General features: G+C 59.0%; 54 protein-coding genes, 1 tRNA gene and 1 pseudogene (1 of these 56 only partly in view). 27 read left to right on the top strand and 29 right to left on the bottom strand.

Features of this window, described 5'->3' with window-relative positions; translation table 11 throughout:
• On the top strand, window positions 1–1,765 hold a 1,765-nt coding region (locus ABMC88_RS13080), incomplete at its 5' end, for a cadherin-like domain-containing protein (RefSeq protein ID WP_349577345.1).
• Window positions 1,766–1,938: 173 nt separating this feature from the next.
• On the opposite strand, the gene ABMC88_RS13085 is transcribed toward ABMC88_RS13080, so the two are convergent.
• On the bottom strand, window positions 1,939–2,397 hold the full coding sequence (locus ABMC88_RS13085; protein ID WP_349577346.1) for a hypothetical protein: 459 nt from the start codon (window positions 2,395–2,397) through the stop codon (window positions 1,939–1,941).
• A 200-nt stretch (window positions 2,398–2,597) separates the two neighbouring features.
• On the opposite strand from ABMC88_RS13085, the gene ABMC88_RS13090 reads away from it, so the two are divergent.
• Complete coding sequence (locus tag ABMC88_RS13090; RefSeq protein WP_349577347.1) at window positions 2,598–3,677, top strand: AI-2E family transporter; 1,080 nt, start codon at window positions 2,598–2,600, stop codon at window positions 3,675–3,677.
• 301 nt (window positions 3,678–3,978) lie between these two features.
• On the opposite strand, the gene ABMC88_RS13095 is transcribed toward ABMC88_RS13090, so the two are convergent.
• The 10 genes and pseudogenes from ABMC88_RS13095 to phnG form a co-directional block, all read right to left on the bottom strand.
• Complete coding sequence (locus ABMC88_RS13095; RefSeq protein WP_349577348.1) at window positions 3,979–5,922, bottom strand: methyl-accepting chemotaxis protein; 1,944 nt, start codon at window positions 5,920–5,922, stop codon at window positions 3,979–3,981.
• A 1-nt stretch (window position 5,923) separates the two neighbouring features.
• On the bottom strand, window positions 5,924–6,163 hold the full coding sequence (locus ABMC88_RS13100; protein WP_349577349.1) for a hypothetical protein: 240 nt from the start codon (window positions 6,161–6,163) through the stop codon (window positions 5,924–5,926).
• The gene (locus ABMC88_RS13105) at window positions 6,156–7,349 is read right to left on the bottom strand and encodes an alpha-D-ribose 1-methylphosphonate 5-triphosphate diphosphatase (RefSeq protein ID WP_349577350.1); all 1,194 of its coding nucleotides are present in this window, start codon (window positions 7,347–7,349) and stop codon (window positions 6,156–6,158) included. Before ABMC88_RS13105 ends, ABMC88_RS13100 begins: the two co-directional genes overlap by 8 nt.
• A 226-nt stretch (window positions 7,350–7,575) precedes the next feature.
• Window positions 7,576–8,136 carry a phosphonate metabolism protein/1,5-bisphosphokinase (PRPP-forming) PhnN gene (phnN, locus tag ABMC88_RS13110; RefSeq protein ID WP_349577351.1) on the bottom strand — a complete coding sequence of 187 codons (561 nt, stop codon included), beginning with the start codon at window positions 8,134–8,136 and terminating at the stop codon, window positions 7,576–7,578.
• Entirely contained in the window at window positions 8,133–8,816 is a 684-nt protein-coding gene (gene phnL / locus ABMC88_RS13115) for a phosphonate C-P lyase system protein PhnL (protein WP_349577352.1), read from the bottom strand. The genes phnN and phnL overlap by 4 nt, the downstream gene beginning before the upstream one ends.
• A gap of 3 nt (window positions 8,817–8,819) precedes the next feature.
• A complete protein-coding gene (gene phnK, locus ABMC88_RS13120; protein WP_349577353.1) occupies window positions 8,820–9,590 on the bottom strand; it encodes a phosphonate C-P lyase system protein PhnK in 771 nt (256 codons plus the stop codon).
• Entirely contained in the window at window positions 9,587–10,438 is an 852-nt protein-coding gene (locus tag ABMC88_RS13125; protein ID WP_349577354.1) for an alpha-D-ribose 1-methylphosphonate 5-phosphate C-P-lyase PhnJ, read from the bottom strand. Before ABMC88_RS13125 ends, phnK begins: the two co-directional genes overlap by 4 nt.
• On the bottom strand, window positions 10,435–11,523 hold the full coding sequence (locus ABMC88_RS13130) for a carbon-phosphorus lyase complex subunit (protein ID WP_349577355.1): 1,089 nt from the start codon (window positions 11,521–11,523) through the stop codon (window positions 10,435–10,437). The genes ABMC88_RS13125 and ABMC88_RS13130 overlap by 4 nt, the downstream gene beginning before the upstream one ends.
• Before the next feature lie 163 nt (window positions 11,524–11,686).
• Window positions 11,687–12,244, bottom strand: a pseudogene (gene phnH, locus ABMC88_RS13135) (phosphonate C-P lyase system protein PhnH); the annotation flags it as partial.
• Window positions 12,244–12,699, bottom strand: coding sequence for a phosphonate C-P lyase system protein PhnG (gene phnG / locus ABMC88_RS13140; protein ID WP_349577356.1), 456 nt, complete (start codon window positions 12,697–12,699; stop codon window positions 12,244–12,246). The pseudogene phnH and the gene phnG, both read right to left, overlap by 1 nt.
• Window positions 12,700–12,780: 81 nt before the next feature.
• Here phnG and phnF point away from each other — a divergent pair, with 81 nt between their 5' ends.
• Window positions 12,781–13,503: a phosphonate metabolism transcriptional regulator PhnF gene (gene phnF, locus ABMC88_RS13145; RefSeq protein ID WP_349577357.1), complete on the top strand. Its 723-nt coding sequence runs from the start codon at window positions 12,781–12,783 to the stop codon at window positions 13,501–13,503.
• 85 nt (window positions 13,504–13,588) lie between these two features.
• Here the strand turns inward: phnF and ABMC88_RS13150 are convergent, their stop codons facing one another.
• Window positions 13,589–14,806: a glycerophosphodiester phosphodiesterase family protein gene (locus tag ABMC88_RS13150; RefSeq protein WP_349577358.1), complete on the bottom strand. Its 1,218-nt coding sequence runs from the start codon at window positions 14,804–14,806 to the stop codon at window positions 13,589–13,591.
• Between the two features lie 218 nt (window positions 14,807–15,024).
• On the opposite strand from ABMC88_RS13150, the gene ABMC88_RS13155 reads away from it, so the two are divergent.
• From ABMC88_RS13155 to arsJ, 3 genes are read left to right on the top strand one after another with little or no spacing between them, the layout of a single operon-like run.
• Window positions 15,025–15,873 (top strand): arsenate reductase/protein-tyrosine-phosphatase family protein, encoded by an 849-nt coding sequence (locus ABMC88_RS13155; protein WP_349577359.1) that lies wholly within the window; start codon window positions 15,025–15,027, stop codon window positions 15,871–15,873.
• A complete protein-coding gene (locus tag ABMC88_RS13160; protein ID WP_349577360.1) occupies window positions 15,870–16,868 on the top strand; it encodes an ArsJ-associated glyceraldehyde-3-phosphate dehydrogenase in 999 nt (332 codons plus the stop codon). The genes ABMC88_RS13155 and ABMC88_RS13160 overlap by 4 nt, the downstream gene beginning before the upstream one ends.
• On the top strand, window positions 16,865–18,127 hold the full coding sequence (arsJ, locus tag ABMC88_RS13165; RefSeq protein WP_349577361.1) for an organoarsenical effux MFS transporter ArsJ: 1,263 nt from the start codon (window positions 16,865–16,867) through the stop codon (window positions 18,125–18,127). Before ABMC88_RS13160 ends, arsJ begins: the two co-directional genes overlap by 4 nt.
• Window positions 18,128–18,156: 29 nt before the next feature.
• Here the strand turns inward: arsJ and ABMC88_RS13170 are convergent, their stop codons facing one another.
• The 7 genes from ABMC88_RS13170 to phnC all read right to left on the bottom strand — a co-directional run bounded on the left by ABMC88_RS13170 (window position 18,157) and on the right by phnC (window position 24,438).
• Entirely contained in the window at window positions 18,157–19,035 is an 879-nt protein-coding gene (locus tag ABMC88_RS13170) for a lysophospholipid acyltransferase family protein (protein ID WP_439655606.1), read from the bottom strand.
• Between the two features lie 64 nt (window positions 19,036–19,099).
• Window positions 19,100–19,729, bottom strand: coding sequence for an LbetaH domain-containing protein (locus ABMC88_RS13175; protein ID WP_349577363.1), 630 nt, complete (start codon window positions 19,727–19,729; stop codon window positions 19,100–19,102).
• Window positions 19,726–20,367: an SDR family NAD(P)-dependent oxidoreductase gene (locus ABMC88_RS13180; RefSeq protein ID WP_349577364.1), complete on the bottom strand. Its 642-nt coding sequence runs from the start codon at window positions 20,365–20,367 to the stop codon at window positions 19,726–19,728. The genes ABMC88_RS13175 and ABMC88_RS13180 overlap by 4 nt, the downstream gene beginning before the upstream one ends.
• Complete coding sequence (gene phnE, locus ABMC88_RS13185) at window positions 20,367–21,680, bottom strand: phosphonate ABC transporter, permease protein PhnE (protein ID WP_349577365.1); 1,314 nt, start codon at window positions 21,678–21,680, stop codon at window positions 20,367–20,369. Before phnE (ABMC88_RS13185) ends, ABMC88_RS13180 begins: the two co-directional genes overlap by 1 nt.
• A 19-nt stretch (window positions 21,681–21,699) precedes the next feature.
• Window positions 21,700–22,575, bottom strand: a complete 876-nt coding sequence (gene phnE, locus ABMC88_RS13190; protein ID WP_349577366.1) for a phosphonate ABC transporter, permease protein PhnE — start codon at window positions 22,573–22,575, stop codon at window positions 21,700–21,702.
• A gap of 64 nt (window positions 22,576–22,639) precedes the next feature.
• The gene (gene phnD, locus ABMC88_RS13195) at window positions 22,640–23,551 is read right to left on the bottom strand and encodes a phosphonate ABC transporter substrate-binding protein (protein ID WP_349577367.1); all 912 of its coding nucleotides are present in this window, start codon (window positions 23,549–23,551) and stop codon (window positions 22,640–22,642) included.
• A 71-nt stretch (window positions 23,552–23,622) separates the two neighbouring features.
• Entirely contained in the window at window positions 23,623–24,438 is an 816-nt protein-coding gene (gene phnC, locus ABMC88_RS13200; protein ID WP_349577368.1) for a phosphonate ABC transporter ATP-binding protein, read from the bottom strand.
• A 229-nt stretch (window positions 24,439–24,667) separates the two neighbouring features.
• On the opposite strand from phnC, the gene ABMC88_RS13205 reads away from it, so the two are divergent.
• The 12 genes from ABMC88_RS13205 to ABMC88_RS13260 all read left to right on the top strand — a co-directional run bounded on the left by ABMC88_RS13205 (window position 24,668) and on the right by ABMC88_RS13260 (window position 37,607).
• Window positions 24,668–25,726 carry a sensor histidine kinase gene (locus ABMC88_RS13205; RefSeq protein ID WP_349577369.1) on the top strand — a complete coding sequence of 353 codons (1,059 nt, stop codon included), beginning with the start codon at window positions 24,668–24,670 and terminating at the stop codon, window positions 25,724–25,726.
• A 133-nt stretch (window positions 25,727–25,859) separates the two neighbouring features.
• Window positions 25,860–26,900: a substrate-binding domain-containing protein gene (locus tag ABMC88_RS13210; RefSeq protein WP_349577370.1), complete on the top strand. Its 1,041-nt coding sequence runs from the start codon at window positions 25,860–25,862 to the stop codon at window positions 26,898–26,900.
• Window positions 26,901–27,006: 106 nt separating this feature from the next.
• Entirely contained in the window at window positions 27,007–28,479 is a 1,473-nt protein-coding gene (gene pstC / locus ABMC88_RS13215; protein ID WP_349577371.1) for a phosphate ABC transporter permease subunit PstC, read from the top strand.
• Complete coding sequence (gene pstA, locus ABMC88_RS13220; RefSeq protein WP_349577372.1) at window positions 28,479–29,813, top strand: phosphate ABC transporter permease PstA; 1,335 nt, start codon at window positions 28,479–28,481, stop codon at window positions 29,811–29,813. Before pstC ends, pstA begins: the two co-directional genes overlap by 1 nt.
• Window positions 29,814–29,824: 11 nt before the next feature.
• A complete protein-coding gene (gene pstB / locus ABMC88_RS13225) occupies window positions 29,825–30,622 on the top strand; it encodes a phosphate ABC transporter ATP-binding protein PstB (RefSeq protein WP_349577373.1) in 798 nt (265 codons plus the stop codon).
• 10 nt (window positions 30,623–30,632) lie between these two features.
• Window positions 30,633–31,334: a phosphate signaling complex protein PhoU gene (phoU, locus tag ABMC88_RS13230; RefSeq protein WP_349577374.1), complete on the top strand. Its 702-nt coding sequence runs from the start codon at window positions 30,633–30,635 to the stop codon at window positions 31,332–31,334.
• A 13-nt stretch (window positions 31,335–31,347) separates the two neighbouring features.
• Complete coding sequence (phoB, locus tag ABMC88_RS13235; protein WP_349577375.1) at window positions 31,348–32,037, top strand: phosphate regulon transcriptional regulator PhoB; 690 nt, start codon at window positions 31,348–31,350, stop codon at window positions 32,035–32,037.
• Between the two features lie 573 nt (window positions 32,038–32,610).
• Window positions 32,611–33,483: a helix-turn-helix domain-containing protein gene (locus tag ABMC88_RS13240; RefSeq protein WP_349577376.1), complete on the top strand. Its 873-nt coding sequence runs from the start codon at window positions 32,611–32,613 to the stop codon at window positions 33,481–33,483.
• A complete protein-coding gene (locus ABMC88_RS13245; protein ID WP_349577377.1) occupies window positions 33,480–33,953 on the top strand; it encodes a plasmid mobilization protein in 474 nt (157 codons plus the stop codon). Before ABMC88_RS13240 ends, ABMC88_RS13245 begins: the two co-directional genes overlap by 4 nt.
• Window positions 33,947–35,470 carry a relaxase family protein gene (locus tag ABMC88_RS13250; protein WP_349577378.1) on the top strand — a complete coding sequence of 508 codons (1,524 nt, stop codon included), beginning with the start codon at window positions 33,947–33,949 and terminating at the stop codon, window positions 35,468–35,470. Before ABMC88_RS13245 ends, ABMC88_RS13250 begins: the two co-directional genes overlap by 7 nt.
• Window positions 35,471–35,579: 109 nt before the next feature.
• Window positions 35,580–36,596 (top strand): hypothetical protein, encoded by a 1,017-nt coding sequence (locus tag ABMC88_RS13255; protein WP_349577379.1) that lies wholly within the window; start codon window positions 35,580–35,582, stop codon window positions 36,594–36,596.
• 48 nt (window positions 36,597–36,644) lie between these two features.
• Window positions 36,645–37,607 (top strand): DNA cytosine methyltransferase, encoded by a 963-nt coding sequence (locus ABMC88_RS13260; protein ID WP_349577380.1) that lies wholly within the window; start codon window positions 36,645–36,647, stop codon window positions 37,605–37,607.
• Between the two features lie 112 nt (window positions 37,608–37,719).
• Here ABMC88_RS13260 and ABMC88_RS13265 read toward each other — a convergent pair whose 3' ends face one another.
• Together ABMC88_RS13265 and ABMC88_RS13270 are read right to left on the bottom strand one after the other, a co-directional pair.
• Window positions 37,720–37,992 (bottom strand): hypothetical protein, encoded by a 273-nt coding sequence (locus ABMC88_RS13265; protein WP_349577381.1) that lies wholly within the window; start codon window positions 37,990–37,992, stop codon window positions 37,720–37,722.
• Window positions 37,993–38,005: 13 nt separating this feature from the next.
• Complete coding sequence (locus ABMC88_RS13270) at window positions 38,006–38,413, bottom strand: helix-turn-helix domain-containing protein (protein WP_349577382.1); 408 nt, start codon at window positions 38,411–38,413, stop codon at window positions 38,006–38,008.
• 556 nt (window positions 38,414–38,969) lie between these two features.
• On the opposite strand from ABMC88_RS13270, the gene ABMC88_RS13275 reads away from it, so the two are divergent.
• Window positions 38,970–39,935 carry a tyrosine-type recombinase/integrase gene (locus ABMC88_RS13275; protein WP_349577383.1) on the top strand — a complete coding sequence of 322 codons (966 nt, stop codon included), beginning with the start codon at window positions 38,970–38,972 and terminating at the stop codon, window positions 39,933–39,935.
• 86 nt (window positions 39,936–40,021) lie between these two features.
• Here the strand turns inward: ABMC88_RS13275 and ABMC88_RS13280 are convergent.
• Window positions 40,022–40,095, bottom strand: a tRNA-Cys gene (locus tag ABMC88_RS13280).
• Between the two features lie 166 nt (window positions 40,096–40,261).
• Between ABMC88_RS13280 and ABMC88_RS13285 the strand changes: the two genes are divergently transcribed.
• From ABMC88_RS13285 to ABMC88_RS13295, 3 genes are all read left to right on the top strand, one after another.
• Window positions 40,262–40,915, top strand: coding sequence for a protein-L-isoaspartate O-methyltransferase family protein (locus ABMC88_RS13285; RefSeq protein ID WP_349577384.1), 654 nt, complete (start codon window positions 40,262–40,264; stop codon window positions 40,913–40,915).
• 48 nt (window positions 40,916–40,963) lie between these two features.
• Window positions 40,964–42,382, top strand: coding sequence for a TolC family outer membrane protein (locus ABMC88_RS13290; RefSeq protein ID WP_349577385.1), 1,419 nt, complete (start codon window positions 40,964–40,966; stop codon window positions 42,380–42,382).
• Between the two features lie 180 nt (window positions 42,383–42,562).
• Entirely contained in the window at window positions 42,563–43,618 is a 1,056-nt protein-coding gene (locus ABMC88_RS13295) for a hypothetical protein (protein WP_349577386.1), read from the top strand.
• Window positions 43,619–43,621: 3 nt separating this feature from the next.
• Here ABMC88_RS13295 and ABMC88_RS13300 read toward each other — a convergent pair whose 3' ends face one another.
• A complete protein-coding gene (locus tag ABMC88_RS13300; RefSeq protein WP_349577387.1) occupies window positions 43,622–45,082 on the bottom strand; it encodes a cobyric acid synthase in 1,461 nt (486 codons plus the stop codon).
• Between the two features lie 64 nt (window positions 45,083–45,146).
• On the opposite strand from ABMC88_RS13300, the gene ABMC88_RS13305 reads away from it, so the two are divergent.
• A complete protein-coding gene (locus ABMC88_RS13305) occupies window positions 45,147–45,722 on the top strand; it encodes a cobalamin biosynthesis protein CobQ (RefSeq protein ID WP_349577388.1) in 576 nt (191 codons plus the stop codon).
• A gap of 55 nt (window positions 45,723–45,777) precedes the next feature.
• Here ABMC88_RS13305 and ABMC88_RS13310 read toward each other — a convergent pair whose 3' ends face one another.
• The gene (locus tag ABMC88_RS13310; RefSeq protein WP_008228933.1) at window positions 45,778–46,098 is read right to left on the bottom strand and encodes a DUF6280 family protein; all 321 of its coding nucleotides are present in this window, start codon (window positions 46,096–46,098) and stop codon (window positions 45,778–45,780) included.
• 217 nt (window positions 46,099–46,315) lie between these two features.
• Between ABMC88_RS13310 and efp the strand changes: the two genes are divergently transcribed.
• Window positions 46,316–46,879 (top strand): elongation factor P, encoded by a 564-nt coding sequence (gene efp / locus ABMC88_RS13315; RefSeq protein WP_349577389.1) that lies wholly within the window; start codon window positions 46,316–46,318, stop codon window positions 46,877–46,879.
• A 62-nt stretch (window positions 46,880–46,941) separates the two neighbouring features.
• Here the strand turns inward: efp and ygfZ are convergent, their stop codons facing one another.
• Window positions 46,942–47,685 (bottom strand): CAF17-like 4Fe-4S cluster assembly/insertion protein YgfZ, encoded by a 744-nt coding sequence (gene ygfZ / locus ABMC88_RS13320; protein WP_349577390.1) that lies wholly within the window; start codon window positions 47,683–47,685, stop codon window positions 46,942–46,944.
• A 77-nt stretch (window positions 47,686–47,762) separates the two neighbouring features.
• Here ygfZ and ABMC88_RS13325 point away from each other — a divergent pair, with 77 nt between their 5' ends.
• Entirely contained in the window at window positions 47,763–48,446 is a 684-nt protein-coding gene (locus ABMC88_RS13325; RefSeq protein WP_349577391.1) for a TIGR04283 family arsenosugar biosynthesis glycosyltransferase, read from the top strand.
• Window positions 48,447–48,516: 70 nt separating this feature from the next.
• Here ABMC88_RS13325 and ABMC88_RS13330 read toward each other — a convergent pair whose 3' ends face one another.
• Window positions 48,517–50,376 carry an ABC transporter ATP-binding protein gene (locus ABMC88_RS13330; protein WP_349577392.1) on the bottom strand — a complete coding sequence of 620 codons (1,860 nt, stop codon included), beginning with the start codon at window positions 50,374–50,376 and terminating at the stop codon, window positions 48,517–48,519.
• Window positions 50,377–50,537: 161 nt separating this feature from the next.
• Here ABMC88_RS13330 and ABMC88_RS13335 point away from each other — a divergent pair, with 161 nt between their 5' ends.
• Complete coding sequence (locus tag ABMC88_RS13335) at window positions 50,538–51,746, top strand: pyridoxal-phosphate-dependent aminotransferase family protein (protein ID WP_349577393.1); 1,209 nt, start codon at window positions 50,538–50,540, stop codon at window positions 51,744–51,746.
• A 32-nt stretch (window positions 51,747–51,778) separates the two neighbouring features.
• Here the strand turns inward: ABMC88_RS13335 and ABMC88_RS13340 are convergent, their stop codons facing one another.
• Together ABMC88_RS13340 and ABMC88_RS13345 are read right to left on the bottom strand one after the other, a co-directional pair.
• On the bottom strand, window positions 51,779–51,955 hold the full coding sequence (locus tag ABMC88_RS13340; protein WP_349577394.1) for a hypothetical protein: 177 nt from the start codon (window positions 51,953–51,955) through the stop codon (window positions 51,779–51,781).
• 47 nt (window positions 51,956–52,002) lie between these two features.
• Window positions 52,003–53,112, bottom strand: coding sequence for a pyridoxal phosphate-dependent aminotransferase (locus ABMC88_RS13345; RefSeq protein ID WP_349577395.1), 1,110 nt, complete (start codon window positions 53,110–53,112; stop codon window positions 52,003–52,005).
• 341 nt (window positions 53,113–53,453) lie between these two features.
• On the opposite strand from ABMC88_RS13345, the gene ABMC88_RS13350 reads away from it, so the two are divergent.
• Window positions 53,454–54,242, top strand: coding sequence for a crotonase/enoyl-CoA hydratase family protein (locus ABMC88_RS13350; RefSeq protein WP_349577396.1), 789 nt, complete (start codon window positions 53,454–53,456; stop codon window positions 54,240–54,242).
• A 105-nt stretch (window positions 54,243–54,347) separates the two neighbouring features.
• Here the strand turns inward: ABMC88_RS13350 and ABMC88_RS13355 are convergent, their stop codons facing one another.
• Window positions 54,348–56,940, bottom strand: the 3' portion of a protein-coding gene (locus tag ABMC88_RS13355) for a valine--tRNA ligase (RefSeq protein WP_349577397.1). 497 nt of this gene lie beyond the right edge of the window; only the last 2,593 of its 3,090 coding nucleotides appear in the window; its start codon lies off the right edge, out of view — the gene reads right to left on this strand; its stop codon occupies window positions 54,348–54,350.

A 56,940-nucleotide genomic window follows, 5' to 3' on the forward strand; every position in this document is an offset into this window, starting at 1 on the left:
TTATGCGGTCATGGGAACAACACCCGACGAAGGTCTTGCAACGATTGACGGGACCACACTGACCTTTGCGCCTGGCACTGATTTCCAGGATCTTGGGCTTGGCGATACGCGTGAGGTCATTGTCACGATAGAGACTACTGATGCACAGGGGGAGGTTGCCTCGGCGGATGTTACCATCACCGTCACGGGTACCAACGACGCGCCAACCCTGGAGGCGAATGTCGGGATCACCGTGGTGGATACGCCTGCGGATGATGTTTTTGCGCCAGTGACGGGAGTGATCTCGGCGTCGGATGTGGATGCGGGTTCTTCGGCGGTCTTCGGGCTGACAGGCGGGGCTGTGTCGGCTGATGCTGCATATGATCTGGAAATGGTCGGGACTTATGGTGTGCTTTTGGTGAACTCTGCCAGTGGCGCCTATGAGTACCGTGCCGATGACGCAGCGGTTGAGCCGCTCGACAGCACGCAGACAGAGACGTTTGCCTTGACGGTGACGGATGAGCATATGGCGGTTGCCACGCAAACCCTGACTGTCACGATTGAAGGGGCCGATGATCTGGCAATTGCCGCGGACGATAGCCTTGCGTTGTTGGAGAACGAACTCATCAACGGCGGCGATTTGTTGGCTGACAACGGATCGGGTGCGGACAGCGATGTGGATGACACTGTGCTGACGGTTGTGGCTGTTAATGGCAGTGCCGCATCGGTTGGCGCGCAGATCACCCTGGCCTCTGGCGCATTGCTGACGGTGATGTCTGACGGGACATTTGACTATGACCCCAACGATGCCTTCGATTTCCTTGCTTCCGAAGGCTCGGGCGGGGCGATTACGGAAGGGACCGACACGTTCACCTATGAGCTGGAAGGCGGCAGCACGGCGACTGTGACGCTGGATATCACCGGCCTTGATAGTGATGACTTGATCACTGGCACTGTTTCGGCGGATCTGATCGATGGCGGGATCGGCAACGACACCGTTATCGGGTTGAACGGGAACGATACTGTCTATGGCGGTGACGGCAGCGATAACCTTGCGGGTCAGGGCGATGCGGACCAATTGTTCGGCGACAAAGGCTTTGACACCATCACTGGTGGTGCGGGCTTTGACATGCTGGACGGCGGCGATGGCAACGACGAGCTGGACGGCGGTAGCGGTAATGACGTGGTCATTGGCGGACGCGGTAGCGACATGATCCTTGGCGCGTCAGGGTCGGACCAGTTGTTTGGTGACAATGGTTCCGATACCATCTTTGGCGGCAGCGGCTATGACACCATCAATGGTGGCAATGGCGGTGACAGCATCGACGCGGGCCTCGGCGCGGACAGCGTGCTGGCGGGTGGCGGACAGGATACCGTCTTTGGTAATGCCGGTTCGGACCAACTGCATGGCGGCAGCGGCAATGACCACCTTGAAGGGCAGAGCGGCAATGACCGGCTGTTCGGCGATCAGGGCAACGACGCGCTGTTGGGCGGTCTGAACAACGATACGCTGGACGGGGGTGTTGGTGACGACATCCTGACAGGGGGCGGTGGCCGCGATACGTTTGTCTTCAACAACGGCGGCGGCAACGACACGGTTACGGATTGGTTGGAGAATGTCGATGATCTCGACTTTTCGGGCGTGTCCGAAATCGGTGACTTTGCAGAGTGGCAGGCCGCCTCGTTGCAGGTCGGGTCGGATGTTGTGACAACCTACCTCAGCAACTCGGTCACGATCGAAGACGTCCTGTTGGCACAGTTCGACGCCAACGACTTCATCTTCTAAAGCGGACGGTGCTGCGCACCGGATGCAAAATTCTAGGCAACGGCGTCCTGAAATTCAGGGCGCCGTTGTTGTTTGTGCGGGCTCGAGGGGTCCGATCACCTCGATCTTTTCCCGTTTGTTCACGTGAGTGGCACCGCTGCGTAGCTACTGCGTTTCCCGTTGGGAGCCTGCGTTCAGCTGCCTGCCCTCTTCTTGCGCCGCTCTTTGATCTTTGCGTCTGCTGCCGCAGTTCCGTCATGGGACGAGCCGAACAGTCTGTTCCACCGAATTTCTAACGCGCCATAGTGACACGCAAAATAGCGGTGGTGCATCTGATGGTGCAGGCCGTAGCCGTGTTTGTAGAAACGCGGGAGGTGCAGGAGACGGTGTATCCAGTGGAAACAAAAGCTCTCCCGGATCGGGATGACTTGAGACAAGGCAACGGACCAGACAGGGAGGGCGGCCCATGTGAGCATCGGCGCATATCCATTGGCCAGCACCCAGAACACCATAACCTCATAGGCGGTCCAGATCGGAGCACCGCTGCCCAAGGTGAACTGGCGACCATTCGTCATCAAGGGCTGCGGATCACAGAGCCGGTCTTTGCCCTGTTTGACGCGCAAACCGTCGGCCCATTCTGTCGGATCCGACAAAACACGGCTCCGACGTCTGGTCCAGCATATCGTGCAGGCCCGCCGCGGACATTCAACAAGGCCAACATCCGACCTTTGGTTTCAGAGACGACACAATACCGCAGAATGTTGCGGATCAGATGGCTACCTTGCGCATGGACGGCTTTTGATTGATCCTGCGGGGCGCGGGATCAATTTTGCCCCCGATGATAGGAGAGCACATGGAACAGGATATCAAGGCACTGCGGCGCAGCGTGGGGCTTTTGACTGTCATTGCGTTTTTTGTGGTGATCTACTTCGCAAGGGACCTGATTTTACCGATTTTGCTGGGCTTTCTGGTCGCTTTGACGCTAAGCCCCATCAACAGGTGGCTTCAGAAAAAGGGGCTGCCCGCAGGGGTTTCAGCCACTTTGCTGATTGCCACGGGATCGGCGTTGGTTGGCGCGGCGATCTTTTTTGTAGGCGATACCGCCAGCGCGTGGTCACAAGACGTGCCCGAGATCGCCCAAGAGCTGCGCCAAAAGCTGCGCGGCGTGGCGGACACCATCGACGCGGTCAAAGACGCCTCGGAGAAGGTAGAGGAAGCGGCGGGATCAAACGCCGCCGAAGCAACGTCGGTTGTGATCCAGCAACCGGGTTTGTTGAATTCGGCCGTGACAGTGGCGGCCAGCACCGCCACATCCATCGCTGTTGCTGCTATTCTGGCTTTGCTTTTGCTGTCTACAGGCGACTTGTTTTATGAAAAGCTGGTTCAGGCATTCCCCAGAATGGAGGAGAAAAAGCGCGCACTCGCAACGGTGTACGGGGTAGAGCGGCGGGTATCGACCTATTTGCTGACCATCACGATGATCAACATCGGGCTGGGTATTGCAGTGACGATTGCGCTGTGGCTCATCGGGCTTGAGTACGCCTATGTTTGGGGGGCGGCTGCGTTCTTGCTGAATTATCTGCCCATTTTGGGGGGCATCATCGGGACGGTGCTGGTGGGGGTTCATGCGATATTGTTCTTTGACACGGTGGCTTACGCGCTGGTTGCCCCCATCGCTTATCAGATTTTGACCTCGTCCGAGGCGCAGTTTGTGACCCCCTACCTGATCGGCAGACGGATGGAGCTGAACGTGGTTGCCGTTTTCCTGACAGTGGTTTTGTGGGGCTGGCTGTGGGGGATCGCGGGGGCGTTGGTCGCGGTGCCGTTTTTGTTGGTGTTCAAAGTGGTCTGCGACAATTTCGACGATCTAAAAGCTGTGGGCAATTTTCTTGGGCCGGCCGATCTGGAAAGAACTGAGGATTTGACCGAGTAATACCGCCGCCCTGATCCAAGGCCCACGCTGCCCTGTTGCAAAGTGAAACGGACCCCGATTAACAAAAGGAGTGCGCTCCTAGCGTCGGCGCCTGATGCAGCAATGGCCCGCAACCGTTCAACCTCTAGTTTGCCGTCGCCCGTCAGGGTCAGCGTGCCTGCGGTGTTATCGAGAACGTGCGTGGCGCAAGCGGCAAAACTGTCCCAGCTGGCTGCCGAAGAATGTGATGCGCTTCCCCCCGCTTTACTCAAGCAACCTGTTGAGCCGCATGATCTTTACGCGGGGGGCACCGCAAACTTCTTCAAAAGTCGAGCCATTCATCATGCGAGGAACTGCTTTGCGGTGCGCCGTTTACGATCTGCTTGGCAGGCGATGGAGCGGGCTGCGGTGCGGCGCGTTTGGTGTTATGTTCCTCAAAATTCACCGTCTTTCCGCCGCCCATACGGCCTGACCGCTGCGGGGCTGACAGGTCTTCCATCTCGTTGGATGTCTTGAAGCTGCGCACCAATTCGCGCAGGTGCGACGCCTCGAGCTTCAGCGTATGGCTTGCGGCCGTCGCCTCTTCGACCATAGCGGCGTTTTGTTGTGTCACTTGGTCCAATTGATTGACGCCGATGTTGATTTCGCCCAGCCCGACCGCCTGTTCCGAAGCACCAGAGGCCATGGTGCGGACCAATTCAGAGATATGCGTAACGCGGTTCGAAATGCTGTCCAGCGCAGTCCCCGCGCCACCCACCAGATCCACGCCGCGTTCGACCTGTTTGGCGCTGACCCCGATCAGGGTTTTAATCTCTTTTGCAGAATCTGTGGACCGTTGCGCCAAGGCCCGCACTTCGGCAGCAACCACCGCAAAACCTTTGCCTGCCTCTCCTGCGCGGGCCGCCTCGACGCCCGCATTGAGCGCAAGAAGATTGGTCTGAAACGCGATATCATCAATTACGCTAATGATTTGGGAGATTTCTGTGGAAGAGGCCTCGATCTCGGTCATCGCCGAGATGGCGTCACCGACGACTTTAGCGTTGGCATCGGCCTCTGACTGGGCCTCCGATACGATTTGCTCGATTGATTTTGCACCGTCCGCGGTTGACCGGACGCTGGCCGTCAACTCATCCAGCGCGGCGGCTGTCTCCTCCAGCGTGGCAGCCTGGTTTTCGGTCCGGTTGGACAGATTGTCAGAGGCCGATCCGATTTCGGTGGCGCCGTTGCCAATGTTGTCCGCTGTGCTGACGACGTCGCGCATCGCCGAGCGCAGGACATTGACCGTCTCATTGAAGTCGGTGCGCAGCTTTTCATACGTCGCCGAGAATTGCGTGTCGATTTGCGCTGTCAGATCGCGTTTGGACAAAAGCGACAGCTGGGCGCTGACGGTATCCACCACCTCTTTTTGTTCAAGGTCGCGTTGCTTTTGTGCGGCTTCAAGTTCGGCCTTGCGTTTGTGCAGCGCCTGAAAGCTCTCCAGTTTCTGGGCGATAGTGCCGATCTGATCCGACCGCTCGGTAAAGGGGATTTCACCGGTAAAGTCCTCGCGCGCGACATCTTCGATCCGCTTCGCGATGATGCCCAATGGTTTCAAAAGGTATGCAATCGCAATTGTGAGACCGATCAACCCGACAACCAGCGCTGCAATGCCCACCACCGCGCTGAGCTGTCTGCTCTGCGTCATGAGCCCGTTCAGTGCCGTTTTATCCACGCCGACATAGAGGATTCCGACAACTTTTCCCGCGCTGTCCACAAGCGGGTGATATACCGTCAGATACGGCTTGCCCAGAATCGTGGCTTCGCCCCGGAACGTCTCCTTGTTCATCATGAACTGTCTTACGGGACTGGATTTGCCGAGGACGGTGCCCACGGCGCGTGCGCCATCCGGTTTGATGATATTTGTGCTGCGGCGGACAAAGTCGTTCTCGACGGCGTCCCAGACAAACAGGGTTGCCGTCTCTCCCGAGATTGCGCCCACGCGATCAATGAGGTCATGATTTTCAAACGCAGGGATGTCGTCCCACGCCACGGTCGAAACTTGACCAGCAGAATCGTACGTGACTGTCATATCGTCGAAAGCGTCCGAGAAAACAGATGTCAGGATGCGAAGTCCGGTGTCTTGTTGTCTTTGTGCTTTTTCCAAAAGCGCGTTGCTTTTGCTGGCGTCCAGCACAGCAAAAATCAGCACGAACAGAACCACTGTGAACAGGGTAGAGGTGGCGACCAGGCTGGTTCGCAAGGAAATTTTGGAGATCAAGCGCCGCATGTTATGATTCCTGACTGTGAATGGACTTAGGTACACCTCCTGATAGGTTCCAAAGGTTAGGAAGGTCTGAATTGTGTCGCTGAAACTGACCTTTAATCATCGCAATCAGGGATTGTGCGGCGCGACGGCTGGCCTGTGTGTGTTCGATCAGTTTTTTCAGCGGCTTGCCGCAAGAGGTCCCGTTCAGGTTTACCCCATACGAGGATGCTTCTTTGACCAGGGCATCAATTGCTTCAGGCAATCTTGTGGCCTTGGCTCCAGACACCGCAGAGCAGGGGCGTTTGGTCAATTTTGCGCACGCGCAGCACATCCCCCCGTAATCCCGTCTTCAACGTGCCACGGTCATGCAATTGGACGGCCTGCGCGGGGTTGCGTGTGACCGTGGCGATGGCACGCGGCAGATCGCCCCAGATATCTGCAAGGCGGAATGCAGAAAGCAGCAGCGCCGAGGGCACGTAATCCGACGACACAATATCGAGTAGGTCGGCTTTCGCCAGCTTTTGCGCTGCAACATTTCCGGAATGCGACCCCCCGCGTATCAGGTTCGGCGCACCCATCATCACCGAAATGCCGTGGGTGCGGCAAGCCTGTGCTGCCTCGATGGTTGTGGGAAATTCGGCAAAGCCTACGCCATTTGCGGACGACGTTGCCACATGATCGGCGGTGGTATCATCGTGACTGGCAAGCACAGCACCAAGGCGGGCCGCTTCCCTTACGGCACCGGTTTCATGTTCGGCACCAAAACGTTTTTGCAGCGCCAGCAGGTTCTCTACATGCGCTTCAAACTCCGCGTCATTCATCCCGCGTTTCTTGGCGACATAGGTTTTAAGTGCGCTCAGGTCGCGAAACTGGCGCTGGCCCGGGGTGTGATCCATCAAGCTGACGATCCCTACGCGGTCAGATTGGCCAAAGGCCGCTAGTTCTTCCAGCAAGGTCTCCGAGCAAATCTCGGCCCGCAGATGCAGAAAGTGGCTTATCTTGAACATATCGGCGCTATGTGCGGCGCGTAGCTCATCCGCCAGCTTGCGCGCATAATCGCGGTGGCCTGATTTGCCGCTGTGGATTGACCCAACGCGCAGCGCATCAAAAACGGTTGTGATCCCTGTCGAGGCAAGCTCGGCATCATGCGCGATCAAGGCCGGCAGATGGGGCCAGTCGACTTCCGGCCGCGGCTCGATATGGCGTTCCACGTTGTCGGTGTGCAATTCGACCAAGCCAGGGATGACAAAATCATGTGCGCAGTCAATTGCACCCGTCGGGATATGATCGCCCTCGGTGATCTCTGCAATAGTTCCGTTCTGGATTGTTACCGCCCCTTGGATCACCTGATCGGCCAACACAAGCTGCGCATTCGCAAGGCACAGGGGGCTTGCTACATCCCTGTCACGGGGGTGGGGTAGGGAGGACGTGGGAAAAGGGGAATTCATGTAATACTCTCGATTTGCGATCTAATATGTGCCGCCTGCAGGACCGTGTTTTGCGCGGCTGTGTGGTCGTTCAGGCGGATATGCCTGACTTGCATGACATCACGGTGACACCGTGCAGATACGGATTTTGCGGCACCTTGAAACAGGCCACTTTTGACCTTGGGAATAGTTTCGCTCGTGCCGCGTGCGAAGAGGGCGGGCTGGGAGGGCTGAAACTCCTGCATCGCTAAACGCGTAACGGTTGAAGCAGCGCCGCTGCGCGGGCGACAGTCTGCGACAGCGGCCCGTCATTGGCGAGGTGGAGGACGTCAAGGCCCTTCGGCAAAGGCTTGTCGGCCTGCCCAAGCCTTTTGGTAATTTCGTCGACGCTTTCGCGCCCGCGTGCGGCAAGCCGCTGCGCCAGCGTTTTCGGCTGTGCCGTGATGTTCAGAACCACCAAGCGTGGAAATACCACGGACGCCTGCGCCAGTGCTGTGCGCGAAAAATTGACAAGGCAATCCGTGCCCTTGGCAAGCTGATGCCTGACGCTCATCGGGATACCGTAGTGCAGCCCGTGCGCGCCCCAGTGCGCGGCGAATGCCTCGTCCTGCACCATGGCTTCGAATTGCGCGACAGACACCGCGTCATAGATTTCGCCGCCCAGATCAGGCGCACGGGTGATGACGCGGCGGACCAGATGCAGATCGGGAAGGGCGCCCTTGAGACCTGCCATAACGCTGTCTTTGCCGACGCCCGACGGGCCGACCACCGCGATGAGACGCCCGCCGGATTTTGAGGCGATCGTCACGCTGCCAGTCCCGGTGTGTAGCGGCCGACATCTATTTCGCGGTCACAGACCCGGTCCCGTGCCGCTTCGTCATGGAAAATGCCGATGATGGCGGCACCGCGTGCCTTGGCGTCCTCGATCAATGACAAAACGACCTCGCGGTTGGCGGCATCAAGGCTGGCCGTAGGTTCATCCAGCAGCATCGCAGGGTAGGTGTGGGCAAAGCCGCGTGCGATGTTGACGCGCTGTTGCTCGCCGCCCGAGAATGTTGTGGGGGACAGCGACCAAAGCCGCTGCGGAATGTTCAACTGCTCAAGAAGGGCGGATGCGCGGGCCTGTGCCGCGTCTGCCGAAACCCCCAAGGCGCGCAATGGCTCTGCCACGACATCCAGCGTCGGCACGCGGGGGACCACCCGCAAGAACTGGCTGACATAGCCCAACACATCGCGGCGCAGGGTGATGACCTCGCGGGGTTCGGCCTGCACCAGATCCACTTCTCCGATGCGGATTTTACCCGACTGTGTCAGGTAGTTCCCATAGATCATGCGCATCAGCGTTGATTTTCCAGCGCCAGATGCCCCCGTCAGTGCCACACATTCACCCGCGGCGACGGCGAAAGACACATTGTTGATCACCTCGATGATGGCACTGCCTTGGTTGTGCAAAGTGAAGGTTTTCGAGACGTCGTTAAGTTCAATCATGGGTCATACCTGCAAAACGGAGCTGACAAGAAGTTGGGTGTAGGCGTGCTGCGGATCGTCAAGCACCTGATCTGTCAGCCCTGCCTCGACCACGTGGCCGTCTTTCATGACCATCAAACGGTCCGCCAAAAGCCGCACAACAGCCAGATCATGGGTCACGATGATGGCCGACAGGCCCATGTCGCGGACCAACCCGCGCAACAGATCCAGCAGCCGCGCCTGTACCGACACATCAAGCCCGCCCGTAGGCTCGTCCATAAACACCAGCCGCGGCCCCGTGACGAGGTTGCGCGCAATCTGCAAACGTTGCTGCATGCCGCCCGAAAAGGTCGTGGGGCGGTCATCGACACGGGCGGCATCAATCTCCACTCGCCCCAGCCAGTCAGTGGCCTGTTCGCGGATATCGCCATAATGGCGCGCGCCCACAGCCATCAGCCGCTCGCCCACGTTGCCGCCTGCGCTGACGCCCATGCGCAGCCCGTCACGGGCGTGCTGATGCACAAAGGCCCAGTCGGTGCGGCCAAGCATCCTGCGCTCGGGCTCGGACATTGCAATTGTATTGCGCGGGCCGTCGGTGCGCGTGTCAAAGATAACCTGCCCTTCATCGGGGGCCAAATGCCCCGCCATAGAATTCAGCAGAGTAGATTTGCCCGACCCGCTTTCGCCGACGATCCCCATGACTTCACCAGGGTAGAGATCAAACGATACATCCGCGCAGCCGATATGGCTGCCATAGCGTTTGGTGACGCCTTTAACCGAGAGCAAAGGTGTCATGCCGCGTCCTTTCCTTTGTGGCCCGCCGTCTGACGTGCCTCGCAATAATCCGTGTCAGAGCAGACAAACATCCGCCCGCCCGCGTCATCCATAATCAGCTCATCAAGATAGCTGTCGGTTGCACCGCACATGCCGCAGGGGTGATTGGCCTTTGAGGCCTCGAAGGGGTGGTCCTCGAAATCGAGACTGACGACCTGCGTATAGGGGGGCAGCGCATAAATGCGCTGTTCGCGGCCCGCACCAAAGAGCTGGATCGCGGGCATATCCCCCAGTTTGGGATTGTCGAATTTCGGGATCGGGGAGGGGTCCATGACATAACGGCCCTCAACCTTTACCGGATAGGCATAGGAGGTGGCGATATGGCCATGACGGCTGATGTCTTCGTACAGTTTCACATGCATCAGGCCGTATTCCTCCAGGCTGTGCATCTTGCGGGTCTCGCTTTCACGCGGCTCAAGAAAGCGCAGCGGTTCGGGGATCGGCACCTGATAGACGAGGATTTGGCCCTCTTGCAGAGGCTCTTCGGGGATGCGGTGGCGGGTCTGGATGACCGTCGCATCGCGGGTCGCCGTCGCTGTCGCGACCCCTGCGGTGCGTTCAAAGAACCTGCGGATCGACACCGCGTTCGTCGTGTCATCGGCCCCTTGGTCAATCACCTTGAAGGTATCGTCCGGCGTCAGCACCGCCGCTGAAACCTGCACCCCGCCCGTGCCCCAGCCGTAAGGCATCGGCATCTCGCGGCTGGCGAAGGGCACCTGATAGCCGGGAATGGCAAGCCCCTTCAGGATCGCACGGCGGATCATCCGTTTGGTTTGTTCGTCAAGATAGGCGAAATTATAGTCGCTCATTCCGCAGCCTCCCGCAGTTGATTGTCAGACGCTTCGCGGCGCAGTTTTCGCACCAGTTCCAGCTCGGATTGAAAATCGACGTAATGGGGCAGTTTGATATGCTCCAGAAAGCCCGTCGCCTGAATATTGTCCGCGTGGTACAGCACAAATTCCGCGTCTTGCGCGGGCGCGCCCATGTTGTCCTCGCCCAGCTCTTCCCAGCGCAGGGCACGGTCCACCAACGCCATCGAGATCGCCTTACGCTCGGTCTGGCCAAAGACCAGCCCGTAGCCGCGTGTGAACTGTGGAGGCTCGGATTTTGAACCCGTGAACTGGTTGACGGTTTCGCATTCGGTCAAAGTGACCTCGCCAATTTCGACGGCAAAGCCCAGTTCGGGGATGTCCATCTCGACGGGCACGGACCCGATGCGAAGCTCGCCCACAAAGGCGTGGTTGCGCCCATAGCCGCGCTGGGTCGAATAGGCGAGGCCAAGGGTAAAGCCCTCATCCGCACGGGTCAGCGCCTGTAGGCGCAGGGCACGATTGGCGGGCAACTCCAACGGTTCGCGGGTAAGGTCGGGCGGGGGCGTGTCATCGCGGGGCGCTTGTTCCATCAGGCCCTCGCGGTTCAGGAATTCAGCTACATGCGGAACATCGCCTGCTGCGGCATCGCGGCCGGGGGCCTGCGGCACCTCGCCATCCGCGGCCAGTTTGAAATCGAGCAGACGGTGAGTGTAGTCAAAGGTCGGCCCCAGAACCTGACCACCGGGCAGATCCTTGAACGATGCCGAGATGCGGCGGTCGCAGGCCATGGCCCCCGTGTCCACAGGATCAGACGCGCCAAAGCGGGGCAGGGTTGTGCGGTAGGCGCGGATGAGGAAGATCGCCTCAATCAGATCGCCCCGCGCCTGTTTGATCGCCAGCGCCGCAAGGTCAGGATCATAAAGCGAGCCTTCGGCCATGACGCGGTTGACGGCAAGGCTCAGTTGTTCGCGGATTTGTTCTACGCCAAGCTCTGCGATGCTGGTGTCCCCACGGCGCTCTTCGGCGAGCCATGCGTGGGCATTTTCGATGGCGCGTTCTCCGCCTTTGACAGCTACATACATGTCAGGCTGCTCCTTTATGCGCTACCGCTTCGCTACTTGAGCGGGAGGTTTCTTCATGCGCTACCGCTTCGCTACTTGAGCGCGACTTTGTTTTATGCGCTACCGCTTCGCTACTTGAGCGCGACTTTGTTTTATGCGCTATCGCTTCGCTACTTGAGCGCGATACCTTGGTGCTTCGGGGCAGCGCCGCAATCTGTCTGGCGTTGGTAAAGATGAAATCCAGACCCAGCGGAAAGAGCAGTCGGTTAGCCTGAAACGCGGCCTCTTCCGGCAAGCAAAGCGTGGCGCGGGCCTTGATCCCGGGGCCTGTCAATTCGGCACCCACAGGCGACAGTGGCGGCGATTCCACAATCAACGTGGCAGAGCGGTCGGGGTATTCCGACGTGCCAACACGATAGGCGGAAAGTGGCGCGAGCGCGCCCCAAGTTCCGACCGCAAACATAGCGTGCGCTGCGCCGACAAAAGGGGCGCCGGTGTGAAAGGCCAGCCAAGCGCGAACATCGTCGCAATCCACCTTGCCCGCCAGATAGATTGGCGTTTCCGTATCGCACAGCGTCAACAACACAACACCCGCCGCAACTGAGAGCGGTGCAGGGGGTTCGGCACCTCTCACTTCGTGAATGCTGCCCGGACGGGCCATGGCCTCCATCACGCTGCGAAAGGCATGGGCCGACTGGGTCGCGGGATCAAAGAAACCACCTGACAAACTACTCGTCTGCATCAGTCCTCTCCTCGGGCCATGGTGAAGAAATCTACTTTTGTGGCGGCCGCCTTTGCCGCACGTGCGGCTTTTGCAGCGGTCATCTCGGCCTCCAATGGGTCAAGGACCGTCCCGCGCAGCCTGCCAGCGGCGTCTGTCTGCATAAGCGCATCAACAAGGGCTGCGGTTTCGGCATCGGCCTTTCTGCGGCCTTGGATATACGCGTGGCCGACCTCGCCGGTTGCCAAGGTCAGGGCACAGCGCGTGACGGTCATTTCACCCAGATTGAACGGTGCGCCAGTGGCACCTGCGCGGGCGCGGACCATTGTGCTGCCAATTTCGGGCGCCCGCAGCCACGTGAAAGTGGGGCGCGGCATTTCAGCATCCAGCAGTGCGGTGATACGGCCTTCGGGCGCTTTTGCCAGAACCCCCATCCATGCCTTGCGCGGATTATCTTCGCTTACGGTATCTTTCATCTCGACAACTTGCTTTATTACTATACAACTATACATATATTACCACAGCCCCCCATTCATGACAGAAGAGTTTTGTGAAATTTGCGTGACAGTTCCGACAAGACACCCGTGTGGAAAGCCATCGCGCAGGCCTTGCGCGGCGACTTGGCGGAAGGGCGCTACCGCGCCGGGGACAAGCTGCCGACCGAGGCCGCACTGGCCGCTCGATTTGGCGTAAACCGTCATACTGTGCGCCACGGGATCTCGGCTTTGGTGGGTGAAGGGCTGGTGCGCACGCGGCGCGGTGCGGGAGCTTTTGTGGCATCGACACCCGCAGACTATCCAATCGGGCACCGCGTGCGGTTTCATGAAAATCTGATCGCCGCAGGACGCAGGCCGGAAAAACGCGTTCTGGCGCTGGACGCACGTGCGGCGACAGCTGGTGAAGCGCAAGCGCTGCGCATTCAGGTGGGCGATCCGGTCTGCGCTTATCACGGGCTTTCCTTGGCAGATGGCCAGCCCGTTGCCGTCTTTGAAAGCCTGTTCCCCACAGACAGGCTGCCGGGCATCATGGCGGCATTATCCGAAACTAGCAGTGTAACCCAAGCACTGCGCGCTGCGGGCATAGACGACTACACGCGCGCCTCGACCCGCCTCACGGCTGTGCGTGCAACGGCGACACAGGCGCTGGTTCTGGAGGTGGCAGAAGGGGACCCGCTGCTTAGATCCTCGGGCGTCAACCAGTGCGCACAGGGGCGGCCGGTAGAATACGGGCGGACGTGGTTTGCGGGAGACCGGATCACCCTAACCCTGGACGAGATGTAAAAAAGCCCCCGCCCGAAAGGGCAGGGGCCGACAGGGGCTGAGGGATGCGGGCGGGGAGATCTCCGCATCTTGAAAAGGTGCTAGCCTATTCCAGCCCCATGCAGTTTGCGTAATAGGTGACCGTTGCGGGCCAATCCGAGAAGATACCTGCGACGCCCACATCTTGCGCCAGCGCGTCAATGAATTCGTACATCACGCCATCGCTGTCGGTGAGGTCCGCGATGGACTGATAGTACCAACCGCCACCATCCTTGAGCGGGCCTGACCGCTCGATCGTCCAGGCGATCATCTCAATTCCTGCGGCCTTGGCCTGTACTGCCAATTCGGACGGGACGATTTTGCCATCCGCTGATGTGGTCACCAGCATCCATGTCGGCGGCGCAATGTAGTTCACGCCCATCGACTTCAGCTCTTCCATGGTGTTGGGCCATGTGGTCGCATCCATCGGCGAATACCCTTCGATGTCATATTCATCCATCAGATAGACGGCCTGCTTACCAAAGGCAGGCTCGGCTTCGATCCAATAAAGCACGTCTTCGAGATTGAAGGATTGCAGCCAGACATCGGAGGCGGGGATACCTGCGGCCTTGTACTCATCAACAAGCTTTTGCGCGTAATCCTCTTGAGTGAAGCCGTTGAACGGCATCTCGACCGAGGGGGATTTCAGCTCTGGCGTGAACTTTGCACCCAGCGATTTGAACAGCTCGATGGATTCAGCATGGGTCATCAGGGTTGCAGGCTCGGCCGAGTAGAGATCGGTGCGCCAGCCTGCTGTGCCATTCAGATAGGCTTCGGCTGTGGTTGCGGATTTGTCAGCGGCATCCATTTTCGGGGACAGGGTCCGAAACTCGGCCAGCGTAATCTCGGACGTGCGGCATTCGGCGGCGGCAGGCGTGTCACCGTCCGCAGGCGTGAAGGGCTGCGTGCAGGTGTTGGCCAGCGGGCTGGTCAGGATATTGGTGGTGGTGTGCAGGTCATTTTGCGCATGACGGCACACCAGCTCCAGGTCTTTGGTAAAGGTCACGTCACATTCAAGGATGCCAGCCCCCATGCGCGCAGCGGCAACATTGGTTTCGACTGTATGCTCGGGGAGTTGCAGCGGCGCGCCGCGGTGCCCGATCGAGAAAAGCGAAGTCTGCCCTTCTTGCCCCATACATTGCGTCAGCTTGTCTTTGAGCGCGCCTTCCTCCATCCGGTCGATGAGGTAGTAGGGGCGTGGACCATATTCGACGTTCAAGGCGGTTTGCGCCAGAGCGGGCAGGCCCACAAAGAAAGTAGAAACGATAGCAGCGGTAACTCGCATATTTCTCTCCATTAGAATGCAATGGGTTGGTTATGTGTCGCTGATCATGACAGGGGTGCGACGAATTTGTAAAAGATTTGTTAAGTTTAGCGGCGGGCAAGAGGGCAGTCCGGCCGCTACCTTACCTAAGCTCGGCAAGGCTTGGAGGGGCAGCGTTCGGCCCGACTGTCACAAAAAATTCACTTTCACCACGTTCTTAATTCACATATTCATGAATTATGGAAAATCTGATTCCCAACCGCCTCTCGACCCTTGGTCATCCACAACGGCTGGCGCTGTTTCGACTGCTGATGCGGCGCTACCCTGACCGTGTGCCCGCGACCGAGCTGGCGCAGGCATTGGGGATCAAGGCCAATACATTGTCGACCTATGTGAATGCGCTGATGCAGGCGGGGCTGATCACGCAAGAGCGTGTTGGAACATCCTTGCGCTATGCCATTGATACACAGGCGGCGCGTGAGACCTTTGACTATCTGCTGTTGGATTGCTGTCGGGGGCGGCCTGAAATCTGCGCGTCCCTTACCAGCGCGGAGGGGGTGGGTCGCCATCCGGAGGCAGGCAAGAAATACAAGGTCCTGTTCATTTGCACGGGCAATTCGGCGCGCTCCATCTTTGCGGAATGTATTTTGCGCGACCTTGGCGGTGATCGCTTTGAGGTACATTCGGCCGGGCGCAAACCGCGCGCCGAGGTGAACCCGTTCGCCGCCGAACTGCTGACCCGAAAGGGGCATGACGTGGCCCCCCTGCGGCCCAAGAATATTTCGGAATATATGGGGGCAGATGCGCCCGTCTTTGATTTTGTCTTTACCGTTTGCAATCAGGCCGCGAACGAGGAATGCCCGCCGTGGTCGGGCCAAACCGTGAGCGCCCATTGGGGGATGCCCGATCCTGTCAGCGTTACAGGGTCGGAGGCCGAGCAAAGCCTTGCCTTCCAGCAAACCTATGGCGCGCTGCGCAATCGTTTGGTCGCCTTTACCGCCCTGCCGCTTGCCGCGCTTGATCGCATGTCCTTGCAAAAAGCTGTCGATGAGATCGGCCAAACACACAAAGAAGGAATACCAGAATGACTGTTTACGCCATCAATGGCCTTGGCCGCATTGGCAAGCTTGCCCTGAAACCGCTTTTGGCGCGGGGCGCACAGATCGCGTGGATCAACGACGCGGTGGGCGACCCTGAAATGCACGCGCATCTGTTGGAGTTTGACACGGTGCATGGCCGTTGGGCGGCGGATTTTTCCTATGATGCGGATAGCGTCACCATTGACGGGGTGCGTATCCCCTTTGTCGGCACGCGTGACCTTGCCGATCTGCCGCTGGACGGTGTGGACGTGGTGATCGAATGCACAGGTGCGTTCAAGTCAGAGGCCAAGCTGGCCCCCTATTTCGCGGCAGGTGTGAAGAAAGTGGTCGTGTCGGCCCCTGTCAAAGACGGGGATGCCGCCAATATCGTCATGGGCGTGAACGAGGGCACCTACGCCCCCGACCGCCACCGTATCGTGACCGCCGCAAGCTGCACCACCAACTGTCTGGCCCCTGTGGTCAAGGTCATCCACGAAAATCTGGGCGTCAAACACGGCTCCATCACGACAATCCATGACGTGACCAACACGCAAACGATTGTGGACCGCCCGGCCAAGGACCTGCGCCGCGCCCGCTCGGCGCTCAATTCGTTGATCCCGACGACGACGGGCAGTGCGACGGCGATCACGCTGATTTATCCCGAACTGACAGGCCGCCTGAACGGGCACGCCGTGCGCGTGCCGCTCCTCAATGCGTCCCTGACCGACTGCGTGTTCGAGGTAGAGCGCGAGACCACGGTGGAAGAGGTCAACGCCCTGTTCAAAGCCGCGTCCGAGGGACCGTTGAAGGGTATTTTGGGCTATGAGACCCGCCCCCTTGTCTCGACCGACTATACCAATGACGAACGCTCCAGCATTATTGACGCCCCGTCCACGATGGTAATCAATGGCACGCAGGTGAAGATTTATGCGTGGTATGACAACGAGATGGGCTATGCCCACCGATTGGTCGATGTGGCCTGCATGGTAGGGGACAGCCTGTGACACAGACGGCTGCGCGGCCCGAAGGCTTGTCCGCCTATATCGCGGTGACGGCGGCCTATTGGGCCTTCATGCTCACCGATGGTGCGCTGCGGATGCTGGTGCTGTTGCACTTTCACACGCTGGGGTTTTCGCCCGTGCAGCTGGCCTATCTGTTCGTCCTTTATGAAATCGCGGGCGTTGTGACGAACCTGTGCGCGGGCTGGATCGCGGCGCGATTTGGCCTGACCTCGACGCTGTATGCAGGGCTTGGATTGCAGGTGCTGGCCTTGCTGGCGCTGGCACAGCTTGACCCGAATTGGGCAGTCGGCGCTTCCGTCGTTTTTGTCATGCTGGTGCAAGGGGCGAGCGGGGTCGCCAAGGATCTCGCCAAGATGTCGTCCAAGTCCGCTGTAAAGCTGCTGGCCCCGTCCGAGGGCGGAGGCCTGTTTCGCTGGGTCGCGGTGCTGACGGGGTCCAAGAATATGGTGAAGGGGGCGGGCTTCTTGCTGGGGGCAGCACTGCTTGCCACTGTCGGGTTTGTCGGGGCGGTTTTGGGTATGGCGGCGATCCTTGCGGTGATCTTGTTGGCGGTGGTGGTGGCCATGCCAGCGGGCCTGCCCAAGGGGCGCAGGGGGGCGAAATTCGCGGAAGTCTTCTCGAAATCCGCCAACGTGAACTGGCTGAGCGTGGCGCGGGTGTTTTTGTTCGGCGCGCGCGATGTCTGGTTCGTGGTGGGCATTCCGATCTATTTCTATGCGGTGCTGTCGGATGGCACGACCGTCGGCAACCGCGCCGCGTTCTTTATGATCGGGACGTTCATGGCGGGGTGGATCATCCTCTACGGCCTTGTGCAAGCCAACGCCCCGCGCATTCTGCGGGCAAAGAACCGCACGTTAGCGGACCTGATCGGGGCGGCGCGAAACTGGGGCTGGGGGCTTGTGGCTGTGCTGCTGTGCCTGACGCTTGCAGCGCTGATCGGAGGGGAGCCGCAGCCGTGGCTGACCCTGACCCTTGTGGCGGGTCTGTTGGCCTTCGGCGCGATCTTTGCGGTGAACTCGTCCCTGCATTCCTATCTGATCTTGTCGTTTACTAAGGCCGAGCGTGTGACGATGGATGTAGGGTTCTACTATATGGCCAATGCTGCGGGGCGGCTGGCGGGAACGCTGTTGTCTGGGTTGACCTATCAGGCGGGGGGGCTTGCGCTGATGCTTGGAACCGCGACGGTGATGGTCGCTGCTTCGGCAATCGCTGTGGGGTATCTGGCGCCCGAGGGCGAATAGAGCATGGGGCAAGGGCGGTGCCGCTTGGCCTATGCTCGATGGTGTTTTTCGAACTCGAATCCGTAATCCGCATGGCCAACGCGCTGCGGAGAGAGCGCGTAGGTCTGGCACCGGAGGAAGTCCATCATGGCCTGAGCGTCATGGGAGAAGGGGGCAATCGCTTCAGGCGTGATGGGGGTGCCGATGGCGATTTTCACAGGCTGATCCGCACGCCTTCCGAATTCCTTGAGCAGCAGGGCGACGCGCAAATTGTGATGGATATGACTGGCCAGCTGAAACAGCCTTGAGTTCTGGCCGTCGAAAAAGACAGGCACCACAGTCGCGTTGGATTTTGTAATCATGCGGGCCGTAAACCGCCGCCAGCAAGGGTCCAATGGCCGCTGGAACGGCGTGGCGGCGGTGGAGACGGTGCCGCCCGGGAAGATGCCGATGGCTCCCCCCGCCTTGAGCGCGCCTATGGCCTTGGCACGGGTGTCGAGGTTGAGCTTCACCGCCTGCTTTGTCTCGTCAAAACTGATTGGTAAAACCGTGCCTGCAAGTTCCGGCGCTTCCTGAAAGACGCTGTTTGCCAGAATGTGAAAGGCGTCCCGCCGTTTGGACAGGATATGCCCCATCACAAGCCCGTCAAGGATGCCGAAGGGATGGTTTGCGACAATGACCAAGGGACCTTGCGCGGGAATATCCGCCAACGATCCCGAGATGAGATCAACGCTCATTCCATAACGGCCCAGCATCACCTCCCAAAAACTACGGCCTTGTGCGACCTCGGTGTCATAATCCTGCGCCCGCCTGATGAGACCGTGACGGCCCGTGGCATTTTCAATCAGCTTGATGACGCGTTGACCTGCCCGCGATTGTGCCGCCGATGCATAGGAGACCTGAGAAGGGGCGTGTTTGTACATCCGCAGTGTTCCTTTTGATAGGCCGCAGCGTGTGTCGCCGCGTTTCGCTTCTGATGTGTGGCTTCATCGGTCAAACGCTGCCTTCATAGCGTTTCAAAAACGCTTTGGCACCCAGGCGGCGGAAATCATTGAGCGCTGCGCGCAAGCGGTCGTGGGGCCAGTCCCACCACGCCAGCGCCATCAGCCTCTCTGCAACGTCGGGCGCAAAACGGGGGCGCATCGGCACGGCGGGGATGCCCGCGACGATCATGTAGGGGGGCACATCCTTGGTCACGATTGCGCCGCCTGCGATGACGGCCCCGTGGCCGATGGTCACGTCGGGCCGGATTTGGGCGGCGTGACCGATCCATGTATCATGGCCAATCACAGTGCGGCGGCTGCGCCTAAGTGCGAACCAAGCGTCATCGTCAGTTGCATCCTCAAAATAGTCGGACGAGCGGTAGTGAAAGTGATGCAGGCTCGCTTTTTCCATCGGGTGGTCTGTTGCCCCGATCCGCACGAAGGAGGCGATGTTGGCGAATTTACCCACGGAGGCATTGGCAATGTCGGCAAAGCGGTCACAATAGGAGTAGTCGCCCAGATGGGAATGCGCCACGCGGCTGCCTTTTCCGATTTCTACGTATTTTCCAAAGGTTGCATCTCTAACCTCACATTCCGGATGAATAATGGGGGTGTCGGGGTTTAATCTTGTCTTGGTCAAAACGCGCGCTCCTCGCCGCTCCAGCGAAAGAATTTTCCGGTGTGCTCAAGCGTCGTGCGCTCGGCCAGATTGATAATCCCTGTGGCGACCTCTTTGGGGTCCAGATCGGCCTCTGCGCCGCCCATATCCGTCTGGACCCAGCCAGGATCGACAAGAACGACCGCGATACCATCGGGGTATAGATCAGTTGCCAATCCTTGCATGACCTTGTTCACCGCCGCTTTGGAGGCGCGGTAGGAAATGCGGTCAGATTCGGCATAGCCCATATAGGCCATCTGGCTTGAGATTGTCAGAATGCGGGGGCTGTCGCTGCGCCGCAAATTATCAAGGCAGGCCGTGCTCACGGCGAGGGCGCCTGCAACATTGACGGCAAAGGTGTGGGCCATGGCGGTCCAGTCCATATCGGTGGTCGGGCTGTCGGGGCCGATGATACCTGCGTTGTTGATAACGACATCAATCGGCTGCTTGATCTGCGACATTGCTTGTTTGACCTGTTTGGGGTCGCTGATGTCAAAGATAACATCGCCGCCTTGCTGCGCACGGGTTGCGCGCAGAATGTTGTGCCCGCGGGTTTCGGCTTCGGCTGCAAGTGCCGCGCCGATGCCGCGATTGCTGCCGGTGATCAGGATGCGCGCCATCAGCTTTTGCGCCCGATCAGCTTGCCGCGCAGCCAGCCCGAAAACCAGTCCATGAACATCACCATGGCGATGATGAGAACGATGTAATAGGCGACCTCTTCCCAGTCTTTTTGCGTCTGGATCGCTTGGGTCAGCATCAACCCGATGCCGCCACCCGTAATGGCACCGATGATCGTGGCAGAGCGGGTGTTTGATTCCAGAAAATAGAGGATCTGCGCCAGCAACACGGGCACCAGCTGTGGGATCACGCCAAAGCGGTAGCGTTGCAAGGGTTTCGCCCCCGTGGAGGAGACGCCTTCGATTTGCTTTTGATCCACATTCTCCAACGCCTCGGAAAAAATCTTGCCGAAGGTGCCGGTATCCGTGATCAGGATTGCCAGCGCGCCTGTCAGCGGGCCGGGGCCAAACGCCCGCGCAAGGACAACCGTCCAGATCAGGGCATCCACACCGCGCACAAAATCGAACAGACGGCGCGTTGCAGCGCGCAGGATCATAATGGGCGAGAAACGCTTGGCCGCGAGAAAGCCAAGTGGCAGTGCGATGATCGCGGCCCCCATCGTGCCCAGAAACGCCATCAGTATCGTCTCTCCGATGGCCCAGGCGACATCCTTGTGGCGCCACATGGCGTTGTTCCACCAGTCAGAGACAGCGCCCGGGATATTCGGTCGGGCAGGGTCCACACGATCACCGAACAGGATCGTTGCGAGGCTTTGACCGTGGTAGGGGCTGTCGAGCGTGAACCAGAACAGCTCCCATCCGGGGAAGTAGTTGAACACTTCGGTGCGGGAACCTGTCAGTGTGATGCGGCCTTCGGGTGTGGTGATGCCGATGCGGCGATTTGAGGCTGAAATCCAGTCCGGCAAATCGGTCGGCAGGTTCGAGGTCACGGTGCGGCCCTTTGCCTGCACCTCGATCAGTGGAAAGTCCGGCATCTCGATCTGGGTGCGGTTGTCAGGCAGGTAGCGCACGATGTGATCGCCGCCCAGATCAATGGTGGTGATCTTGTCGCCTGTCACCCAAGCTGGCCGCGTCCCTTCGGGGTAGCGGCCTTTGCGTTCCCCTTCAACGGCATAGCTGATCCCGCCCGAGCGGTTATCGCGGGTGACATGCACCTTGTACGACCAGCTGTCAGAGACCAGCGTAAGGGCGTTGCCCGCGTTGGCACGCCCTGCAAGGCCGGCCAGATCAAAAGCAAAAAAGATATATATCAGATAGGCAAGGATCACGGCGGGAACGGCAAAGCCCATCAGGCGCTTGCGCTGAAACAGCCTGTCGGCGTGCAGCTTGGTTGCGTCCAGATCAATCGCGGTCATGGGGTTGGTCCTTCAAAGCTTAATGTGTCTGACCATCGGTCAGTTTGTTGCGATACCGGCTGGAAACCTGATCGAAGAAGACAATCGTGCCGAACAGCAGGATGAAGATCGCCGCCGCCTCGTCAAAACGGCCCGGGCCCCACGCCATGGCATTGCGCAGCTCGTAGCCCAGACCACCTGCGCCCACGAAGCCCAGAATGGCCGAGGCGCGGATGTTGACCTCGAAACGCAGCAGCGAATAGCTCACGTAGTTGGGCGCGACCTGCGGCAGCACACCCAGCAGCATCCGCTGAAGCCATGTGGCCCCCGTCGAAGACAGGCCTTCGACAGCCTTCAGATCGGTATTTTCGGAGACTTCGGAGAACATCTTGGCCAGAGCGCCCGCCGTGTGGATAGCAATGGCGATCATCGCAGGCACAGGGCCGCCACCCAGCACAAAGATCAGCACCAGCGCGATCACGATCTCGGGCACGGCCCGCAAGATGTCGCTGATGCGGCGAAACAGCGGGATGAGGCGGGGCCATTTGGCCAGCCCCCGTGTCCCCAGCAAGGACAGGAACAACCCGCCGATGGCACCGATCAACGTGGATACGGCGGCGATGTTAATGGTCTCGATCAAGGCGGGAGTGTATTTCACAATGAGGGTAGGGAGGTCGGCGCGTTTCGCCCACGCCTCTGACAAAACATCGGCGGGATAGTCGCCAATCTGATGCAACCCGTTCCAGAAACCGCCCGCGTTGCGGTCGTCGGCGATGTTGAACCCCGCAACCATCAGGACCACAAATATCAAAAGCGTCAAACCACTATAGAGCCTGCGCCGCTGCACCTGCGCCATATAGCCGGACTGGATTGTGTGCACCGACTGCGCCGTGCCGCTGAGTGTGGTATCTGCCATATTGCCCCCGGATAAAGAAAAACCGGCAGCCCCAAGGGGCTACCGGATGCGTCATGAAAATTGCTTAGCCGCCGATTTTCGCTTTGCGGGCTTCGACGATTGAAATGTAGGTGTCATGGGTGACAGGCTGGAACCCTTTGGTCTCCCCCGCAGCCACGCCGTAGGCGCATTCAGGATCGGCTTCAAAAAGGCCATCCACCAGTGCCGTCATCTTTGCGCGCACGTCCGCAGGCAGTGCTTTGCGCAGAACGACAGGGCCTTCGGGGATGACTTTGGATTTCCAGATCTGGACCATGTCGTTCATATCGACAAGGCCCGCATCAACCGCCTTGCGCAGCGCCCCCGAGTTATAGCCGTCTTCCCAGTTGCCCTGACCGTCGGCCCATGTCACGCCCGCGTCGATGTCACCGTTGTTGACAGCGACGATGGTTTGCTCGTGACCGCCCGTGAATTTCACTTCGCCAAAGTATTCACCGCTTTCCATGGTCACGCCGTCTTTGTACTGCGGGATCTCGATGGAGGGGATCAGGTAGCCCGAGGTGGAGTTCGGATCACCAAAGCCGAATACCTTGCTTTCCATATCATCCAACGATGTCACGCCGCTGTCTTTGCGGGCAAACCCGATGGAGTGGTAGCCGACAGAGCCGTCTACATTCACTTTGATCAGCACAGGCTCGACCGCGTCCGCGTCTTGCAGATATGTAGCGGCATAGGCCGAGGCACCAAGCCACGCCATGTCGATGTTCCCGCCCAGCAGGCCCTGAATAACGCCGTTGTAGTCGGCAGGCGCAAACAGCTTTGTCTCAACGCCAAGTGCTTCTGTCGTATAGTCGGCAAGGCACTGGTAGCTGTTCATGCGGTCTTGGGCGTTTTCACCGCCAAGGATGCCGATGCGGAATTCGGTGATCTCTTGGGCGAATGCACCCGTGGTGAGCGCTGTTGTAGCGGCAAGCGCCAGTGCAAGTGTCTTTTTCATCGTCTTCTCCGTGGTTAATTGCCCGTGCGCCTAACGGCTTTGAGGGCGGGTAAGGGGGGTGGGGGGCTGGCTTAGGCGTAGGCTTCCGCTGTGCGGACCTCTTGTCTGTCCAGTGTTTCAATTTCGGTAGAGGTGGCGGCTTCGGAAAATCCGGCGCCTGCGCCGTAGATGTCGCGGGCAACGCCGGTGGTCAGCTGTGCAGGCGTGCCGTCAAACACGATGCGGCCATCGCGCATGCCGATCACGCGGTCGCAATAGCGCCGCGCCGTATCCAGCGTGTGCAAGTTGGCGATCACCATGCGCCCGTCTTCTTCGTGAATCGCGCGCAGCGATTGCATCACCACCTGCGCATTCATCGGATCAAGCGAGGCAATCGGCTCGTCCGCGAGAATAATCTTGGGGTCTTGCATCAACGCCCGCGCAATCGCGACGCGCTGTTGCTGGCCGCCTGACAGGGCCTCGGCCCGCTTGGACGCTTGTTCGGCGATGCCAAGACGGTCGAGGATTTCGATTGCCTTGTGAATGTCCTCTTGTGGGTAGAGGTTGAACAGCGTCGCCACCGCCGAGCGTTTGTTCAGCGTGCCGTGCAATACGTTGGAAACAACGTCCATGCGCTGTACGAGGTTGAACTGTTGAAAGATCATCGCGCAGCGCGACTGCCAGTTGCGTTTGGCGGCACCGCGCAATGATGTGATGTCTTCGCCCTGATAGGTGATCGTACCGGATGACGCATCGCTGAGACGGTTAAGCATCCGCAAAAGGGTGGATTTTCCCGCACCCGATCGCCCGATAATGCCGATCATGGCTGGTGCGTCTACGGTGATATTGGCCGCATCTACGGCTGTTTTATCTCCGAAGCGTTTCGTCAGTGTATCGATTCTAAGCATATCGCCCCCTTGTTTGGGGGACGGATACGCGGCCAACATCACAGACTTGCGACGGTTACGATTCAGTTACGTGACAATTGCGCAAAGAAACTGTGACAATGCTTTGGGGCTACATGAAACCCATATCACACGCGTGTTTATGTCTTGGTTGGACGGGGCGCTTTGGATAGCTTAAGCGATATGCGCGGGACTGCCATTCGGGCAAAACCTGCACTTGCGAGGCCCCGGAATGACTGACGAAACCCTTGACGCTTTTCTAGCTGCTGTACCGCTCCCCGGGCTTGTCATTGATGCATCCGAACGCATTGTCGCGGCCAATAGTGATGCGCTGGCTTTGATCGGCCAACAGGCGCGGGGGCAGAACTTTGTCACGATCATGCGGCAGCCGGCGCTTCTTGAGGCGATCGAGACAACGCTGGCGGAAGGCACCGCACGCACGACACAATACCTCAGCAATGACGGTGCCCAGGACACGACGTTTCGGGTCAGCTGTCGCATGGTGCGGGGGCTGGGCTTAGGTGCGGCGGGCTTGGTGGTCGTGACTTTCGACGATATTACAGACAAAGAGCAAGCCAGCCAGATGCGCCGCGATTTTGTCGCCAATGTCAGCCACGAATTGCGAACGCCCCTGACGGCGCTGATGGGGTTTATCGAAACCCTGCGCGGCCCTGCGCGCAATGATCCCGAAGCGGGCGCACGGTTCCTTGATATTATGCAGAACGAGGCAGAGCGCATGAACCGCCTTGTGGGGGATCTGATGTCGCTCAATAGGGTAGAGGGGGAAGAGCGGGTAAAGCCCACACAGAATATCGTGCTAAATGACATTTTGAATTCGACCCTGCACACCCTGCAACACCTGGCCCGCGATGCGGATGTCGCTTTCGAGGTCGAATACCCCGAAAGCCCTGTCTCGATGATTGCGGACGGGGATCAGCTCAAACAAGTGTTCACCAACATCATCATGAACGCGGTCAAATATGGCGGGTCGGGGGGCAAGGTGACGGTGCGGGTAACCGAAAGCGCCCGTGAGCCGGTTTTGCGCGCCCCCGGCGTGCGCATCCAGATCATCGACTATGGTGCGGGCATTGACCCCATCCATCTGCCGCGCCTGACCGAACGCTTTTACCGCGCCGACGACCACCGCAGCAAAGAGCTGGGCGGGACAGGTCTGGGGCTGGCGATCGTCAAACACATCATCAATCGCCACCGCGGCCGTCTGCGTGTGGAAAGCGAGCTGGGTCAGGGCACGACATTTACGGTTATTCTTCCTATACAGGAAAGTTTCTGAGCGATAATCGGTCATTTCGGTCATTGTCATAAACGTGTAATGCAACTGTCACAAAGCTGTTACGCAAGCCCCCTAGACAGAGCGGGAGATTCCCATGGGGGGATCAAGTTTAAACGTACAACAGGAGACACGCATGTCTTTCGTGAAACTCGCAACTTCCGCTCTGGCCCTGTCCGCAATGGCTGCAACAACCGCAGCGGCCCGTGATCAGGTTCAAATCGCAGGCTCGTCCACCGTGCTGCCCTATGCATCCATCGTTGCCGAAGCTTTTGGTGAGAACTTTGACTTCCCGACGCCGGTTGTTGAATCAGGCGGCTCCAGCTCGGGTCTCAAGCGGTTCTGCGAAGGTGTTGGCGAAAACACCATCGACATCGCGAACGCCTCCCGCGCCATTCGTGAAAAAGAGATCAAAGCCTGCGCCGAAGCGGGTGTGACAGACATCATCGAAGTGCGCATCGGCTATGACGGCATCGTCTTTGCCAGCCAAACAGACGGCCCTGCCTATACGGCTTTCCAGCCTGCCGACATCTTCAACGCGCTGGGCTCCAAGGTTCTGGTAGACGGTGCGATTGTCGATAACCCGCACACACAGTGGGCCGACTTCAACGCCGACCTGCCAGCCGCAGACATCATGGCCTTCATCCCCGGTACCAAGCACGGCACACGCGAAGTCTTTGAGGACAAAGTGCTTTTGGAAGGCTGCGAAGCAACGGGCGCTATGGAAGCCATGATGGCCTCCGGCATGTCCGAAGATGACGCGGAAGATGCGTGCATCGACGTGCGTCAGGACGGCGCGTCTGTGGACATCGACGGCGACTACACAGAAACGCTCGCCCGTATTGACGCCAACCCCAACGGCATCGGCATCTTTGGTCTGGCGTTCTTCGAGAACAACCAAGACAAGCTGAAAGTGGCGACAATGGGCGGTGTAGCCCCCTCCACCGAGACGATCTCGACGGGTGACTACCCCGTGTCACGCCCGCTGTTCTTCTACGTGAAAAAAGCACACATCGGCGTGATCCCCGGCTTGAAAGAGTTCGCATCCTTCTTCGTAGCGGATGAAATTGCAGGTCCCGACGGCCCGCTTTCTGCCTACGGTCTGGTGGCGGACCCCGCGCTGGCCGAAACGCAGACCGCAATCGCAGCCGAGACTCCAATGGGCGGCGGTAGCTAAGCCTGACAAGATCGGAGATGGCGCAGCGCGCCGTCTCCACCACATCGTTTGGATGCCCCTTTTCGGGGCATTTGCCACATAAACCATCACGACGATTGGAACCCGTATGCCGTTTACATGGCTCTTGTTGATCCTCGCTGCCATTGCAGCGGTCGGGTATCAAATGGGGCGCAGCCGCGCATTAAAAAGTGCAGGCGGCGACCGCCGTGTTCTTCATTCCTTGCCCGTTTATTACGGTGCGAACGTAGCGATGTGGGCGATTGTGCCCGCTGCCGCTGTCCTTATCATCTGGATGCTGGCGCAGCCGTTCTTTGTAAACACCCGCGTTCTTGCGACATTGCCTGACACCATGGTGTCCGAGGGCAGTTCAATCGGCCTTGTGATGAGTGATGTGCGCCGCGTGGCTGACGGCCTTGATTCCGCTGTCGCCCAAGGGGCAATGACCCGCGCAGAGGCCGCCGCTCTGAACACGCAAACCTCTGATGTGCGGGCGCAGCTTGGTGAAGTCGGCGTGGCCCTTGGATCAAGCGTGAGCGCGGAGGTGTTGGAGGGCGCGCAGCTTTACCGTACGCTCAATGCCACCAGTTCGATGCTGATGAACGTGCTTGTTCTGCTTATCGCGCTTGGCGGGGCGGCCTATGCTTATGCACGCTCCCACGCTGAGTTTCGTGCCCGCAACAATGTTGAGCGGGGCATTCTGGCCCTGCTGATCGCGGCCGCATCTGTCGCGATCCTGACCACGATCGGCATCCTGTTTGCGCTGCTGTTCAACACGATCGAATTCTTCAAACTTTACCCCGCGGCGGATTTCTTCTTCGGTACGAAATGGGCGCCCAGCTTTTCTGGACGTGGCGGTGCCTCGGACCTTGGCGTGTTGCCACTGCTCTGGGGGACGTTTTATATCTCCTTCATCGCGCTTCTGGTCGCTGTGCCTATCGGCCTCTTCTCCGCGATTTATCTGTCGGAATATGCAGGGCCGAAGGTGCGCGGTATCGCCAAGCCGCTCATCGAAATCCTCGCGGGGATTCCCACCATCGTCTACGGGCTGTTTGCGCTGCTGACTGTTGGCCCGCTGTTGGTGAGCATGTTTGGCAAAGACACATTAGGCTGGATGCAGGGCGGCACTGCCGTGATGACGGCGGGCCTCGTGATGGGCATCATGCTGATCCCTTTTGTGTCCTCGCTGTCTGACGACATTATCAACGCGGTGCCTCAGGCGATGCGCGACGGGTCATATGGCCTTGGCGCGACCAAATCCGAAACGATCCGTCAGGTGATCCTGCCCGCCGCCTTGCCCGGCATTGTGGGGGCGATCCTGCTGGCGGCTTCGCGTGCCATTGGCGAGACGATGATCGTGGTGCTGGGGGCGGGGGCTGCGGCGCGGCTGTCGCTTAACCCGTTTGAAGCCATGACCACCATCACCGCCAAAATCGTGAGCCAGCTTACAGGCGACGCCGACTTTGCCTCGCCCGAGGCGCTGGTGGCTTTTGCCCTTGGGATGACCCTTTTCGTTCTAACGCTCGGGCTGAACGTTTTTGCCCTCTTCATCGTGCGTAAATATCGGGAGCAGTATGACTGATGACTGACACAAATATGACACCCGCCGCTGACGCGCCAAAGAAGAAGTCCAGCCTGATGACGCAAGATGCGCGTACGGCTGCGCGTAACGCCGCTGAAACCCGCTTTCGCATGTACGGCATTGCGGCGATCGCCGTGGGCCTGCTGTTTTTGGTGTTTCTCTTCGCGTCTATCCTGCGTTCGGGGCTGCCTGCCTTTACGCAGACCGTGGTGGACATCGAATTTACGCTAAGCCAAGAGCAATTCGACACGGCTGAATCCAAGATGCTCAAGACGGGTGAGTATCAAAAGATCTTTATCAACGCGCTGACGGCGCAGCTGGATGCCAGCGGTATGGAGGTCGCGTTCGATAACAAGGCCATCCAGCGGATCGTGGGCAAGCCGGGCGGGACCATCCGCAGCTTTTTCCTTGAAAATCCTGACCGTATCGGCACGCCTGTGACATTCGAGCTTGCTGCGTCCTCCCGCGTTGACGGCTATTTCAACGGGCGCGTGACCCGCGATACGCTGGTGGACAGCCGCTTTTTGATGGCGACCGACCTTGATCTGGTGGATGCGCTGGAGGAGGCGGGGATCATCGACGGTGCGTTCAACTGGAACTTCATCACGGGTACGGATTCCGGTGTAGACAACCCTGGCGGCGCAGGGTTTGGCGCGTCTGTCATCGGCTCGTTGTTCATGATGTTTGTCGTGCTGTTTTTGTCGCTGCCCATCGGGGTTGCTGCCTCTATCTACCTTGAGGAATTCGCCCCCAAGAACCGTTGGACCGACCTGATCGAGGTGAACATCTCGAACCTTGCGGCTGTGCCCTCGATCGTGTTCGGTATCCTTGGTCTGGCTGTGTTCATCCAGTTTGCGGGCTTCCCGCAATCTGCACCCTTGGTTGGCGGGCTGGTGCTGACGCTGATGACACTGCCGACGATCATCATCTCGACACGTGCCTCACTGGCTGCTGTGCCGCCGTCCATCCGTGATGCGGCTTTGGGGGTAGGGGCGTCCAAGATGCAATCGGTGTTCCACCATGTGCTTCCGCTTGCGATGCCGGGTATTCTGACGGGAACAATCATCGGATTGGCGCAGGCCTTGGGCGAAACGGCCCCGTTGTTGTTGATCGGCATGGTGGGTTTTGTGGCGCGCGAATACCCTGAAACTTTCGTCGGCGGCTTTACCGACGCGAATTCGGCCATGCCTGCGCAGATCTACACATGGGCCAGCCGCGCAGACCCCGGGTTTTATGAGAAAGCATGGGGTGGCATTATTATTCTGTTGCTGTTCCTCATCACCATGAACGCAATTGCCGTCGTCCTGCGCCGCAGGTTCGAGCGCCGTTGGTAAGGAGCGATACAATGAATGATATGAGAATTGTGGAGAGAAAAGTGGGCACCAACGAGGTCAAAATCGCAGCCAGGGACGTACAGGTCTTTTACGGTGACAATCAGGCGATCAAAAACGTGAGCGTCGAGATTGAAGACAAGACTGTGACAGCGTTTATCGGCCCCTCGGGCTGTGGTAAATCGACGTTTCTGCGCTGTATCAACCGTATGAACGACACGATTGATGTCTGCCGCGTGACGGGCGACATCACGATTGACGGCGAAGATATCTACGACCCAAAGGTGGACCCCGTGCAGCTGCGCGCCAAGGTTGGCATGGTCTTTCAAAAACCAAACCCGTTCCCGAAATCGATCTATGACAATGTGGCGTACGGCCCGAAAATCCACGGCTTGGCCAGAAACAAGGCCGATCTGGACGACATCGTGGAAAACGCCCTGCGCCGCGGCGCAATCTGGGACGAAGTGAAAGACCGCCTGCACGCCCCCGGAACGGGCCTGTCGGGGGGGCAGCAACAGCGTCTTTGCATTGCCCGCGCTGTCGCGACCGAGCCCGAAGTGCTGTTGATGGACGAGCCATGCTCGGCCCTCGATCCGATTGCAACGGCTCAGGTTGAAGAGCTGATTGACGAGCTGCGCAAAAGCTATTCGGTCGTGATCGTCACCCACTCGATGCAGCAGGCCGCACGGGTGAGCCAGAAGACGGCGTTCTTCCATCTCGGCAGTCTTGTGGAATACGGCGAGACGTCGAACATCTTTACCAATCCCGTCGACCCGCGCACCGAAAGCTACATCACCGGCCGCATAGGCTAAGGAGTTGAACATGAACGAGCAACATATTGCATCCGCCTTTGACCGTGATCTGGAAGCGATCCAGGCACAGATCATGAAAATGGGCGGGCTGGTTGAAAACGCCATCCTTGAGGCGGCGATCAGCCTTGAAACCCGCGACGAAGAGCGTGCCGAAGTGGTGCGTGAAGGCGACAAAGCCATCGACGCGCTTGAGGAACTTATCAACGAAGAGGCGGCCCGCGTGATTGCCCTGCGCGCCCCCACGGCAAGCGATTTGCGCCTTGTGTTGTCGGTGATCAAAGTCAGCGCAAACCTAGAACGCATCGGTGACTACGCCAAAAACCTTGCCAAGCGCACTGGCGTCTTGTCCCAAATGGAACCGGTGAGCGGGAGCGGCGGCTCCTTGCGCCGCATGACCAAAGAGGTCGAGGGGATGCTCAAGGACGTGCTGGACGCCTATGTCGCACGTGACGCCGAGCTGGCACAGGATGTGATCGACCGCGACATTCAGGTTGACCAGATGTACAACGCGCTGTTCCGCGAATTCCTGACCTTCATGATGGAAGACCCCACCAACATTACCGCCTGTATGCACCTGCACTTTATCGCCAAAAACATCGAACGCATGGGCGATCACGTGACCTCGATCGCCGAACAGGTCGTTTACCTTGTGACCGGAGCGATCCCCGACGAATCCCGCCCCAAAGGCGACAAAACTTCTTTGCCAAGCTAGGGAGACCAAGCAAATGTCCACTGATCAGCCCCGCGTTTTGGTTGTAGAGGATGAGCCCGCGCAATTGGAGGTGTTGGCCTATAATCTCGAGGCTGAAGGCTTTTCTGTCAGCCGCGCCAGAGACGGCGAAGAAGCGCTTCTTGCTGTTGCCGAAGACGCGCCCGACATCGTCGTGCTGGACTGGATGATGCCGAACATCTCCGGCATCGAAGTGTGCCGCCGCCTCAAAAGCAAGCCCGAGACGCGGGCGATCCCTGTGATCATGCTGTCGGCGCGGGTGGAAGAGGTGGATAAGGTGCGCGGGCTGGAAACGGGGGCGGATGACTATGTGGTCAAGCCTTACTCGGTGATCGAGTTGATGGCGCGGGTCCGCACCCAATTGCGCCGCGTGCGCCCGTCAACATTGGGCCAGCAACTGGTGTTTGAGGACATTATTCTGGACGCGGAAACGCATAAAGTCACCCGCGGCGCAGCCGAGCTTAAGCTCGGGCCAACCGAATTCCGCCTGCTTACGACCTTTATGGAAAAACCGGGCCGTGTCTGGAGCCGCGACCAGCTTCTTGACCGCGTTTGGGGGCGGGATTTGTACGTAGATACGCGCACGGTAGATGTCCACATTGGCCGCCTGCGCAAGACCCTGTCACAACACGGTGGCACCGACCCGCTGCGCACTGTGCGCGGCGTCGGATATGCGCTTGGCTAGCGCCGCGCAGGCGGGCGGTTAGCGGGCTGACCCATGCAGAGTCAAACATGGGCTGGCGGACACTTTCCAAAGCAGCCGACGGGTGCGTTCTATTCTTCGGAGCGCAACCAGATCAGGCGGCTGACTGACCTGACACGCCACGCAGCTGCATGATACCGCCAACTCGCGATGACATAGATCTGACAAAATGAGTGAGGCAGGCCCTGGACGAGAGGCATCTCACAGCTTTGAAAGGCTTCAGCCGAGATGTTCACTGAATGGGAGCCACCCATTGAGGTGAATATTTAGCGAAACAATTAGGCCCATAGTCCAAAACAACACGGCAGTGCCGCACCTCATGTCGCCGGCATGCTGTCGTAATATGCCCTGCTTGATGGCGACCGGTAAATCCGCACGCCGTGGGCTAAGTTGTTGATTGTGTATGGAGGCGAGTAGGAGAATCGAACTCCTGTACACGGATTTGCAATCCATCGCCTTTCCTCGCAAAAACAGTCGCTTATGGCCAAAAAAGTATCAGGACATTTGGCGAACAAGAAATGAACCTGATACCCTCGTTTTGGCAGGCTCAAAGCCATGAGCGGTATGGCGTTGATCTGGGCCGCGAATGTCAAAGGCCTGAAACCAGCCGCTAAGATTGTGCTCATCCAGCTGGCGGACTTTCACAACAAAGAAACGGGCCAATGCAACCCGAGCGCCCAGCGTTTGGCGGACGAATGCGAGATGGGCCGTGCTACACTCTTTCGACATATGATCACCTTGGAAGATTGCGGCCTTATCACCCGCCATGCTCGGGGTGACGGCGATGGCGGGCGTGGGTCCAATCAGTATGAGTTGCACCTTGATATCACCCTTGGCCCTAGCGCCCGCTCGAAGGGTGGCGGCGGCGGTCCCAACGGGGTTGTGTCTCAAAATGAGACGGGGGGAAACGTCTCAAAAAAGCGGGGGAAAAGTCTCAAGGGTGAGACGGGGGAAGTCTCAAATCGGGACAGGAACCTTACCATTGAACCTAAGAAAGAACCGCCTTCGCGCGGGCGCGAGGCGGGGGAGGCTGAGAAGATTTTGGCTGCTTATCCGCCCGACCGACTACGCGGCAAAGCGGCCTGTCTTGCCCAGATCGAAGAGGCCGTGAAGGAAGGGATCGCACTGGAGGATTTGCTGCAGGCCGTCCAAGCCTACGCCACCGACAGCGCAGGTTTCACCCGCTCCAAGGTCTGCTCTTCCGACAACTGGTTTCAATCACGGCGGTGGCTGGCTTATGTTGAGAAGCAGGCGGAAGACCGAGAAAAGGCGACGGCGTTGGAGGCTGATCATCGCGCTCGACTGGCCTGCTGGATCAGTGATCGCAGCCCGATGTGCAAACACATCACGGGCACCCAAGTCATGGCTTTGCTTGCCTCAAAGTTGGTGACGCAGGCGCAAATTCACGCCGCAGGCCTCAGATCATGACCGCCACGGATCCCACCGAAGAGCAAACAGCAAGGCGACCCATGTCATACGCTGGCGCTGCTGACACGGGACCTTGCGAGGGGCGGCACGCCTCCCCTTCGAACCCCACCGGTGCGAGAAAAGCCCGCACCAAAGAGCCGCTGACCGAGACGTTCGTCTCTCGCTGCACAGCGGCAGAGAAGGCCCAGTTGCGCGCCAAGGCCGAAGCCGCTGGCCTGCCCGCTGCGACCCTGCTGCGCGAGGCGCTTGGCCTGACCGAGGCCCGCCGTCGCAAGCCGATCCCCCGCGTTGATCCGGCGCTGGTGCTGGCCGTCGGGCTGATCGGCGGCAACCTCAACCAGATCGCTCGCTGGCTGAACCGCGCGATGCTGGCGGGTCGTGTCGACCTCGACGCACTCACGGTTGCCCGTCGTCTGCTGACCATCGAACGCCAGCTTGCCAAGATCATCGAGGCCGAGCGCCGATGCTGATCAAGTTCTGCCGCAACGGCAAAGGCGCGGGGGCCGGTCCGGTCGGCTACCTCGTCGCAGACAAGGTGCTGGCCTATGACGACAACCGCGATCTGATCCGCGATGCTGACGGCCAGCCTATGACGGTCACGCGCGAACCTTTGCCCGAGGTCCTGCGCGGCAATCCCGAGCGAACCGAAGCCCTGATTGATGCCAGCCGCCATCAATGGACCTACCGGGCGGGCGTGATCAGCTTTGCCGACAGCGACGCCCCAACCGAGGACCAGCAGGCGGAGGTCATGGACCAGTTCGAGCGGCTGGCCTTCGCGGGGCTGGACCCGACGCAATATGACGTGCTTTGGGTCCGACATACCCACGAAGACCGCGTCGAGCTTCACTTCTGCACACCGCGCTTGGAACTGACCTCGGGCCGCAGCCTGAACATCGCGCCGCCCGGCTACCAGAACGCGTTCGATTCCTTGCGAGACATGATGAACCAGCACCACGGCTGGGCCGACCCAATGGAGCTGGAGCGCACCCAAGAGGTCCGAGACACCATTGAGACCCCAACCCGCGCTAAAGGCCGTGACGAGCTGCACGGGTGGCTGCAGGACCAGATCAGCGTCGGCCTGATCACCGACCGCGCCAGCATGCTCGACGCGCTAGCGGATGCGGGCTTCGACCTGCCGCGCGTTGGCAAAGCCTACCTCACCGCCCAAGACCCCGACACCGGCGAGCGCTGGCGTTTGAAAGGAGAGATCTTCCATGAAGACTGGCAAGCCGACCCGGCTGAGCGAGAAGCTGAACGCGGAACTGGACACGATCCGGCAGGACTACGCCGCCTCGATGGCATCCCAACTGGAGAGCTTCAGGACCGATTTGAGCAAAATTGCGACCATCGCGCATCGTACAATCGAGAGCGATACCCGCACCTTTCTGCGACAGAACAAGAGCTGGCTGACGATCTCGCCCTGGCTGATCACGGGGACACTTTTGGCGGGGATCGTCTCGATGATGGCCGCGAGCTTGCTCTGGACGCTGATGCTGGCGAGCTCGGAAATGACGGACTTGGGCCTGACGCGGATCGACAGGGAGGACGGGACCTGGCTGGTACTGGACCCGACCAATACGCGCCTGAGGACCTGCACACTGGGCGGCAGGTCAGTGACCTGCATCAAGATCGAGGAGAACTAGATGACGACACCCCTAACAGCCTTGGAACGCGACTTGCTCGCCTGCGTCGAGCGGTTGGTGACGGCCTGCGAGGTCTCAGCAAAGGAATTGAGCGGGTTAGAGGAACGCTCGACGAACAAGATGCAGAACCAGATGGATGGATTGGCCGCCTGCGTGTCGGTGCTCATTCAATCGCAAACGGCGTCCGTGGCTGCGTTGCACGGCTTGTTGAACGAGGGCTCGAACTACATGAGGCTGCGCACGCAACTAGAGACCAGCTTGAAATTAGTGAAAGCCGCCGAAGAGAGGCTGAGACAGAGCTAGAGGCGCGGGAGGTGGAGATGGACCGGGGGATGACGCATTGATTCCGACAAGGTCTATAATGAGCCGGCTTCTTGCAGCTATTTCCAAACCGAAAGCCATTCCAGAATCATCTGCAGTCATTCAGTTTGCCCACATAGTGGGGGAATGCTGTTGGACAAACTGGAATTCGAAGATTTGCTTGAGCGGCTTTGCCAAAGGCTGTCAAAAGAGTCGCGTGACAGCGACGAGCATCATAAGCCAAGCAAATTTGAAGCAAGAGTGCGCACGGTGATGGGAGAGCTGCTTGTCGGCACGGGGCAGGAGGCCGCCCCTAACGTGGATCAAGGATTTCCCGATATCGTTGTAGGCAAATTCGGGGCTGAAGTAAAAGCCACTGAAAGCAACAGTTGGCGGTGTATAGCCAACTCTGTTTCAGAAGGTCAGCGATCGCTAGCAGTTGAACAAATTTATGTCGTGTTTGGTAAGTTTGGAGGGATTCCGGAGGTTCGTTGGGCGAGTTATGGGGACTCGATAATGCACGTTCGTACAAGTCATGTGCCACGGTTTGAGATTGAAATCGGGACAGAAAATTCTCTGTTCGCTCAAATGGGAACTTCCTATGAAGAGTTTCGCCAACGCCCCATGCATGAAAAGATGCCGTACATTAGGGATTATGCAAGAGGGCGGCTCAAACCCGGGGAACGGCTTTGGTGGCTTGAAGACACCGAGCTTGATGAAGCTGGCCATTCCTTACCACTAGAAGTGCGCTCTATCCTTCAGCTTTCAGCCGAAGAAAAGAAATCGATCCGAGCTGAAGCTACGTTGCTCGTGCCTAAAATCTTTAGCCCATCCCGTTCGAGAAATAAGAAGGGCGCCTATGTTGATGTGGCAATGTTCTACATGACTTATCGCGGAATCTTGGCTCACCAGACACGTGACTTTTTCTCAGCAGGCAGTGTCGGTGAGAACGGGGCGACAGGTGACTATGTGCGAGACGCTACCAATAGGATACAGGATGAAATGAGAGCAGCAGCACTCTATCTTGAGGATGCCTTGTTTTTGGAGTATTGGGGCTACGTGCCGGAACGCTCCTCAGTGATCTTGGATTGGCTCCGGTTGGCCGATGAAATGGCAAGTGATTGGACCCCCTCCGACGAGCTATTCTTAGCGGAACAAGGAAAGAGTTAACCAAAGTCACGCTAAGACGTGGATACTGATATCTGAAGAGGCAAAATTGTGAAGAAATTTAAAGTAGTTTCGATGTTCAGCGGTTGTGGTGGAATGGATCTCGGCCTCATGGGGGGCTTTGACTTTCTAGGTAAGTTTCACGCGCCTTTACCCTTTGATATCATTTGGGCAAACGATCTGAACAAATATGCCTGTGAGACTTATCGCCATAATCTTAAGCATGACATTTTAGAAGGAAGTGTTTGGGATCATATCAATTCTCTCCCGGAAAGCTGCGATCTCGTTATCGGTGGGTTCCCTTGCCAAGATATATCGATAAATGGCAAGCGAGCAGGCGTTGCAGGTAAGCGGAGTGGACTTTACACTGCGATGGTTGAGGCGGTGGACAAGCTACAGCCAAATATGTTCGTCGCAGAAAATGTGAGGGGCCTTCTTTATAAATACAACGAGGAGTCTTTAGCGAAGGTCTTGACTGATTTTTCAGCGCTTGGCTATGAAGTGAGCTACAAACTCTATCATGCTGCAGACTATGGCGTGCCCCAGCGCCGCGAGCGCGTTTTCATAGTCGGTGTGAAAAATGGTGTTACAAAGTTTGAGCCGCCTCTTCCTTTCTTAGATAAGCACTCGTGGATAACGTCATCTCAAGCAATTTCTGATCTCGAAAATGCCGAACAAGACCCTGAGTATAGTCACATTTGGTCCTTGGCTCAGAAGAGTAGTGACCAAGGCAGCAGAAAACTGGACGCTGGAAAGACATCGCACACCATCAGAGCTGAATGCCATGGAAACAACCAATTTCACTATAAGCTGCCCCGTCGAATTTCCATGAGAGAAGCAGCAAGGTTTCAGACGTTTCCTGACGATTTCCTATTTCGCGCAAGGTTGCGTGAAACCGAAAGGATGATTGGGAATGCGGTGCCGCCAGTATTAGCATGGCATCTTGGGCAGAGCTTGATCAAAACTCTGAGTAGTATCAAAAAACCAGTACATGCCGACATCGCAGCGGAATGAGACTTTCAACTCTCTTGGTTTTGGTCTCTATGTATTTCTGGCCATAATGAAATCGCTGCAAATTGCAGCGGCCTAGATTGGAAATTTTTTACCTACTGATGGTTAGGCTGGATCACTCTTGCTCGTCATAAAAATAGAGTTTTCGTTGCGTAACGTCGCTATTTCTAATCAAAATCTTCCTTAGGGTCTCGCCAACAAAAGCCAAGAGACAACCTGTCACGGCAAGGTGAAGCAGGAACAGGGTGTAGATATCCCAGAAGTTTTCGGTCTCCGAGCGATATGAGATAAAGCCAATGCTGCTGGCAACTAGAAGAAGAATGCCCATTAAGCGCATAGAGTTAGCGAATTTATTGATGGGCGTCTTAGGATCTTTCAGGTGTTTCATCGTTTTTCCCTTCTCATCCAATCGCTGAGAAAAACAGCTTGGCTTCGCTTTGCGGCGAGGTGCCCTTCGAAAGGGATTGCTCAAAGATGTAGTGGGTGAATTTTTGTATTTCGGCGCTGGAAAACGTCCGCCTATTTGCCTGCGCGTGATCAAATACAGCCTGCGCGGTTTCCCCAGCTAAGCGAGCGGACTGCTCACTGTCAGGTACGGAGGTTCCATACACCAGCCACATGAGGTTCTTGTCGAATTCTTCGCAAAACTTGACTGCGATTGAGAGCGGTAGCTCTCGTTTTTCAAGTTCATAATTCTTGTAGGATTTGTCGGCGATCCCAAGGATCGCCGCGACCTTGTTTTGAGGATACCCAAGCTGACTGCGCACACTCAGCATTCTTTGGCCGATCCCGATCAATACAGTTGACATTCGGACAAATGTTCCCATATTTGTACTTACGTAACCTTTTGTTGCGTATTCTTTCTATTGATAACACCAAATGCCCAAGAGGAAAGAACTATGGACGATTGTTCCCTGCTTACCCCGCGAGAATTGGCAGCTCATAGCGGTTGGCCTGAGAAGCGGATCAGAAAGTTGATAGCCACCAGAAGCATTTGATTCCTCAAAAACGGGACTAATTTTTTGCTGCCGCAGGATGCTGTTCAAGACTACATCGCTCGGAATATGGTGGAGCCCGATGATCGCACGGAAGCAAAAAAGTCATGAGGCGGGCATTCCAAACCCCCATCATGGCAAGCGAGACGACCGCCGCGCGGTTGCTCGATTTGCGCACGAACGAATTCAAGGCTTTGGTCGATAAAGGTCACCTACCGCGGGGGCATGAAATTGCGCCCGGCGTTGTTCGTTGGGATACTGAGGCGCTCAAGCGAATTTCAGGTGGGGATGTGACAGGATTATGGGATCAAATTCAGTGGTAGGCCGACGTAAGCAATACCTTTGGCGGCATCCGTCAGGCCGATGGTATGTGCGTAAGAGCGTAAACGGCAAAATGTTCTATCTAGGGCGGATCACGGCAGAGGAGGACACGGCAGAGTTCGACCAGCGGTATTGGGAGATTGTCAGCGGGAAGAAAGCAGTCGCTAAGACGTCATGGAAGGCATTGATTGATGCGCTGCGTGAGACAGACAAATGGACGGATTATTCACCCCGCTATCGGCGTGATCTTGAGCAAGTCTTTGAATATTTGACCGAAAAGATAGGGCGCTCTGACGTGGCACGCCTGACCCAAGCCGACATTTACGATGCAATGGAAAAGAACCGACATCGGGTTCGATTTGCCAATTACATCCCCACCGCGATCAGCATGTTATCCAAAATGGCGATCCGCAAGCGCTGGCGCAAAGACAATCCCGCAATTGATATCGAGCCATTGAGAGTTCCGAAGGACCGCAAGAAACCGCATTTGCCGTGGACCGACTGGGCGGTTGAAAAGATGCGGGAGGAGGGCGAGTCATTGCCCCGCTTGATTTTTGAGATTGGCGTGGGCAGTGTGCAGCGCCCCGGTGATTGGGTGGACTTTCAATGGGGCGACTATGACGGCGATACCCTCAAGCTGCGCCAGAATAAGACAGATACGGTCCTGTCACTGCCTTGCACGATTGCCCTCAAGGCGGCACTGGACGATGCGAAGGCCGATCTTGGGTTCGCGCCCCACCCATCGCGCCACATCCTGACGCGCACTAACGGTTCGAAGATGGATTATCACGCAATGGCGCGTGTCATGGTCCGAGAGCGCAAGCGGTTAGGCCTGATGGCCCATGACCAACACGCCTTGCGGTATCGTGGCGTTATGGAATTGGCGTGGGCGGGCTGCACTGACGATGAAATCGCCAGCTACAGCGGCCACACTTCCAAAGAGATGATCATCAAATATGCGGGCGAGGCGCGGCAAATCATGCGGGCGCGACAGGCGGTAGCAAAGCGCAAATGACCCCGAACAGAACAGGCACAGAACGTGAAACTGATACTGGAGGTGATACCCAATGAGCAGGAAAGTTTGTAACCCATTGATTTTATTGGAGGCGAGTAGGAGAATCGAACTCCTGTACACGGATTTGCAATCCGCTGCGTAACCACTCCGCCAACTCGCCGACGAGGGTGGATATAGACGGGGTCACGCGGGGCTGCAAGGGTCAAGATGATCATATAAAATGCGAAGAGCATGTTCTGTGCCGTTAATATGATGTGGCGTTGCTGCGGCGGGTGGGTTGTGTCACATTGCAGCTAATCGGATTCTTTACGGATGAGCATGCCCAGATGACAGATTTCTCCCAACGACGTACCATGATGGTTGATACACAGGTACGGCCCTCTGATGTTACAAAATTTCCTATTATCGACGCGATGCTGACCGTCGCACGCGAGGATTTTGTGCCAACGTCCCAACGCGAAGCCGCCTATGTCGGCGAAAACATCGAGCTGGGCGAGAATCGCGTCGTGCTTGAGCCGCGCAGCCTTGCAAAAATGCTGGACCTGCTGGCGATCGACGGGGATGAGCTGGTTCTCGATCTGGGCTGCGCTTTTGGCTACTCGACTGCGGTGATTGCGCGTATGGCGCAGGCCGTCGTCGCGGTTGAGCAGGACGCAGATATGGCACGCGAGGCGCAAGACGCGCTGGTTGCTGCGGGTGCGGATAATGCTGTTGTGCACGAAGGGCCTCTGACCGACGGGGCACCCCAGCACGGGCCATACGATGTGATTTTGCTGCAAGGCGGCGTTGCGGATGTGCCTGCCGCCTTGTTCGACCAATTGAAGGAAGGCGGGCGGATTGCCGCGCTCTTTATGGATGGTGCTTTGGGTGAGGTGCGGATCGGTCACAAGCGGGCAGGCCAAATGAGCTGGCGCCTGGGCTTTAACGCCAGCGCGCCAGTCCTGCCGGGTTTTGGAAAAGAAGCGACCTTTACGCTGTAGCGTGCCGCCCGTGCAGGGCGATACCGGGTGATTCTTTGGGGGATTGAAATGTTGTTTGGAAAACTCATGCCGCGGCTGGCGCGGGCAGGTTGCGTCGCAGCGCTGATGGCGGGGGCAGCGCCCGCTGTTCAGGCGGACACGCTCGCAGATGCCTTGGTCAGCGCGTACAAACACTCGGGCCTGCTGGAACAAAACCGCGCCGTTCTGCGTGCCGCAGACGAGGACGTTGCCGCCGCCAGCACCGCGTTGGAGCCTGTGCTGCGTTGGACAGCAAGCATCACCCAAAGCCTTGGCCGTGGCCAAAACAATCGGGCGCTGGGTGCGCAGGACACGGGCACCTTGGTGGTGCAGGGGCAGCTGATTGCCGAACTTTTGTTGTATGATTTCGGGGCCACATCTTTGGGCATCGAGGCGGCGAAAGAAACCGTATTGGCCACCCGCCAAACCCTGATCGGGATTGAGCAGCAGATCATGCTGCGAGCGGTTCAGGCCTATATGGGCGTTGTTGAAGCCAACGAATTCGTAGCGCTGCGTCAGAACAATGTGCGTGTCCTGACGCAGGAACTGCGGGCCGCACGCAACCGCTTTGAAGTGGGCGAAGTGACCCGCACCGATGTTGCCCTCGCCGAGGCGCAGCTTGCCCAGGCCCGCAGCGGTCTGGCCACCGCCGAAGGCAACCGCGCCATCGCGATCGAGGAATACCGCAATGTCGTCGGTCGCAAGCCAGGCCGCATTGGCGGTCTGCCGCGTCTGCCGAAGATCAGTTCAGATGTGAACGCCGCAAAGGGGCTTGCCGTGCGCAGCCACCCCGATATGCGCGCCGTGCAGCATCAGGTCGCCGCCGCAGAACTGGCGATCAAACGGGCCGAGGCGCAAAAACGCCCGACGATTAGTGCGCAGGGCGTCCTGTCGGGCAGTGAAAATCTGGACAGCAGCAATTTCGGCCTGTCGGCCTCTGTCGGTATTCAGGCCAGCGGGACAATATATTCGGGCGGGCTGCGGTCTTCGACGGTGCGCCGCGCACAGGCACAACGTGACGCGCAGCGCGGCAACCTGCATGTGGTACGCCACAATGTGCAACAAAACGTCGGCATCGCATATGCGCAGCTAAGCTCGGCACGCGCATCTCTTGCCGCGTCCGAACGGCAGATCAGGGCGTCCCGTATCGCGTTCCGCGGTGTGCGCGAAGAGGCGACATTGGGGGCCCGTACCACCCTTGATGTGCTGGATGCAGAGCAGTCGTTGCTCAACGCCGAGGCTAATCGTATCTCTGCGCAGGCCCAGCTTTATAATGCGGCCTATGCCGTTTTGGCGACAACAGGCCGTCTGACCGCCCGCGATCTTCACCTTCCTGTGCAGCTGTATGATGTGACTGAATACTATAATCTGGTCAAAGACAGCCCCACATCGCAATCCAAACAGGGCGCGCAATTGGACCGTGTTTTGAAGCGGTTGCAAAAAGACTAGGGCGCTTTACGGCATCTGCCAAGACATCTGGCCGCGCCTTCGGGGGCGGCCCTTTTTCTGCGCGGCGCAGCAATCAGCGTTAACGCAACAGGCTAATTTTATATTTTTCCACAATTTTCTCCCCATTGTGAGAATCTCAAACAGTCGCTATCTTAACGATTGAGCAAAGAGTAGTGAACAATGTCAAAAGCAGTCACAAACGAAGAGGTCGAAGATGTTTTGTCTTCGATCCGCAGATTGGTATCCGAAGACAAGCGCCCGCTTGCCGGATTGCGCAGCGCGCCTTCAGAGCCGTCGCAGCAAGAACCCGTGGCTGTTGACGAATCTTCTGCGCCCGAAGACGTAGCAGCCGAAGCTGAAACAGCACCGATGGACCACTTTGTGCTGACGCCCGCCCTGCGCGTGGCCGAGCCCGAGGCCTCTGCGCCCGACGCAGACGGCGAAGCGCCGTTGGACCTCGCTTCTGTTGCGCGGAAAACATGGACGGATGATCTGGCCGAGGGCGAAGCCCCCGATAACACGGAGGACAACGCGCCGCTTGTGCTGTTCCCCCAAGCGGAGGATGCAGCCGAAGACATGGCGCAGACGGACGGCGAAGACCCCGCGATGGATGCTGTGGATGCGTTGATTCAGGACGCGCTGGATGTCGAAGTCCAGCAAAACGACGACAGCGACGATGACTATGGCGATGAAAGCTATTGGGACGTTGACGACGCGCCGAATGACACGGATGAAGCGCAAAGCGATGTGGCAGAGCCTGCGCAGAGTGAAGAGGGCGAGCAAGAGACGCTCGAGACCCAAGATGACACCGAAGCGGCCTCGACCCTGCCATTGACGGCCAAAATCGCAGCGCTTGAAGCGGCGATCGGGGGCATCAACCAAGACTGGGAGCCCGACGGGTCGGAAGAGGCGGATATCGCAGCCCCCGACACGCCTGCGATGGCGTGGGAAGATGACGTTGATCTGGACGCCAACGGTGCGCCGATGGAAGAGGCCTTGGTGGAAGAAACCGTCGATGCAGAGACATCAGACGTGGTTGAGGACGAAGCTGCGCCAACCGCTGCCGCCATTGGCGGCGACGATCAGCTTCTGGACGAAGAAGCGTTGCGCGAATTGGTCAGCGACATCGTGCGCACTGAATTGCAGGGCGCTTTGGGTGAACGGATCACCCGCAATGTGCGCAAACTTGTCCGCCGCGAGATTCACCGCGCTTTGGCGGCCCAAGATCTGGAATAACGCTCAGCCGATCTCGGCCGCCGCATCCAGCAGCGCGTCGAGGTCGAAATACGCCTCGATATGGGCGGCCAGCGCATCAAGGGTTTCTTCCACCTGATCCTCGAACACCACGGATGACCGCGCGCCAAAACCCTCCAGATAGGCGCTGCGGAAACTGTCTGAACCGAAAATTCCATGCAGATAACAGCCAAGGACACGCCCCGTGCGGTCGCTTGCGCCGTCGTCCGTGTTGCCAAGGCGCAGCCACGGGCGGGCGCAGTCTGGCCCGTTTGTTTCGCCCATATGAATCTCGTATCCGTTCAGCGCGGCGCCGCTGGGCAGGTGGACCCCGTCGCGCAGCAGCAAGTTTTTGGACGGCGCCAGCACGGTGTCCACCTCCAAATGGCCCAAGCCCTGCACACGGCCTGCGGGGCCTTCGATGCCGTTTGGGTCATCAATGCTGCGCCCGAGCATCTGATAGCCGCCGCACAGCCCCATCACATGGCCGCCGCGTCTGATATGGGCGGCAATATCAATGTCCCAACCTGCCGCGCGCAAGGCCGCCAGATCGGCGATGGTGGATTTGCTGCCAACCAGCAGAACAAGGTCCGCCTCCGCCGGAATAGGCGTTCCGGGGGTGATCATGCGCAGGTCAACGCCGGGTTCTGCGGCCAGCGGGTCAAGGTCGTCAAAGTTGGCGATACGCGGCAGTTGCGGCACGGCAATCACGATCCCGTCCCCGCCCGAGCGGGCGCGGGCGGGCAGGTCCATCACATCTTCGGCGGGCAGGCGGGCGGCATGTTCAAACCACGGCAGCACGCCAAGGCTGGGCCAACTAGTACGCGCCGCAATATCGTCGCGGCCCTTGTCGAACAGGCTGCGGTCGCCGCGGAACTTGTTGACACAAAAGCCTTTAATCAGCGCGTTATCTTCGTCTGACAGCACCGCTTGGGTGCCGACGATCTGCGCGATCACCCCGCCACGGTCAATGTCGCCCATCAAGATCACAGGCACGCCCGCCGCCCGCGCAAAGCCCATGTTGGCGATGTCACCCGCCCGCAGGTTCGTCTCGGCGGGGGAGCCTGCGCCCTCAACCACGATCAGGTCACATTCCGCACCCAGCCGCGCAAAACTTTCCAGCACGGCAGGCATCAGTGCGGCCTTGTTCTTGCCAAAGGCGTGGGCCTCTTGATGGCCCGCGACCTGTCCCTGCACGATAACCTGGGCACCTGTCGCGGTTTGCGGCTTTAACAGAATCGGGTTCATATCCGTATGCGGAGCCACACCGCAGGCCCGCGCCTGCAACGCTTGGGCGCGGCCAATCTCGCCCCCGTCGCTGGTGACGGCGGCGTTGTTTGACATGTTTTGCGGCTTGAACGGGCGCACGGTCAGCCCCCGCGCACGGGCGGCCCGCAGGATGCCCGCCACGATCATGGATTTCCCGACATTGCTGCCGGTGCCTTGGATCATGATCGCCTTTGCCATGGTTTGCCTTTGCTGTTGTCTATGGGCAAACTGGCGCAAACGGGCTGCAAGGAAAAGCGAATAGATGAACACACCAGCGCATCTTTTGATCGGAGCCGCTGTGATGGGCAAAGCGGGCAACCGTGGCCTGATCTGGGCGGCGATGGCGGGGGCGTTGCTGCCTGATCTGTCGCTCTACCTGTTGGCGGGCGGCGCGTTGTTCGTGTTGCAGATCCCGCCGCGCATTGTCTTTGACGAGCTGTATTTCTCGGATATGTGGCAAACGATCTTTGCCGTTGATAACTCGTTTTTTCTGTGGGGCGGGCTGTTGGCTTTGGCGTTGTGGCGCAAGCCTGCGTGGGCTGTTGCCTTTGCGGGGGCAGGGGTGCTGCATCTGGCGCTTGATTTCCCGCTGCACCATGACGACGGGCGGGCCCATTTCTGGCCGCTGGCGTCTTGGGTGTATGAAAGCCCGCTCAGCTATTGGGACGAAGGGCACGGCGCAAGATGGATCGCCCCGATCGAAGCGGCACTGGCCGTGGCCGCCGCTGTGCGCCTGTGGGTCTGGAGGCCGGGGTGGAAAATTGCCGCAGTGGTGGCGGCCTTGGTTGCGGCGGAACTGTCGGTCACATCCATTTGGGTCTTTATCTTTAGCCCATAAAAAAACGCAGCCCGTAGGCTGCGTCTTTTTAGTTCATGCCAGTTTGGCAGAGGTATCAGGCAGCTTCGGCCTGCTGTGCGGCGTTGCGACGCTCTGATTCTTCGCGCGACAGGGCGACGGACGTCCGTACACCTTTGCCGACAAAGTCCATCAGACCGGTTACAACACGCTCGTTCGGGTCGATGCCGGCACAGCTCAAGACTTCGCGGCCATCACGGGAGCGTGCCCAGCGGGCGATCTGCTCTGGGCCGTTGCCGTATTTCTTGTCGTCTGCAATTGCATCATCGAGAGCAGCCAAAACTACGGCTGCAAAAAGTTTACGGGCGCGATTACCTTGTTCGTTATTAAAGGCCGTACCATCAACGAAATCTTTCAACTCGTCGTCCTTCCATTATTCTTGCTCTTGTCATTCGGCGTTTTGTACTTCTGACAGAAAAGCGTCGATTCGGATACCCTATTTAAGCATGGCACCTATGCTAAATTTGCATAGCTTTGAGTGCGTTTACTACTAAACAGGGCTGCTTGCGTGTGGTTCATGCTCAATATATAGGATGCGTCAATAATTCATCAACCTTTTGACAGAGTTTTGACACATGCCCAAAATTAACGGAAACGAGATTCGCCCCGGAAACGTGCTCGAGCATAACGGCGGTCTGTGGGCTGCTGTGAAGGTTGACCACGTAAAACCTGGAAAGGGTGGCGCATTTGCACAGGTCGAGTTGAAGAACCTGCGCAACGGCTCAAAATTGAACGAACGCTTCCGCAGCGCCGACAAGGTCGAGCGCGTGCGGCTTGAGCAAAAAGACCAGCAGTTCCTCTATGAAGATGCGGGCATGTTGGTGCTGATGGACACGGATACCTACGATCAGGTGCAATTGGCCGCCGATCTGTTGGGCGAACGCCGCCCGTTTTTGCAAGACGGCATGATGATCGTGGTCGAGTATTACGAAGACGAGGCGATCAACGCGGCCTTGCCCCAGAAAGTCACCTGTAAAATCGCTGAGACAGAGCCGGTTGTCAAAGGCCAGACGGCTGCCAACTCGTTCAAGCCTGCCATTCTGGACAATGGTGTCAAAGTATCGGTGCCGCCGTTTGTGGGGCAGGACGAGGACATCATCGTGAATACAGAGACGATGGAGTATGTAGAACGCGCCTAAGGGCACCTACATTTCCGACACATACAAACGCGGTCCCTGCATCAGGGGCCGCGTTTTGCGTTTCAGTCGATGCGCGTAACCTTTGCGCCGTCTGCGTCCATCTCGCCGGTGGCGCGGTCATAGCGCAGATAGGCGAGGGCCATATCGCCCGCACGGGTGAGCAGGGTGCCCGCCACTTTGCCCTGCGCAGTGATTGCCGCCCCCGTCGTCGCATCGCCGGTGATCGCCACGCGGGCCAGTCCTTTTCGCAGCTCGGTCTTGTGTTTCATGCGGGCGGTGACCTCTTGGCCGACATAGCAGCCTTTGCGGAAATCGACGCCGTTCAAGCGCTCAAACCCCATTTCAAGGATGAAAGTGTCGGGCGTCAGCTCGGTCCCGCTGGAGGGGATCATGTGCGCGACATAAAGGGCCGCCCAATCAGTGGCATCGTCGGTTTGCGCCGTATCGCGGTAGGCGCGCCAGCCAAGGGCGGGGTGGCGCGGATCGGGCAGGGCGTCTGCGGGCGCATCGTCTGTGCCGCGGTGCAAGTGCAGGAGGGTCGGCGTAATGGTCACATCGGCCCGCAGCTTGTACATCGACAGGCGCTGCACCAGCATATCGGCCTGCGCGGCATCCGCATCCAGCAATATGTCATCGCCTTCGGCACGCAGAAAGAAATCAGCCATGTATTTACCCTGCGGAGTCAGAAGGGCTGCGTAAACCAGACCGCTGTCCACGCCGCCGATGTCATTTGTAATCAACCCTTGCAAGAAGTCGCGGGTATCGGGGCCGCTGAGGCGCAATATTTGGCGTTGGGCGTGTTGCATCGGACTATCCTTATGGGCACCCAGACATTATAGCAGGGTGGGCCTTGGAAGGTAGGGGCATTTAACGAGGGGGCGCTATGCGCGCACGGGTATCCGTCATCATTCCGACATTGAACGCAGAGCCTGCGTTGGCTGCGTGTTTTGGCGCGCTGATGGAGGGGCTGGAGCAAGGCGTGATCCGTGAGCTGATCGTGAGCGATGGGGGATCATCGGACGCGACAGGCGCTGTTGCGCAGGCATGGGGCGCTACCGTAGTACACGGGGCCGCATCACGCGGCGGGCAGCTGCGGCGCGGCATTGCGGCCGCAACGGGTGAGTGGTTCTTGATCCTGCACGCAGACACTGTGCTGCAAGACGGGTGGAGCCAAGCCGTCCACACCTCCCTGACACAGCCCGATGACGCAGGGTGGTTCAGACTGGCCTTTGATGCACGCGGTCTTGCCCCTGCTGTCGTTGCAGGGTGGGCGAACCTGCGCAGTCGTGCGGGGCTGCCTTATGGCGATCAGGGGCTGCTGATCCATCGTGATTTGTATACTGCGGTGGGCGGCTACCCCGACCAGCCGTTGATGGAGGATGTGGCCATAGCGCGTGCCTTGCGCGGGCGGCTTGCGCCCATGGATGCCGTTGCCGCGACATCGGCCGCCAAATACCGCCGCGACGGGTGGCTGCGGCGGGGGGCGGGAAACCTGTGGACGCTCATCCGCTATTTTGCAGGCGCCAAGCCAGAGCGGCTGGCGCGAGCCTACAACCGCCAATCCTGATCCCCCGGACGCGCATCCGCGCGACACGATGTTTGGCGCGCCGCGCAGGCGTGCTCGCAGAGCTATCCCGTCAGAACCGGAAGAAATGTTGCCCGATCCGCTGCAACAGGCCGGGCGGGCGCTCCCCCTCGGGGGCGTCGCGGCGTTTGCGCAGGCTTTTGCGGTTCTCTGACACGGTTTTGCCGTCCTGGAATTGCAGGCGGTAAAGGTCGGCGTAGATGCCGCCCCGCTCCAGCAGTTCTTCGTGGGTGCCTGTATCGACGGCGCGGCCGCGGTCCATCACGATGATCTTGTCTGCGTTTCGAATGGTGCTGAGACGGTGGGCAATGACCAGCGTTGTGCGCCCCTCCGACAGACGGTCGAGCGCGTCTTGCACGACTTGCTCTGATTGCGCATCCAGCGCGCTTGTCGCTTCGTCCAACAACAAGACAGGCGTGTCGCGCAGCAGGGCGCGGGCGATAACCACACGCTGGCGCTGGCCCCCCGATAGGGCGGAGCCGCGTGGGCCGACATGCGTATCCAACCCGTGATCAAGCTGGGGCAGAAAGTCACTGACAAAGGCCGCGTCGAGGGCCGCTTGCAGCGCCTCATCCGTCACATCGGTGCGGCCCAGCACGATGTTTTCGCGCAATGTCTCGTCAAACAGCAGCGCCTCCTGGCTCACGACCGAGAAGAGCTTGCGCAGCTCGGGGATGGCCATATCCGTGGTAGCGACACCGCCGATGCGCACATGGCCAGCGGTGGGATCAAGCAAGCGGGTCAGCAGGTTGAAGATGGTCGATTTGCCCGCCCCCGACGCACCCACCAGTGCTGTGGTTTGCCCCGCTTGGGCTGTCAGCGACAGGTTGTGCAGCACCTCGGTCTCGCCAAAGGACAGGGTCACGTCCTCCAACGCGATGTCGGCGGCCCCTTGGGGTGCAGCCACAGGTGCCTCGGGCGAGGTGAGGCGCAAGGGCGCGTCCATTAATTCCTTGATCCGTTCAAGCGCTGCGGCGGCGACCTGCCATTGCCCGCTGATCGCGCCCAAACGGCGCAGCGGGTTGAAGGTGAAACCCATGGCGGTGAAAAAAGTCATGAATTGGCCGATGGTCTTGTCACCGGAGATAATCTCGGAGCCGCCATAGAGGATGACAGCCATGAACCCGATGCCCGAGATGATGTCGATCATCGCGGGGATGGCGGAATTGCCAAAGGCGGCGCGAACCTCGGTGGATACAAAGGTCTTGGTGATGTCGCGGTATTGCTTGGATTGATAAGTCTCCAGCGCGTTCAGCTTGATCTGCACGATGCCGTGGAACACCTCGTCCAGACGGGTCGACAGGGTCGCGCCCAGATCGCGTGCCTCGCGGGCGCGGCGGCGGACAAAGCGTTGCGCCACAGCCGCAGGCAGCACCATGACAGGGATGCCGATACAGGCCAGCAACGCCCAGACAGGATCAATCGAAATGGCCACGCCCAGCAGCACCAGCAGCCCGATAAAATCGCGCCCGGCGCCCGTGATTACCGCACGCCAGACATCGCCGACAGCGTTCACATCGCTTTGCACCCGCTGCACCAGAAAGCCGGGCGGGTGGGTTTGGTGGAACGCGCCGTCCTGCTGCATCATCCGGTCCAGCAGATCAATCCGCATATCCGCAGCCGAGCGTTGGGCGATGCGCGTCAGCAGCACCTTTTGCGCAACGCCAGAAATTGCCCGCACGACAAAGATGCCGATCAGCACCAGCCCCACGATCAACAACCACGACTTTTCTCCGGCGACGAAAACAAGGTCGAACATCGGCTCCATCAACTTGGCCATCGCGCCAAGGCTGGCCCCTTCGAGGATCATGAAGAAGACCGCAATGCACAGTTTGCCTATGTGGCGGTTCAGGTAGTCGCGCCAAAGCCAGCGCATCAGGGTGCCTGACGTATAAGTCTGTCCACTGCTCATCGGGGGGGCGTGCTTTCTTTTTAGGCGCAAGCGCAATGGGCACGACCATAAAGTGCGGGGCAGCCAACGGCAAGCGGGCGGGTGATTGACGGCAGGTGCATGACGGCTATTGTCCCGCTAAAAAGGCGCATTTGGTGCGCCCGCCAGAAGGATACACCGCCATGACCAACCGCCCGAACCTGTCCCACGGACGCGGATACCTCGCCATTCCCGGACCATCGGTGATGCCGGACGCGGTGTTGCAGGCGATGCACCGTGCCGCCCCCAACATCTATGAGGGTGAATTGGTCGACATGATGCCCTCGGTCATGGCTGACCTCAAACGCGTGGCGCGGACAAAACATTACGCCGCGATCTATATCGGCAATGGCCACGCCGCATGGGAGGCCGCGCTGAGCAATGTCATATCGGCGGGTGACCACGTGCTGGTGCCTGCCACGGGCCGTTTTGGCCACGGCTGGGGCGAGATGGCAGCAGCCTTGGGGGCGCAAACGCAGGTGATTGATTTCGGCAAATCCGCACCGATGGATATGGATGTCATCGCGCAGGCCCTCGCCGAGGACAAGGATCACCGGATCAAGGCCGTGCTGGCCGTCCATGTGGATACCTCCAGCTCTGTTTTGAATAATATCAAAGGCATACGCGAGGCTCTTGATGCTTTGGATCACCCTGCGCTGTTGATGGCCGATTGCATCGCCTCGCTGGGCTGTGACCGTTTTGAGATGGACGATTGGGGCGTCGATGTCATGGTGACGGGCTGCCAAAAAGGGCTGATGGTCCCGCCCGGGTGCAGCTTTGTCTTCTTTAACGACCGGGCACAGGCCGTCCGCGAGGCGATGCCACGGGTTAGCAGCTATTGGGACTGGACCCCGCGCAGCACGGCGACCGAGTTTTGGCAATACTGGTGCGGCACGGCGCCCACGCATCACATCTACGGCTTGCGGGTGGCGCTGGATATGATCCACGACGAAGGGATTGAACAAGTCTGGGCGCGGCACGGCGTGCTGGCCCGCGCCATTTGGGCTGCCTGTGACGCATGGAGCGCGGGGGGCGATCTGCGGCTTAACATCACCGATCCTGCCTTGCGTAGCACTGCCGTGACCGCGCTGCGGCTGGGCGGTGCGGACGGCACGCGATTGCGCAACTGGGTCGAGCAAGAGCTGGGCCTGACCCTTGGCATCGGCCTCGGCATGGCCGAGCCGACCGATCCGGCGCGGGATGCTTATTTCCGTTTGGGCCACATGGGGCATGTAAACGGGCAGATGATCATGGGGCTGTTGGGGGGGATGCAGGCGGGCATGTCCGCGCTGGGCATCGCCCACGGGCGTGGTGCGCTGGACGCCGCAGCCGAGGTGATTGGCGGGGCATAGTCCCGCCCGCCACACGATCTGCGGTCAAATCCCTAGTCGCGGCGTGCCTCGAACAGGGTCAGCACCCGATTGATGCACCACCCAAGGGCCGCAGCCGCGATCAATCCCCAGATCGCCCAAAGCACAAACAGCACCCACGTGATGTTCACCCCAAACAGCACCACGCAAGCGTTTTTGAAATCGGGAGCAGCACCCGGTAGATTTTGCATTTGGTCCCCCACGTCCCTGAACCTCCCGCGACCCTAGCCTTTGAGGATTAAGATTCGGTGCGCGCCGCATCGCCAAGCGCCTCGGGCAGCGCCGTGGCCAGCAGGTCCAGCATCGCATCCGTCCCGCAGCTGATCCGGATACAGCGGTTTTGCGGCGCGACAAAGGGCATCCGCACAAACAGCCCACGCGCGATCAGCCCGTCCAGAACCGCCTTGGCAAACGGGCCATCATGGCCGCAATCAATGGTCACAAAATTGGTCGCCGACGGCAGCGGCGTCAGCCCGTTATCTGTTGCGATCTGCGCAATCCTGTTGCGCGATGCTGCGATCTGGCCCTGCACCTTATGCAGATGGCTTTGGTCCTCAAGCGCGGCCAATGCCCCCGCCTGTGCCGCACGGTTCATGCCAAAGTGGTTGCGCACCTTGTGGAACGCCTCGATCAGATCGGGCGCGCCCATGGCGTAACCGACGCGGGCACCCGCCAATCCATATACTTTGGAGAACGTCCGCATCCGCACCACCCGCGGATCATCCCAGCCCAGCGGCAAGGCGGTGCCTTCGGGCGCGCATTCGACGTACGCCTCGTCCAGCACCAGCAATGTGCCTGCGGGAAGGTCGTCCATCGCGGCGGCGATGTCCGCTCCGGGGTGGCAACTGCCCATCGGGTTGTCGGGGTTGGCGAGGTAGACGAGCTTTGCGTCCACCTCTGCCGCTTTGGCGAAGAGCGCTTTGGGGTCTTCATGGTCGCCTGCGTAAGGCACCGTGTGCAACACACCGCCAAAGCCCGCGACATGGTAATTGAAGGTCGGATAAGCGCCGGCAGAAGTCACGACCGTGTCGCCCGCGCCAACCATCAGCCGCACCAGATAGCCCAACAGCCCGTCGATGCCTTCGCCCACCATGATATGCGCAGGCGTGCAGCCGTGTTGTGCCGCAAGGGCAGCGCGCAAATCCGCGCTTTCCGGATCGCCGTACATCCACGTATCGGCCTGGGCCATCGCGGTGATCGCCTTGGGCGAGGGGCCAAAGACGTTCTCGTTCGCGCCGAGGCGGGCTTTGAACGGGGCGCCTTGGGCGCGTTCCTGCGTTTCGGGCCCGACAAAGGGAACTGTGGCGGGCAAGGATTGGGCGAGCGGGGTAAGGCGTGCATGTGTCATGGCAGCAGTTAAGAGCGCGGGCAGGGAAAGGGCAAGGGTTGTAAATTGGCAGATCGTACTTAGATGAGAATGGATCGCAACAACGGGAGGGCGGGCCATGGCCAAGCTCACAAGACGCGGATTTATCGGAATAGCAGCAGCAGCGGCCAGCCTGCGCGGCGCAGGGGTCGCGATAAGCAGTCAGCGGATGCGACCGGTCCTAACGCTTGTTTATGACAAGGGTCTTGGCATGATGCGGGCGGTTGAAAAAATGGTCCCGCGCTAAGTTCCGCCACGTTCTTATAGCAGCAACGGCGGGCTTCTGGTTGGGTGTGTGAAACCTCAGTCAAAGGAGCCGTTCCATGAGCCGCGTCACCGTCACCTACGAAAACCACATCGCCCATGTGCGCCTGACCCGCGCCGACAAAATGAACGCCGTGGATCAGGACATGATTACCGCGATTATTGATGCAGGCAACGAGGTTGCGGCCTCGGACGCTCGGGTCGCGATAGTCTCGGGCGAGGGGAAGGCGTTTTGCGCAGGTATTGATATTTCAGGACTGTCGGGGATGGTTGGCAAGGATCCTGCGGATTTGCTGATGCCGCGCACCCACGGCGAGGGTACAACGAACCAATGGCAAGAAGTCGCGCTGGTTTGGTCGCGGATGGATATTCCGGTGATTGCAGCGGTGCATGGCGTGTGTTTCGGCGCGGGGATCCAGCTGGCGCTGGGGGCGGATATCCGGATCGCGTCACCCGATGCAAAGTTCGCGGTGATGGAGATGAAGTGGGGCATCGTGCCGGATATGGGCGGCATGGTGCTGCTGCCCAAGCTGGTGCGCAGCGATGTGCTGCGTCGCCTGACCTACACGGCCCAGCCGATCGGTGCCGAGCAGGCCGAGCGTTGGGGTCTTGTGACCGAGATCGCAGATGATCCAATGGCGGCCGCGCAAGAGCTGGCCGAGACCATTGCCGGCAAGAGCCCCTCGGCCATTCGGGCGGCCAAGCGGCTGATTGGCGTGGCGGAAACCGCCGATGCAGCGACTGTTCTGGACGCTGAATCGCGTGAGCAGGTCGACCTGATCGGCAAGCCGCATCAGATGGAAGTTGTGGCGGCAGTCTTCGGGAAGCGGCCTGCGGTTTTCGATTAGGGTCTGTTGCACCCGTGGAGGGTGCGGGATTGAGTTTAAGGGCAAAATAAAGAAAGCGCGCAGGCTGTGAGGCCTGCGCGCTTTTTCGTTCATCGTGTTGGGTTGTTAGCCGATTTCCGCGAGGCGGTCCATTGCGGCCTGAAGCTGGTCGGCTTCCGACTGACGGGCGGCGAGGTTTGACTGGGCTTCTTCGACCACTTCCGGCGGTGCGGAGGCGGCGAATTTGGGGTTTTTGAGACGCCCGTTCAGGCCGCCGATTTCCTTGGCCAGTTTGTCGAGCGATTTTTGCAGGCGGGCTTTTTCCGCCTCGATGTCGATGATGCCTTCGAGGGGCAGGCCAAAGGTGGCGCCCGCGGCGGGGATGGCGACCGTGCCTTTGGGGAAGTCATCCTTATGCTCAAGGGTTTCCACACGGGCGAGGCGTTTGATCATCGTCTCGTTGTTGGTCCATGCGGCTTGGGCGGCCTCGTTCATGTCGGTGACGATCATCGGGACCTTGAGGCCGGCGGGGACGTGCATTTGCGCACGGGCCGAGCGGATGTTTTCGATCAGGGTGATGACCCAGTTAAGCTCGGTATCGGCGGCCTCGTCCAGCAGATCGGCGGTGGTGTAGGTGGGCCAATCGGCGTGTACGATCATCTTGGCGCGTTTGGCTGTGTTGCCCCACAGTTCTTCGGTGACGAAGGGCATGATGGGATGCAGCAGGATCAGACATTGATCGAGCACCCATGCCATTGTGGCGCGGGTTTCCTCGGCCACCGGGCCTTTTCCGTCGTCGTCTTGCAGCAGTGGTTTGGAGAGCTCGACGTACCAGTCGCAGACCTTGCCCCAGACGAAAGCGTAGAGCGCGCTTGCGGCGTCGTTGAAGCGGTAGGTCTCAAGCGCTGCGTCGACTTCTTCGCGAACGCGGGCAGTTTCGCCCACGATCCATTTGTTGAGGGTGGCCTTTGGCGCGGGCATGGCGGCGGCGGTGTCTTGGAAGACACCGTTCATTTCGGCGAATTTGTGGGCGTTCCAGACTTTGGTGCCGAAGTTGCGGTAGCCCGCGATGCGCTGCGCGTCGAGTTTCAGAGCTCCACCAAGCGAGGCCATCGCAGCGTTGGTAAAGCGCAGGGCGTCGGCGCCGTATTCGTCAATGATCTCAAGCGGGTCGATGACGTTGCCCACGGATTTCGACATCTTCTTACCTTTGGCATCGCGGACGAGGCCGTGGAGATAGACGGTGTCGAAGGGGATTTTGCCCGTGGTGTCGAGCTGCATCATCATCATGCGCGCGACCCAGAAGAAGAGGATGTCCTGACCTGTGATCAGATCGGAGGTGGGGAAGTATTTTTCGAGCGCATCGGTTTCTTCGGGCCAGCCGAGGGTGCCGATGGGCCAGAGGCCGGAGGAGAACCATGTGTCCAGGACGTCGGGGTCGCGGTAGAGAAGTACGAAATTCGGCGTGCCATCTTCTTTCCCAGCCCGCTTGCCCTGTTGGTTGAGCATAGTGGCTGTTTCCATTTGGTCGTCCCAAAGGTGTTGTTTGTTCTCAGGCGGTGATATGGAAGCAAATTCAACGCCGTAGTGTTCTTTTGCCTGCGCCTCAGCTTCAGCTGAAGAATTGGCGCAAAAGAAGACACTCATATCGTCGTAGTCTAGCTCGCCTGTGGTCGCGTTTTTTGCCGGCCCATACCAAACCGGTATCTGGTGCCCCCACCACAGCTGGCGCGAGATGCACCATGGCTCGATGTTGTCGAGCCAGTTGTAGTACACTTTCTCACCGCTCTCTGGCATGATTTTGACGTCGCCATTGCGCACAGCGTCGAGGGCAGGGCCCACGATCTGGTCGGTGTCCACGAACCATTGGTCGGTGAGCATCGGCTCGATCACGACTTTGGAGCGGTCGCCGAAGGGCTGCATGATGGGTTTGCTCTCGACGTATGGAACCGTCTCGGTGACTTCGGATTTGTTGCCGTCTTCGTCTTTGACCGTGCGCGTGACCTCATGCATCACGGCGAGGCCCTCGGCGGTGATGTCGGCCACGATTTTCTTGCGGGCGTCAAAACGGTCCAGGCCGCGGTAGTCTTCGGGGACCATGTTCATCGCCGCGATCATGGCTTCGTCAAAGGTCTGCTCACCGTTGGCGATTTTCTGCGCTACGGCGGCTTCTTCGGCGTAGGGTTTGCCGTCGGTGCGCATCGCCGCCTTGGTGTCCATGAGGTTGTACATGGGGATGCCGCCGCGCTTGGCGACTTGGTAGTCGTTGAAGTCATGCGCGCCTGTGATCTTCACAGCGCCCGAGCCGAAGTTTTTGTCGGGATATTCATCGGTGATGATCGGGATGAGGCGGCGCAGCGCCTTGGGGCCGACGGGGATTTCGCATAGTTTTCCGACGATTGGCGCGTAACGCTCATCCGATGGATGAACTGCGACTGCACCATCACCCAGCATGGTTTCGGGGCGGGTGGTGGCGATCGAGATATAGTCGCGGGTCTCGCGCAGGGTCTCGTTGCCGTCCTCGTCACGCTCGATGTATTCATAGGTTGCACCGCCCGCGAGCGGGTATTTGAAGTGCCACATGTGGCCGGGGACTTCGGTGTTCTCGACCTCAAGATCGGAAATCGCCGTTTCGAAACGCGGGTCCCAGTTGACCAGACGTTTGCCACGGTAAATCTTGCCCTCGTTATACATCTGCACAAAGACTTTGATCACGGCG

Source organism: Sulfitobacter aquimarinus, assembly GCF_040149565.1.
GTDB classification, from domain to species: Bacteria; Pseudomonadota; Alphaproteobacteria; order Rhodobacterales; family Rhodobacteraceae; genus Sulfitobacter; species Sulfitobacter aquimarinus.

Bases quoted from the DNA above. Each gene is read 5' to 3' on its own strand.
- ABMC88_RS13090 (WP_349577347.1), top strand. From the start codon at position 2,598: ATGGAACAGGATATCAAGGCACTGCGGCGCAGCGTGGGGCTTTTGACT.
- ABMC88_RS13095 (WP_349577348.1), bottom strand. From the start codon at position 5,922: ATGCGGCGCTTGATCTCCAAAATTTCCTTGCGAACCAGCCTGGTCGCC.
- ABMC88_RS13105 (WP_349577350.1), bottom strand. From the start codon at position 7,349: ATGAATTCCCCTTTTCCCACGTCCTCCCTACCCCACCCCCGTGACAGG.
- phnL (WP_349577352.1), bottom strand. From the start codon at position 8,816: ATGATTGAACTTAACGACGTCTCGAAAACCTTCACTTTGCACAACCAA.
- phnK (WP_349577353.1), bottom strand. From the start codon at position 9,590: ATGACACCTTTGCTCTCGGTTAAAGGCGTCACCAAACGCTATGGCAGC.
- ABMC88_RS13125 (WP_349577354.1), bottom strand. From the start codon at position 10,438: ATGAGCGACTATAATTTCGCCTATCTTGACGAACAAACCAAACGGATG.
- ABMC88_RS13130 (WP_349577355.1), bottom strand. From the start codon at position 11,523: ATGTATGTAGCTGTCAAAGGCGGAGAACGCGCCATCGAAAATGCCCAC.
- phnG (WP_349577356.1), bottom strand. From the start codon at position 12,699: ATGAAAGATACCGTAAGCGAAGATAATCCGCGCAAGGCATGGATGGGG.
- ABMC88_RS13150 (WP_349577358.1), bottom strand. From the start codon at position 14,806: ATGCGAGTTACCGCTGCTATCGTTTCTACTTTCTTTGTGGGCCTGCCC.
- ABMC88_RS13155 (WP_349577359.1), top strand. From the start codon at position 15,025: ATGGAAAATCTGATTCCCAACCGCCTCTCGACCCTTGGTCATCCACAA.
- ABMC88_RS13160 (WP_349577360.1), top strand. From the start codon at position 15,870: ATGACTGTTTACGCCATCAATGGCCTTGGCCGCATTGGCAAGCTTGCC.
- ABMC88_RS13180 (WP_349577364.1), bottom strand. From the start codon at position 20,367: ATGGCGCGCATCCTGATCACCGGCAGCAATCGCGGCATCGGCGCGGCA.
- phnE (WP_349577365.1), bottom strand. From the start codon at position 21,680: ATGACCGCGATTGATCTGGACGCAACCAAGCTGCACGCCGACAGGCTG.
- phnE (WP_349577366.1), bottom strand. From the start codon at position 22,575: ATGGCAGATACCACACTCAGCGGCACGGCGCAGTCGGTGCACACAATC.
- phnD (WP_349577367.1), bottom strand. From the start codon at position 23,551: ATGAAAAAGACACTTGCACTGGCGCTTGCCGCTACAACAGCGCTCACC.
- phnC (WP_349577368.1), bottom strand. From the start codon at position 24,438: ATGCTTAGAATCGATACACTGACGAAACGCTTCGGAGATAAAACAGCC.
- ABMC88_RS13205 (WP_349577369.1), top strand. From the start codon at position 24,668: ATGACTGACGAAACCCTTGACGCTTTTCTAGCTGCTGTACCGCTCCCC.
- ABMC88_RS13210 (WP_349577370.1), top strand. From the start codon at position 25,860: ATGTCTTTCGTGAAACTCGCAACTTCCGCTCTGGCCCTGTCCGCAATG.
- pstC (WP_349577371.1), top strand. From the start codon at position 27,007: ATGCCGTTTACATGGCTCTTGTTGATCCTCGCTGCCATTGCAGCGGTC.
- pstA (WP_349577372.1), top strand. From the start codon at position 28,479: ATGACTGACACAAATATGACACCCGCCGCTGACGCGCCAAAGAAGAAG.
- pstB (WP_349577373.1), top strand. From the start codon at position 29,825: ATGAATGATATGAGAATTGTGGAGAGAAAAGTGGGCACCAACGAGGTC.
- phoU (WP_349577374.1), top strand. From the start codon at position 30,633: ATGAACGAGCAACATATTGCATCCGCCTTTGACCGTGATCTGGAAGCG.
- phoB (WP_349577375.1), top strand. From the start codon at position 31,348: ATGTCCACTGATCAGCCCCGCGTTTTGGTTGTAGAGGATGAGCCCGCG.
- ABMC88_RS13240 (WP_349577376.1), top strand. From the start codon at position 32,611: ATGAGCGGTATGGCGTTGATCTGGGCCGCGAATGTCAAAGGCCTGAAA.
- ABMC88_RS13245 (WP_349577377.1), top strand. From the start codon at position 33,480: ATGACCGCCACGGATCCCACCGAAGAGCAAACAGCAAGGCGACCCATG.
- ABMC88_RS13250 (WP_349577378.1), top strand. From the start codon at position 33,947: ATGCTGATCAAGTTCTGCCGCAACGGCAAAGGCGCGGGGGCCGGTCCG.
- ABMC88_RS13265 (WP_349577381.1), bottom strand. From the start codon at position 37,992: ATGAAACACCTGAAAGATCCTAAGACGCCCATCAATAAATTCGCTAAC.
- ABMC88_RS13270 (WP_349577382.1), bottom strand. From the start codon at position 38,413: ATGTCAACTGTATTGATCGGGATCGGCCAAAGAATGCTGAGTGTGCGC.
- ABMC88_RS13285 (WP_349577384.1), top strand. From the start codon at position 40,262: ATGACAGATTTCTCCCAACGACGTACCATGATGGTTGATACACAGGTA.
- ABMC88_RS13290 (WP_349577385.1), top strand. From the start codon at position 40,964: ATGTTGTTTGGAAAACTCATGCCGCGGCTGGCGCGGGCAGGTTGCGTC.
- ABMC88_RS13295 (WP_349577386.1), top strand. From the start codon at position 42,563: ATGTCAAAAGCAGTCACAAACGAAGAGGTCGAAGATGTTTTGTCTTCG.
- ABMC88_RS13300 (WP_349577387.1), bottom strand. From the start codon at position 45,082: ATGGCAAAGGCGATCATGATCCAAGGCACCGGCAGCAATGTCGGGAAA.
- ABMC88_RS13305 (WP_349577388.1), top strand. From the start codon at position 45,147: ATGAACACACCAGCGCATCTTTTGATCGGAGCCGCTGTGATGGGCAAA.
- efp (WP_349577389.1), top strand. From the start codon at position 46,316: ATGCCCAAAATTAACGGAAACGAGATTCGCCCCGGAAACGTGCTCGAG.
- ygfZ (WP_349577390.1), bottom strand. From the start codon at position 47,685: ATGCAACACGCCCAACGCCAAATATTGCGCCTCAGCGGCCCCGATACC.
- ABMC88_RS13325 (WP_349577391.1), top strand. From the start codon at position 47,763: ATGCGCGCACGGGTATCCGTCATCATTCCGACATTGAACGCAGAGCCT.
- ABMC88_RS13330 (WP_349577392.1), bottom strand. From the start codon at position 50,376: ATGAGCAGTGGACAGACTTATACGTCAGGCACCCTGATGCGCTGGCTT.
- ABMC88_RS13335 (WP_349577393.1), top strand. From the start codon at position 50,538: ATGACCAACCGCCCGAACCTGTCCCACGGACGCGGATACCTCGCCATT.
- ABMC88_RS13340 (WP_349577394.1), bottom strand. From the start codon at position 51,955: ATGCAAAATCTACCGGGTGCTGCTCCCGATTTCAAAAACGCTTGCGTG.
- ABMC88_RS13345 (WP_349577395.1), bottom strand. From the start codon at position 53,112: ATGACACATGCACGCCTTACCCCGCTCGCCCAATCCTTGCCCGCCACA.
- ABMC88_RS13350 (WP_349577396.1), top strand. From the start codon at position 53,454: ATGAGCCGCGTCACCGTCACCTACGAAAACCACATCGCCCATGTGCGC.